We start from the raw sequence: 56,021 nt of genomic DNA, 5'->3' as shown, positions 1-56,021 counted from the left end.
GTATGTACTTGAGCCAATGAACTGCCTGGCGTCGCGCGAGTATGACGCAGTGGTGTTTGTCGGCCCGGCGCGAACGGGGAAGACTATAGGCCTGATTGACGGGTGGGTGGTTTATAACGTGGTCTGCGACCCGTCTGACATGCTGATTATTCAGATGACAGAGGAAAAGGCCCGCGAGCACTCGAAGAAACGACTGGATCGCACGTTCCGTTGCAGTCCGGAAGTGGCAACCCGCCTGAGCCCCCGCAGGAACGATAACAACGTTTACGACAGGACTTTCAGGGCAGGTAACTATCTCAAAATAGGCTGGCCGTCGGTCAATATCATGTCCTCGTCGGATTACAAGTGCGTCGCCCTTACTGATTACGACCGCTTTCCAGAGGACATAGACGGGGAAGGTGATGCATTCTCTCTGGCCTCCAAACGTACCACCACGTTTATGTCGTCCGGCATGACGCTGGTGGAGAGTTCGCCAGGCCGGGACATCCGCGATACGAAGTGGCGCCGGAGTTCGGCGCATGAAGCCCCGCCGACAACCGGCATTCTGTCCCTGTACAACCGCGGCGACCGCCGCCGCTGGTACTGGCCTTGTCCGCATTGTGGTGAGTATTTCCAGCCTGAGATGACGGCAATGACCGGTTATCGGGAAATCAGCGATCCGGTAAAAGCCAGCGAAGCGGCCTGTATCCATTGCCCTTCCTGTTCCGGGGTGATCACCGCCGGTCAGAAACGCGCCCTGAATATGAAAGGTGTCTGGCTGCGAGAGGATCAGCAGATCGACAGCAGCGGAACAATAACGGGTGCCGGACGGCAGTCACGAATCGCGTCGTTCTGGATGGAAGGCCCGGCAGCTGCATATCAGACATGGGCCCAACTCGTTTACAAACTGCTGACCGCTGAACAGGAGTACGAAGCGACCGGCAGCGAAGAAACGCTGAAGACGGTTATTAACACCGACTGGGGGCTGCCGTATCTCCCGCGTTCCAGCATTGAGCAACGCAAAGGTGATGAACTGCTGCAGCGCGCCGAACCGGTTGAGCGTCGGCGTGTGCCTGCTGGCGTCAACTTCCTGGTGGCGACCGTCGATGTGCAGGGCGGTAAAAACCGGCGATTTGTAGTGCAGGTAGTTGGCTATGGTGCCCACGGCGAGCGTTGGGTGGTTGACCGGTACAACATCATGCAGTCGATGCGCACCACACCTGACGGCGAAAGCTACCATATCGATCCTGCCAGCTACCCGGAGGACTGGGATCTGCTGCGCACCGATGTGCTGGAGAAAACCTGGGCGCTTGATGGCGAACCGGGCAAGCGAATGAGCCTGCTGGCAATGGCCGTCGACTCCGGTGGTGAGGATGGCGTTACCGACAATGCCTATGAGTTCTGGCGGCGCTGTCGCCGTGACGGTCTGCAGCGCAAAGTCTGGCTTTTCAAGGGTGACAGCCAGACCCGGGCGAAGCTGATTACTAAAACCTACCCGGATAACACCGGGCGTTCTACCCGGCGCGCGAAGGCAGCCGGTGATGTCCCTCTCTACCTTCTCCAGACCAACGCACTGAAAGACCGGATCAACAACGCGCTGTGGCGCGATGTGCCGGGGCCGAACTACGTGCATTTCCCTGACTGGCTGGGAGGGTGGTTTTACGACGAACTGACCTATGAGGAGCGATCAGCTGATGGGAAATGGACGAAGCCTGGTAAGGGGGCTAACGAAGCGTTTGACCTTATGGTTTACGCACATGCCCTGGTCATTCTTCATGGTTACGAAAAGATTAAGTGGCCTGATGCCCCTGAGTGGGCGCGCCGGGAGAGTTATCTGGTGGTTGAGCCATCGCCAGATGCGCCTGCAGTGGCACCGGTGCCGGTTGCAAAACCGTCAGTATCAGAGCCTAAGGCTACGAAACCAGCCCGTGAATCGGCATGGTCATCATCATCAGGAGGCTGGGTGTGAATCTCAATAATATTCAGGACATGGTCAGACGCTATACCGAAGCGGAAATGGCGATCCTGCAGGGCAAGTCCATAACGTTTAATGGTCAGCAGATGACCATGGAGAACCTGAGCGAGATACGGAAAGGCCGTCAGGAGTGGGAACGAAAAGAGGCTGCTGCTGTGGCTGCCGCATCCGGCAGGGGTGGCTCCTTTAAACTGGCGAGGTTCCCGCGATGAGTGCACTGGATAATCTGATAGGTGTGTTTTCTCCGGGCTGGAAAGCAGAGCGCCTTAAGTCGCGCCTGATGATCAAGGCATACGAGGCTGTAATTCCTACCCGGACGCACCGGGCAAAACGCGAAAACCGTTCAGCGAATCAGCTGACGCAGTTTGGCGGGCGCTCACTGCGCGAGCAGGCCCGGTGGCTCGACTGTAACCACGATCTGGTGATCGGCATCCTTGATAAGCTCGAAGAGCGCATCGTGGGGGCGAAAGGCATCATCGTTGAGCCACAACCCCTGATGAAAAACGGCGAGATAGCCGCTGGCGTTGCCAAACAGATCCGTGCCAAATGGGCGGAGTGGTCCGTTTCTCCGGATGTTACCGGCCAGTTTACCCGGCCAGTGCTTGAGCGTCTGATGTGTCGGACCTGGTTACGTGATGGAGAAGTGTTCGCGCAGCTGGTCAGTGGTACCGGTAATGGCCTGTCGCCTGTGGCGGAAATTCCTTTCTGGATTGAGGCGCTGGAACCCAACTTTGTGCCGATGGAGCGGACAGAGTCGGGGCAGAAGTTGTGCCAGGGCATTTACCTCAACGACTGGGGCCGTCCGACCAGATACATGGTCTACAAAAACCTTCCGGCAGAAGGTATGCGCCAGGGTGACACAAAGGATATTCAGGCGGAGAACATGCTTCACCTGAAGTTTATGCGGCGCCTGCATCAAATCCGGGGTAATTCACTGCTTGCCGGGGTGCTGATGCGTCTTTCTGCGCTGAAGGAGTACGAGGACGCCGAACTGACCGCTGCCCGCATCGCTGCGGCGCTGGGCATGTTCATCAAGAAAGGTGATGGTCAGTCGTATCCGGAAGACAGCGCGCAGGGCTCCCGGGAACTGAACATTGAGCCCGGCATGCTGTTTGACGATCTCCGTCCCGGTGAAGATATCGGGATGATCAAATCAGACCGACCAAATCCCAACCTCGAAACTTTCCGCAACGGGCAACTCCGTGCGGTGGCCGCCGGTTCGCGCGGTAGCTTCTCAAGTATTGCGCGTAACTACGACGGGACATACAGCGCGCAGCGCCAGGAGCTGGTGGAGTCAACCGAAGGCTACTTCATCCTGCAGGACGCATTCATCGCGGCGATCACCCGGCCGATGTACCGGGCCTGGCTCAAAATGGCGATCGCTTCTGGCGAGATCACGGTCCCGCCAAATGTGGATAAAGCCACGCTTTACAGCGCCGTGTTCTCCGGCCCCGTTATGCCATGGATTGACCCTGTCAAAGAGGCGAACGCCTGGAAAATTCTGCTCCGTGGTGGTGCGGCAACCGAAAGTGAATGGGTGCGCGCCCGCGGTGCAAATCCGGATGATGTGAAACGCCGCCGTAAGGCGGAAATTGATGAAAACCGTAAACAGGGGCTGGTGTTCGATACAGACCCGGCAAACGACAAAGGAGACACCAGTGTCGAGGAAACAAAACCGGGTAAAGAATCGCCCAAAAGCCCAGGCAAAAAATAGCTGGTTCCGTATGCAGGCCAGTTCGGAAAACGAAGCCGAAATCTATATCTACGACGAGATCGGCTACTGGGGGGTAACGGCGAAGCAGTTCGTCGCAAACCTTAAGGCGCTGGGCGACGTCACCCACATCAAATTACATATCAACTCCCCTGGTGGCGATGTCTTTGACGGTATCGCCATTTTTAATGCCCTGAAATTCCACGGCGCGGCGATCACCGTTTATATCGACGGTCTGGCTGCCTCAATGGCATCAGTAATCGCCATGGTAGGAAACCCGGTCATCATGCCGGAAAACACCATGATGATGATCCACAAGCCCTGGGGTTTTGCTGGTGGTGACGCTGATGACATGCGCGACTATGCCGACCTGCTCGACAAAGTGGAGTCGGTGCTGATCCCGGCCTACGCGCAAAAGACGGGCAAAAGCCCCGAAGAAATTGCGGCAATGCTGGAGGATGAAACCTGGATGAACGGCAACGAGTGTGTCGAGCTGGGTTTTGCTGACCAGGTGACACCTTCACTACAGGCAATGGCCTGTATCCATTCGAAACGTATTGAGGAATTTGAAAAGATGCCAAACAGCATTCGTAACATGATCACCCCGCCGCGCAACTCCACCCAGCGCGAACCAGTGAACCAACAGCCGCCAGCTGCTCCTACACTTAATGAGAGCGAAATTCGCGCTCAGGTTCTGGCAGAGCAAAAAGCCCGTATGAATGGCATCGGTGATCTCTTTGCCATGTTCGGCAACAAGCATATGGAACTGCAAAACAAGTGCGTTGCTGATCCGGATTGTTCGGTAGCACAGGCCAAAGACCTGCTGCTGGCTGAGCTGGGTAAAACCGCCACGCCTTCCAACAAAACCACCCAGCCACATATTCACGCCGGGAACGGTAACTTTGTCGGCGACGGGATTCGCCAGGCGCTGATGGCGCGTGCCGGCTATGAAAATGTGGAGCGCGACAACGTCTATAACGGTATGACGCTGCGCGAATACGCCCGCATGTCCCTGACTGAGCGCGGCATCGGGGTGTCCAGTTACAACCCGATGCAGATGGTCGGTTTTGCGCTGACGCACAGCACCTCTGATTTTGGCAATATCCTGCTCGATGTCGCCAACAAGGCACTGTTGCAGGGCTGGGATGAAGCGGCAGAGACCTTTGAGCTTTGGACCAAAAAAGGCCAGCTGTCCGACTTTAAAACGGCGCATCGCGTTGGCATGGGCGGCTTCCCATCGCTGCGTCAGGTGCGAGAGGGGGCGGAGTATAAGTACATCACCACGCAGGATAAGGGTGAAACTATCGCGCTTGCCACTTACGGCGAGATCTTCTCCATCACCCGTCAGGCCATCATCAACGATGATCTGAACCAGCTGACAGACGTTCCGATGAAGATGGGGCGCGCTGCAAAAGCAACAATCGGTGACCTGGTCTATGCCGTGCTGACCGGTAACGGGAAACTGTCAGATGGTAAGGCGCTCTTCCATGCTGACCATGCCAACCTTTCATCTGGCGCCATTAGCGTAGACAGCCTTGATAAGGCACGCCAGAACATGCGCAAGCAGAAAGAGGGTGAGCGTGCGCTGAATATTCGCCCTGCTTATATGTTGGTGCCGGTTGCGCTCGAGACGCTGGCCAACCAGACCATCAAGTCCGCCAGTGTAAAAGGTGCCGACATTAACGCTGGTATCAACAACCCTATCCAGAACTTTGCTGAAGTGATTTCAGAAGCTCGTCTCGATGATGCCGACCCGGCGGCCTGGTATCTGGCTGCTGCACAGGGCACCGATACCATCGAAGTGGCGTACCTCAATGGCATTGATGCCCCGTACATCGACCAGCAGGAAGGTTTCACCACTGACGGTGTTGCGACGAAAGTTCGCATCGATGCTGGTGTGGCGCCGCTGGATTATCGCGGTCTGGCTAAATCATCCGGTAAGTAATCACCCCGACATTGAACCGGCCCGAAAGGGCTTTTTTTATATCTGCAACATGGCCCCGATGGGGGCCATACGGAGAGCGCATGAAGAATTACGTACAGGATGGTCACACTATCGATTTGACCAACTCGGGTTCGGCGGTGATCGCCAGTGGCACGCCTGTTGTCGTGGGTGATGTCCTGGCGATCGCAATCGCTGATATTCCTGTCGGCGAAACCGGCACGGGTTTAACCAGTGGCGTAGTCCAGTTACCGAAACTGGCGGCGGATGATATCGCCCAGGGTAAAACCGTGTACTTCAAAAGCGGGAAAGTGCAGCTGGATGCTACCGGAGCGACACCGGCCGGGAAAGCCTGGCATGCTGCCGGTGCGAACGTTGCCGCTGTACTGGTTAAACTGAATGGCTAACCCCTTCGACGCGATGGTGGCCCGTATGGACGCGGCCACCGTCAATCTGATGTCGGATAAGGTCACGATCAACGGTGTCAGTTTTGATGCTGTTGAAAGCCAGTTTGTCGCAGAAATGGGGCCGCTGGTGGGGGATGGCCTTTCACTGGTGGTGTTCTCCCTGGCAGTGTCGCCACGCAAAGGCGATGCCATTCACTGGAAGGGCCAGGACTACATCGTTACCCGCAAACAGCTGTTCAACGGTAAGCCACAGATCTGGATTGAGTAATGGAGGTTCTATGTCCATTAAAGGGCTCGAACAGGCGATCGCTAACCTGGAAAGCATCAGCAAAACCGCCGTCCCACGGGCATCCTCTCAGGCGGTGAACCGTGTGGCTACCCGGGCGATCTCCCGCAGTACCCGTCAGGTTGCGAAGGATACCCGGGTGCAGCGGAAACTCGTCAATCAGCGTGCCCGCCTGAAGAAAGCCACGGTACGCAAACCGCAGGCCACCATTCGCGTTAACCGGGGCAATCTCCCGGCGATCAAGCTGGGCGTGGCCAGCGTGCGCCTTTCCCGGCGAAAACGTGACAAGGCTGGTGTCCGAAGCGTTCTGGTCATCGGGCGATTTCGCTTCCCGGGCGGATTCATCCAGCAACTCAAAAACGGGCGCTGGCATGTCCTGCGGAGAACCACCAAAAGCCGCTACCCGCTCGAGGTGGTGAGCATTCCTCTGGCGGTCCCGCTGACGGAGGCATTCAAGCAGGAAAGCACCCGCCTGACGGCCACCGATCTTCCAAAAGAGCTCTCTGCGGCCTTACGCAATCAACTGAGGATAATCCTGACCAAATGAAACATCCCCTGATCCGCCTGGCGGTTCTGGATGCGTTGAAAGCTGGCATTACTGACCCTGTAACGTGGTCTGATGGCCGTCCCGCTGTTCTTGAGTCCGAAGATCTCCCGGCTGTCGCCGTTTATATCACTGACGCGCAGTCCACGGAGGAATCCATCGACGAAGATATCTGGCGCGCCACGCTTCATATCGAGGTGTTCCTGAAAGCGAGCGAAACGGATACCGCGCTCGATACCTGGATGGAAAGCAAAATCTATCCCCAGCTCAATGCACTCCCCGGCCTTACCCCCTTAATCGAAACCATGTCTGCTCTGGGCTATGACTATCAGCGAGATGACGAAATGGCGACGTGGGGATCGGCTGATCTCAAATACTCAATTTCATACGTAATGTGAGGTAATCATGCCAACACCAAGCCCGCTTGAACCCGTAAAAGGGGCAGGCACAACGTTCTGGCTCTACACAGGTACAGGCGATCCCTATGCCAATCCGGCCAGCGATACTGACTGGACCCGCACGGCCAAAATCAAAGACCTGACACCAGGTGAACTGACCGCAGAGTCCTATGACGACACCTACCTTGACGATCCGAACGCAGACTGGGCCAACACAGCGCAGGGCGAGAAGTCAGCCGGTGAGGCCAGTTTCACTCTGGCGTGGAAACCGGGTGAATCCGGGCAGCAATCGCTGGTGGACTGGTTCTACAGCGGCGATGTGCGCGCCTACAAAATTAAATACCCGAACGGGACGATCGACGTCTTTAAGGGCTGGGTCAGCAGCCTCGGTAAAACCATCCCGGCGAAGGAGGTCATTACCCGCAGCGTGAAGATCAGTAATAACGGCAAGCCATCGCTGGCAGAAGAAAGCCGTATCCCGGCCGTGTCCGTCACAGGTGTAACGCTCGACAAGTCTATCCTCGCGGTTGCTGTCGGCGCCAAAAACACAATCAATATTACGGTCACGCCTTCCGGTGCTACTGATAAAACCTTCCGTGTAGCCTCGTCTGATCCGGCTAAAGCGACTGTAACCGCCAACGGTAACGTACTGACCGTGACGGGGGCTGCTGCAGGCACTGCTGAAATTATCGTGATGATGAACGATGGTCTGAAAGTCGCGATCTGCACTGTTACCGTTTCCTGACCGGCGGGGCGCTTGCCCCGTCATTTTTAATGGAGCACCCCATGAGTTTTCTGAAATCAGAGCCATTTACTTTTAACGGCAACACTATTGAGTTGTTTGAGCTGTCCGCGCTGCAACGTATCGAGCATTTGCAATACCTGGTGCTGGATGAGAAATCGCTGCCAAAAGACGAAGGGGAAGAGGGTTATCTTCCGTTACGGGTAGCCAGCAATATCCGGCGTGGTGCCCGGCTGATCGCGATGTCACTGTGGCAGGGAGACACCTCAAAGAATGTTGATTCTCTGCACCATGAAGTTCTGTCCGGATGGTCGCCAGCAATGATTGGTGCCGGAGAACACTTCGTTAAAAATCTCTCTGACATGCTGCCTGTACAGGAGCCAGAGCTGACCAGCGGTGAGGAAAACGCAGACCACGCAGCTGTGGATGAGGACGTGAGCGCGGAAAAGCGTTAGCCGGTGAGCTGAGTTTTGTAATGAAACTGGCGCAGGAGTTCCGGCGCCCGGACTGGCGCGCAATGCTTGCCGGCATGTCTTCGACTGAGCTGGCTGAGTGGGGGCGTTTTTATCAGAAGCAGTATTTTGAAAACGATTTGCTGGATGCGCATTTCTCCCGGCTCAGTCACCTGGTTGTGTCTGTGGTGTGCCCGGGAACTGAGCTAACCCCAATTAATTTCAGCCTTCTGAACCCGCCCGAGCCGGAAACCTTACCGATGGATGATGATGTGATGATGTTTGTGGCGGAAAGCCTGGGAGGAGTGCGCTATGGCACAGTCAGTGGGTGATCTGGTCGTTAACCTTGATGTTAATTCGGCCAAATTCACTGAGCAGGTGAATTATGTAAATAAGCAACTCAAAGGCACCGGCCAGGCTGCAAACGACGCTGCTCTTCAGGTCCAGAAATCTTTTACCCGCCAGGAATTAGCCGCAAAAAGAGCGGGTTTATCCGTCGGGCAATACAGCAATGCTATGCGCATGCTTCCTGCACAGTTTACGGATGTTGCCACGCAATTAGCCGGGGGGCAGAACCCCTGGCTGATCCTGCTTCAGCAGGGCGGGCAGGTGAAAGATATGTTTGGCGGGATTCGACCAATGCTGGTTGGCCTTGCCAGCTCAATCTCACCAGTAATGCTGGGTGTCGGCGCGTTAACAGCTGGTACTGCGGCGCTTATGTATTCGTATTATCAGGGTTCAGGTACGCTCTCTGAATTTAATAAAACGCTGACATTGAGCGGTAATACTGCTGGCCTCACAGCTGTTCGCATGCAGACCATTGCAGCTGCCGGAGAGAAAGCGGGGCTTACGTTTAACCAGACCAGCCAGGCACTGACTGCGCTTGTTAATGCAGGCGTTCGCGCGGGTGCTAACTTCGAAGAGCTTGCGATTTCGGTTGCGAAATTCACGGACGCATCCGGTCTGCCGGTCGATAAGGTGGCTGAAGCATTTGGACGCATGGTCAACGATCCGGCGTCAGGGCTGCTGGCGATGGCGCAGCAGTTTCACAATGTCACAGCTGAGCAGGTTGAATATGTTGCCGCTCTGCAGCGCTCAGGAAATGAAGCAGGGGCACTGCAGGCGGCAAACGAAGCAGCAACTGCCGGGTTCAACAAGCAGACTGCCAGCATCCACGAGAACATGGGGACGATTGAATCGGCCGCAGACTCCCTTAAAAATGCGTTCAAATCCATGTGGGATGCGGCACTGGATATTGGCAGGCCGGATACCTCTCAGGAAATGCTGAGCAAGGCAGAAGATGCCTTCAAGCGGGCTGATGAAATCTGGAATTTGCGGAAGGGCGATCGTTATGTCAACGATGAAGCGCGCGCCCGCTTCTGGAACGACCGTGAGACAGCCCGCCTGGCGCTGGATATGGCTCAGCAACAGGCCCGTAATTCTCAACTCGCCCAGGAAAGCGCTACCCGTGAGGCAGGAGTGGAAGCCGATCGCCTCAAATACGCGCAACAAGCCCAGGCGAATTACAGTAAAACGCAGACGGCTCTGGAGAAGTACACCGCTCGCCAGAGCGAGCTGAACAAAGCGTTGAAAGAGGGCAGGATCCTCCAGGCTGATTACAACATCAACCTGGCCGCGGCGAAAAAGGAATATGAGGACTCGCTTAAGAAGCCGACAAAAACCAGGACGCCGGGCGGAACGAAACTTACTGACAATACCAGCGCCCAGACCCTCGAGTTGCAAACCCAGCTGGAGGTATTACGCCAGCACTCTGTAATCAACGACAAGATTAGCCAGCAACGCCAGCAGCTATGGAAAGAGCAGGCCAGATTTACGATTCTCGAGCAGGCCGCCAAAACCCGCAACTTAACTGATGATGAAAAATCCCTCCTCGCCAGCAAGGACAAGGTGCTCGCCCAGGCGGAAATCAATGCCAGACTGGGCGATCAGATTGTCACCCAAGAACGTCTCAATCGCCTGCAGGACACCTCGCAGAAGTATGTCACTCAGATGAGCGAGAAAACGCGGGCGCTGGCAGAAAGTGCGGGTATGAGCAGCCGCCAGACCCAGCGACGCCTTGAGGAGGCGCAGCTGCTACAGGGCTGGAAAAATGCCGGAGGTAATGAGGGCGATCAGCAGTACCAGAACGAACTGAACGCGCTCAGGAATTATTATGGTGAACAGGACGCCCTCCGCCAGAACTGGCAGGCCGGCGCCCAAACGGCCTGGGCTGATTATGTTGACTCAGCTGACGATGCCTACGGGCAGGTGAAATCGCTGGCTGCCGCCACCTTTGATGGTATCAGCCAGAACATGGCCGATATGCTTACGACCGGTAAAGGTAAATGGTCAGATTTCACAAAATCCATTCTGTCGATGATGACGCAGATCCTCATTAAGCAGGCGATGGTTGGTTTGGTTGATTCAGCCTCGACAGCTCTGGGGTTTGCTGCTGGTGGATTTACTGGTTATGGCGGCAAAAATGACCCGGCCGGTGTTGTCCACCGGGGTGAATTTGTCTTCACCAAAGAGGCTACCAGCCGGATCGGCGTAGGAAACCTTTATAGCCTGATGCGGGGATATGCCAGTGGCGGACTTGTCGGAGGTGGCAAAGGCATTGTCACGCCTCTGGGGGTGAGTGTTTACGCCCCTGTGACGGTTACCCCTTCTCAGCAGGGCTCAGAAGCGAGCCAGACAAATAATGGCGCAGCCGCGAGGGCTTACCAGCAGGTAGTAGACCGTTCCATCAGAGAAGGGATCGCCCGGGAAAGCGAACCGGGTGGAATCATCTGGAATCTTAATAATGGGAGGCGCTAATGGCTATCGAAAAATTTCCCTGTTCCATTCAGTCGGCCAGCCAGCCAACCACGAAAAGCAAAGACTCCATCCGGAAAGCCCAGTTTGGTGACGGTTATACCCAGGTCAGTGGATCGGGGATCAATGACGAGACGTTGACCTATGAATATTCCTTTACTGGACCTCCGGAAAAAGGTCTACAGATTTACGCTTTCCTCAGGCGTCACAAGACGAAGTCATTTTCCTTTCAGCCACCGTTCGGAGAACTGGCCCTATGGCGCGTTGAAGCAGACAGCCTGCAGAAAGTAGTGAAGGGGAAAACCGTAATGTATATCTCTGCCACCTTTGAACAGGCCTTTGCTCCATGAGTCTTAATAACGATTATCAGAAGCTGGAACCGGGTAATGAAGTCCGTCTCTTTGAAGTCGATGGTACCGGGTTTGGCGTCTCAGACGTCATGCGCTTTCATTCCCACAATATTGCCCACACTTCCGCGGAAATTGAGGCGGCGGGAGGGGATGAGGCTAAGCTACCCGCCAAATCCATCTGGTGGCAGGGCCAGGAATATAAAGCATGGCCCTGCCAGATCACGGGCATTGAAGCATCCACCAGTGGCGGCAATGCTAAGCCTAAATTCTCGGTAGCTAATCTGGACAGTTCTATTACAGCCCTGTGTCTGGCATACGACGATATGCTGCAGGCAAAAGTGACGATCCATGACACCCTGGCGCACTATCTGGATACGAAAAACTTCCTTGGTGGCAATGCCACGGCCGATCCGACACAGGAAAAGCTGAAGGTTTTCTATATCGATTCAAAGAGCAGTGAAACCAACGAGGTGGTTGAGTTCACACTCTCCAGCCCGATGGATTTGCAGGGGCTGATGATACCTACGCGCCAGCTCCATTCTTTGTGTACTTGGTGCATTCGTAACAAATACCGCACTGGTGATGGCTGTGATTACGGCGGCACGCGCTATTTCGACAAAAACAATAAACCGGTCAGCGATCCTTCTCTGGACGAATGCAACGGCACTCTGTCCGCCTGCAAGCTTCGGTTCGGGGAAAATAACGAGCTTTCCTTCGGCGGGTTTCCGGGTACGTCATTGATTAGGAGTTAGCATGCGTAAAAAGATCGTCACGGCCATCATGGCGCACGCTGCGCAGGAATATCCGCGTGAGTGCTGCGGGGTGGTGGCGCAGAAGAGCCGGGTAGAGCGATATTTTCCCTGCCGCAATGTGGCCACGAACCCGGAGGACAACTTTGTGCTGTGCCCCGAGGACTACGCCGCCGCCGAAGAATGGGGGCCGGTGACCGCCATCGTTCACAGCCACCCCGATGCAACCACCCAGCCGAGCGAAACGGATAAAGCCCAGTGTGACCTGAACGGGCTGCCCTGGCATATCGTCAGCTGGCCGGAAGGTGACTTACGGACCATCATGCCCCGGGGAGAGATCCCACTCATTGAGCGGCCTTTTATTCTGGGCGTGTACGATTGCTGGGGTCTGGTGATGAGCTATTTCCGGCAGACGCACGGGATAGAGCTGCATGACTACCGGGTGGAATATCCCTGGTGGGAGGACGAGTACCCGGATAACTTTTATCAGGATTGCTGGTACGAGTGTGGTTTCCGTGAATTCGACGGCGCACCGCAGCCTGGCGATATGGTGATCATGCAGGTTCAGGCTAATAAGTGGAATCACGCAGGTGTCCTGCTGGAAGGCAATATGCTTCTGCACCATCTCTACGGACACTTAAGCCAGCGCGTGCCGTATGGCGGCTACTGGCAGGAAAGAACGATGAAGGTTCTACGCTACAAGTCTCTATGCTAACCTTTGATAAATTTCAAAGGAGCATGAAAATGAAAAAGTTATTCCTGATGCTTGTTATGGGGTTAGCAGGCTGCTCTGTGAATTCACTTGAATCTCAAAATCCTATTTTTTCTGAGCATACATCGAAGAGCCCCGAGCAGGTAAACAGATGCCTTGCTCCGAAGTGGGTGGAACTTCGTTCATCAAGTTCCAGCATTCCCACTGAGTCAGGTTACAAAATAACAGCCTCTGACGATATTTTCGGGGCACTTTCGGTGGTTAATATTGATAAATCAGAAACCGGCGGAAGCGATGTTAAGGTATATGCCGTCGCAAAAGGATGGAACGATCATTGGGCTACAGCGGCCAGAACATGCCTTTAACTAAATGAATTAAGTTAAGCCACCTTCGGGTGGCTTTTTTATGGAGAATGATGATGTCTGAGGTGATGACTAAAATTGAACTCGGCGGCATATTAGGAAAAACCTACGGAAGGGTTCACCATCGCTTAATACGTACAACCGCAGAGGCAATAAATTCTCTTACAAAAACAATCGACGGGATCGAAAAATTTTTAATTACCAGCAAAGCTCGTGGTCTTACTTATGCGGTTTTTAAAGATAAGAAAAATATCGGACATGACGATTTTGGCTTTCCGGTGACTGGCGAGGTTATTCGAATTGTGCCTGTTGTAATTGGCAGCAAAAAAGCTGGTGTCCTCCAAACAATCCTCGGCGCAGTGCTCGTGGTTGTTGGCGTAGCGGTTGGTTATCTTTCCGGCGGAACCCTCTCAGCAGTAGGCTATGGTGCGGCAAAGCTAGGCGCTGCCATGATGCTCGGCGGTGTAGTCCAAATGCTTACCCCTCAACCGACGGGCTTGGCCAGCAAACAGGATGCCGATAACCGGGCTTCTTATGCATTCGGCGGCGTAACGAACACCGCCGCACAGGGATATCCGGTGCCGTTGCTTTACGGTAAGCGCCGAATCGGCGGCGCGATCATTTCTGCCGGGATTTACGTCGAAGATCAGCAGTAAATTAAACCTTTCATTCAGGCCGCCTTCGTGTGGCTTTTTTTATGGGCGCAATATGGCAAACGCAACCGCGATCAGGGGCCGCAAGGGCGGCGGCTCGAGTTCCCGTACCCCCACAGAGCAGCCAGACGATCTCCAGTCGGTAGCAAAGGCCAAAATCCTGATAGCACTGGGAGAGGGCGAGTTTTCCGGTCAGCTTACCGGCAAAAATATTTTTCTGGATGGCACAGCGCTGGAGAACGCCGACGGCTCGCAAAACTTTAGTGGCGTGTCGTGGGAGTTTCGTCCGGGTACGCAGGCACAAACTTACATCCAGGGCATACCGGGTACCGAAAACGAGATCAGCGTGGGTACCGAAGTATCAAGCGCCACTGCCTGGACGCGCACGTTTACCAATACCCAGCTCTCAGCGGTTCGTCTGCGCCTGAAATGGCCCTCGCTGTTCAAGCAGGAGAACGACGGCGATCTGGTCGGGTACTCGATTAACTACGCGATTGACCTGCAGACCGACGGCGGCACCTGGCAGACGGTGCTGAATACCAGCGTGACCGGGAAAACGACATCCGGTTATGAGCGCAGCCACCGTATCGATTTGCCGCAGGCGGGCAGCACCTGGACTATACGCCTGCGCAAGCTTACCGCTGATGCAAACAGCGCAAAGATCGGCGACACGATGACGCTGCAGAGCTTCACCGAGGTAATTGACGCCAAGCTGCGCTATCCGAACACCGCGCTGCTGTATATCGAATTCGACTCAAGCCAGTTCAATGGCTCTATCCCGCAGATCTCCTGCGAGCCGCGCGGCCGCGTGATCCGCGTACCTGACACCTACAACCCGGAAACCCGTACCTACACAGGCACCTGGACCGGTGCGTTTAAGTGGGCGTGGACTGACAACCCGGCGTGGATTTTTTACGACCTGGTGGTTTCCGACCGGTTCGGCCTGGGTCACCGTCTTACCGCGGCGAACATCGACAAATGGACGCTGTACCAGGTGGCCCAGTATTGCGATCAGTTGGTGCCGGACGGTAAAGGCGGCAGCGGTACCGAGCCGCGTTACATCTGCAACGTGTACATTCAGGACCGGAACGACGCTTACACTGTTCTCCGGGATTTTGCGGCCATCTTCCGGGGCATGACTTACTGGGGTGGCGATCAGATTGTTGCCCTGGCAGATATGCCGCGGGATGTGGATTACAGCTACACCCGCGCTAACGTAGTTGATGGCCGCTTTACCTACTCCAGTAGCACGACCAAAACGCGCTACACCACGGCGCTGGTGTCCTGGTCAGATCCGGCTAATGCCTACGCTGACGCGATGGAGCCCGTATTCGAGCAGGCCCTGGTGGCGCGCTACGGGTTTAACCAGCTGGAAATGACAGCCATCGGCTGTACCCGGCAATCTGAGGCGAACCGTAAGGGCCGCTGGGGCATTCTCACCAACAACAAGGATCGCGTTGTATCGTTTGACGTCGGTCTGGATGGCAACATCCCTCAACCCGGATACATCATCGCCGTGGCCGATGAAATGCTATCCGGTAAGGTCACTGGCGGGCGTATCAGCTCGGTGAATGGCCGGGTGATTACCCTGGACCGCGCGCCGGATGCAAAGGCAGGTCACCGTCTTATTCTCAACCTTCCGTCCGGTGCATCTCAGGCTCGTACAATACAGGCAGTGAACGGAAAAGCAGTAACGGTCAGCACCGCCTACAGCGAAACGCCGCAGGCGGAAAGTGTCTGGGTGGCGGAATCCGATGAGCTGTATGCCCAGCAGTACCGGGTGATTAGCATCAGCGACAATAACGACGGAACGTTTACTGTTACCGGCGCGGCTCACGATCCGGATAAGTATGCCCGCATCGATACTGGCGCCATCATTGACCAGCGTCCGGTAAGCGTGATCCCTCCCGGTAATCAGTTCGCGCCAGGAAATATAATTATCAGCTCCTACTCGATGGTGAATCAGGGCATCAGCATCGAAACCATGCGCGCCAGTTGGGACCCGGCTCCGAACGCGATCGTCTACGAGGCTCAGTGGCGTCGCAATGACGGGAACTGGGTAAACGTACCGCGCAGCTCTACCACCTCGTTTGAAGTTCCGGCGATTTATGCCGGGCGTTATCTGGTGCGCGTCCGCGCCATTAATGCTGCTGAAATTTCTTCGAAGTGGGCCACTTCGCTTGAAGTAACGTTAAAAGGGAAGGTTGGCGCCCCGCCGGTACCTGTCAACTTCAGGACGACACCCTTACTTTGGGGTGTGCAACTGGACTGGGATTTTCCTGCAAATACAGCGGATACCCTGCAGACCGAGATTCAGTATTCCACGGATGCTGCCGGCACGAATGCGATGTTGCTTACGGACGTGCCTTATCCGCAGCACATGTATCAGCAGCTGGGCCTGAAAGCCGGGGTGGGGTTCTGGTACCGTGCGAGGCTTATCGACCGTACAGGTAACCAGTCGGCCTGGACTGACTTCATTCAGGGTAGCAGCAGCTCGGATGCCGCGGATTACCTGGTGGATATCGATAACCAGATCAAACAGACCGACGCCTATAAAGACCTCGTTTCGGAAGTCACGGATCTGGGTAGCGATATTCAGTCTGCCCGTGATGACATCGAGGCGGTAACTACGGAATCGGCTGCCACAAAAGCGGGCCTGGCACAGGAAGTCGCGGACCGTAAGAAAGCCATCACCGAGGAGGCAACAGCGCGCGGGCAGGCGCTGCTTACCGAGAAGAACGAGCGCGTCGCGGATATCAGCAACGTCAACCAGACGATCCAGACTACTTCCGACTCTCTGGCGCAGCAGATTGCCCAGATTTCGGCGGGCACCGGTTCCCAGTTCGACCCGGCCAAAATCTGGTACTTCGATTCGACAGTAGAGGGCTGGACCGGGAACGGGACCCCAACAATCGTTGACGGGTGGATTCGACCAGCGAACCATGCCACCGATCCGTGGGTGGCATCCCCGGGCTCACTGGCCATCAACTCCTCTTCCTATCGCTTCATCAAACTGCGCATCAGGAAATTCGGTGCGCCGGGCTGGACGGGGCAGCTGCGGTGGCGTGGTACGGGTGGTTTCAACGACACCAACATGTTTACCGTCGCCGAGCCTGCCTATGACGCGAACGGTATCGCAACTGTGGAGTTCGACAACATCCCCTGGCTGACCGAAACCACGATGAATCAGTTCAGGCTGGACCTGTCCACTAAACAGGACGCGACGAACTATTACCTGATTGACTGGGTGGCGGTCGGACGGCCAACACCGGGGGCCGGGATGGCGGCGCTGCAGCAGGAGACGACAGCCCGTGTTGCTGGCGACCAGGCGGAAGCTACGGCGCGCGAGACACTGGCGACGCAGATCCGGGGCGGCTATACCGGTGACGATCCGTCAAAGCTGGCATCGGGTCTGCTGTACACCGAACGCCAGGCGCGCATTACGGCGCAGGAAGCTGAGGTGACGGAGCGGAAGAAGCTGGAATCGACCGTAAATGACAACCATGCCGCTGTGACCCAGGAACTGGCAACGCTGACAACTGAGCAGGATGCTCAGGCCACCACGCTTTCGGGCCTGCAGGTGACTGTCGGCAAAAACACCGCCGATATCACGACGGTCACTAAAGCCGTTGCTGACAACAACAAGGCGCAGACCTCCGCGCTGGCTGCGGTTAAGGCCACGACTGACAAGAATACGGCGGACATCAGCACGGAAGCCACGGCCCGTACGGATGGTGACAGTGCGCTGGGCCGCCGTATCGACAGTCTGAAGGTTGACGTGGACGGCAACACGGCCAGCAGGGATGCCGGTATTGTTGGCAACGTCACCAATGCGCTCGCCAACTTCATGGCGTTCTCGGATCAGCGCGTGACGTTCGCCGTTGGTGAAACGAAAACGATGGCCGAGATCAGCGACGTCCGGAAGACCTCTGCGGATGCCACAAGTGCCGTGGCGGAGCAGGTCACTACGCTTAAGGCCACGGTAGAGCAAAACGGCCAGACCAATGCTGCAGCCATCACGCGCATTGATAAAGCCGTTACGGATCTGGAGAGCGCCACGGCAACCAGCATTCAGCAGGTGACGGCGTCTATTGGGAAAACCAATGCCAATGTACAGACGACCAGCCAGGCTGTTGCTGATATCAACGGCAAGCTGAGCGCGCAGTGGGGCGTTAAAGTTCAGGTGGAGGCGAACGGCATCAAACGTATCGCGGGTATCCAGCTGGGCATTGATGCCACAGGCTCCTCTAACTTCCTCGTCAGCGCCGACACGTTCGCGGTTTATAATCCGACGACCACAGGACAGGAGTTGGTGTTCGCGGCGACCGGCGGCCAAATGTTCTTGCGATCGGTGTTTATCCAGGATGGTTCCATTGATAACGCCAAGATTGGCTACCAGATAAGTTCTAATGACTGGAACGATCTCGGCCCATGGGACCCGAACGGGCGCGGCTGGTGTATCCGCAAGGATGGATCGGCTTATTTTAATAGCGTGACAGTTAGAGGGACTGTTTATGCCACCAACGGGAGCTTCAAAGGAAGCATCGAGGCAACCAGCGGGAGCTTCAGGGGTACCGTAGAGGCTACGTCTTTCATAGGGGACGTGGCAAACGTAGGTATAGCGCCGGATGCCTACATATCAGGCGCTGGCGTAGCATCAAGTTCAATTACCTTTACCGACTCATCCTCCTCATCGCTGGATAAATCGGCTCTGCTTGAGGCAATGGTTTATGTCACATCTATCTCTGGCACAACGTCCGTAAATATCACCCTCAACATAAACGGTAATGTCCGCGATATGGGCTCTATTGGCGTGCCAGCTGGAACGGGAGGACTCTGGATAACCGTACGTCACGCAGTACGCAACCTTACGGCCAATGTGATCAACGGGACCATTACTATTGTTGGCTCGGGCACGGCAGGTAAGCGCATTGCCGCCCCGACACTGACCATTACCCGGGGCACCGGCTCCTTCTCCTGATCCTCATAACCTCAGACCACATAACCCGGCTCCGGCTGGGTTTTTCATTTTAAGGACATCATGAATGGCCACACTTGATGACGATTTAGCAAAAGCCGTCTCGGAAGGGTTTCGCCTGGCGCAAAGCAGTATCATCAACCAGGATCTGATTTTATCCGGGACAGGTGACGTCACCGTAACCCTGGCTGACGGGTCTAAAAAAACAGGGCCGAGCTGGTCGAAGCTGATCGCTGCAGCGATGGCAGCAGGGACCAGCGCCGCAGCGGCGGAAGCGTCAGCGAAGAACGCAAAAACGTCAGAGACTAACGCGAACTCATCAAAAACCGCGGCGGCAACCTCAGAAAAAAATGCGAAAACATCTGAGACTAATGCTAAGACCTCAGATACCAACGCGAAAACCTCTGAGACGAACGCCAAAACGTCGGAGACTAACGCAGCTACCAGCGCCAGCAGTGCAGCAGCATCGCTGGCAGCCGCGCAGTTGCTGACGTCCGTGCCCTTCGAGACCGCGCCTTTCCCCGACGTTTGGTTGCCGCTCAATGATGACATGCGCCTGCTGGCCGGTTCCGCGCCTTATGACCGGCTGACTATTTCAGGACAAGTACTGGAGTTAGCAACAAAGTCAGCGACACTTATCCGCTCTACAACTGCAATGTATTACGATAAATCAGGTATCTTGCAAAATGCTGATATTAACGAACCTCGTTTCGAGCGTGAGGGCTTATTAATAGAGGGATCCAGTTCTAACTTATACACCTACTCTGAGCAATGGGGTGCAGGGCAGCGAGTTACTACAACGAATAATAGCGGCGACTCGCCTCGTGGCGATAAAACAATGGCGCTGATAATTGAGGACACATCGGGGAGTGAACATTACGTACAAGACCGTAATATCAATTTAACAGCCAACATAACATACTGTTACTCTGTATTTGTCAAAGCACATACAAATTCACGTCTTTTATATCTTCGGATTGCCTCTGGAAGTACGTCTGGAGTTTTCTTTGACCCAGTAGCAGGGGCATTTGTTGGAAGTGGTGGGGTGGGGGCTCAATATGTTGACCGTGGGTTTGAAGTGCTCAGTAATGGTGTCTATCGCGTCTGGATGACATTTACCGCTGCGGCGAGTCAAAGCACAGTTGTTCGCCTTCAATTAGCTAAGGACGGTGTAACCGCCAGTTACACCGGAGATGGTGTGTCTGGTGTATATATTTGGGGTGCGCAATTGGAGCCTGTACCCGTGATGACCAGTTATATTCCAACAGCCGCGTCCGCTGTAACAAGGGCTGCTGATAAGCTCTCATTACAACCGTCTGGTAATGTTGGATATCAACTTCTCGGGGATGCGTTCAACAGGACACTTGCATTTGAAATCGCTGTTAATAGATATGTCACGCCTAGTAATAATTACGCTGACCTTATCAGGGCGACAGGCTCCAACAACGATATTATATTTAGGGCGGGAGCATCTACCCTTTTCACATATATTGGTGGGAGCGGGCCATCTCTACCAGTTACATATCCAATCGATAGAAAAGTTTACGCACAATCTGTAGATGCCAACAATACGACTAGCATGTACTTCGATGGAAAAATTAACAGCAGAACATTAGCACCAGTAAATCCAGCGTCTAAACCGACGAGCATTGATATACAAGGGCACCCGAACGTTGTTTACCACATTCGCAACTTCCGTATCTGGCACCGCCTGCTGACTCTTAACCAAATTAATGGACTCCGCTAATGAAAGACTTATATCTGCGTTTTAATGGCGCCGACGAAATGCGCACGCAATTAATCGCGTCGGGGTTTGTGGATGATGAAGAGCAGGGTGGTTTATATCATCCCAATATCAGTCTGGATATCGTTGGCATTATCACTGTCCCTGTTGAAGTTATCAATCCCGGTGACGAAAACGAAAGTATTAAGTACGACAACCTGCCCGGTTATCACGTCAATTTGCGTGTGACAGACGATTCGCTGGAACTGGCATCGTTAGATGCCTTCGCAGTCTTCCCGGCCTGCCCGTACCGGGTATGGGCATAAGGAGATTAGAAATGACAATGAGAATAGACGCGGCAGAACTGACAAGGTCATTGGGTGCATGGACGTCTCTGGTTAACGACGCCACACTACCTGGGGTCGGCAATACAGTTTTTGGGGGTGGCTTTAAGTCACAGTACACTGTGGGCGGCGTCGAGAAGATGTACGCCCAGCTCCAGGCCGTAAAACGCATTGAATGGGACTACGCAATCGCCAGATTAACGGTGATGCAGGCAGCAGGCGGTACGGATACGGCCCAGAACAACTACTTTGACTTTATGTCTAACGGCAACGTTCAGTTCGGCGGTAAGCTGGTGGTGGGTGCCCCCGCCGTAAACTCGTGGTGGAACGCTGCCCAGCCGCATTACTCGGCCTATTATGCCCAGACGTCGACTGACACCCCAGGTAATGGGGCCATCGGCGGGTTATCGTGGGGCTACCGTCACAGTGGGGGGTACGACCTCCGGTCTATGTGGGGTAACGTGGGTAACGGGACAGTATCGTGGGCCAACACGTCTCTTACCCAGTTCGGCGACAGTGGAGCCAAGATACGATACTGGTACTTCACACCCGCCAACGGGGACTTTGTTACCTCAGTCAGCGGGGATGGCGGCTTTGTGGGCAACTATACGTATCAGAAGGCCGCAACCTCAGATGCGACGTTGAAACACGATATTGCATATGACGACGGAAAGGCCTCTTACGAAAACATCAGGAAGCTGAAACCCTGTACGTTCGTGTATAACGGCGATTACTTAGAGCGTGTGCGCCGGGGGATCATCGCCCAGGACGCTTTGCGGGATATCGACAGCGAGTATGTGAAGCTGGTTCCTGCGGCGCCTGAGTTCGACGAAGAGGGAAATCGTTGTGATAAAGATGACACCCTGGCACTGGATAACAACGTCGTCATGATGGATACGGCGCTGGCTCTGCATCACGCGATTGCCAAAATCGAAACACTGGCCGCGCAGGTCGCGGAGCTGAAGGCTGAGGTTCAGGCGCTGAAAGCATAACGGCACCATGATATTCAGCAGTAATTATCAACAGGCGCATTCTCGATCACTCTGAAGTAGAGAAAAAAAGCCCGTACGGGAACGGGCACAAATCCCTTAGTTTTGTTATCAACCCCGCGCTCATGACTCAGGTCGTTAACGTATCGGCAGCATGAGCCATAACTTTAGGTAGGGGGTATTAGCGCTTCGTTTAAAATCATCTACCTTTAATGAAGGTGAATCCCCCTGTGCGGCGGGGCAATCCAGTTGATGTAAGTGTTGATATATTTGCGGCTCGTATAACTGGTAACGAGTCACCGGGAGGCACCCGGCACCTAAAGCTGTTTGTTTGTGCTGATTTCATTTGCCTGCCTAATCAGCAGGCTTTTTTTTACGGCCCTGATGGAGGCTCAGATGGCAATTTTTGCGTTTTTAGCCGTTTGGATTGTGGTGATCTTGTCAGGTCTTATCAGTCTTTTGAGAACGTTATTAAATATCTGGTGCGGTCTGGAGCAACATTAAATCGCCCCGGATGACGCGTGGCCCTACCATAAACTGCTAGCGCTGCTGGCTCATTGCACTTGGTAATATTTTTTAGTCAGTGCTTTTAAGCCTGGCTACGAAAACATTAAGAAATGTTAATCATTGCACCTTTAGTTATAAAGAAGCTGTGTATGATGTCAGTTCAGCAAACGGCGTGAGGCATGGTACCCGTTATGAAATTCATCTGTCCTGCATGTAAAAGCAACCGGTTCTTTTTCACTTCCTTCAATCCCGTGCTAAACCTGCCACATGGCGCGGTATGTTCCGTATGCGGAACCCGGCTTACTCAACGCTCCATACTCCCAACTCCGCGCAGAAGGCGCTGGCCTAAACAAGTGGTTTAAGCCCCTGCTGACACGAAGCGGACTCCGGTAACCGCTAAAGCCCTCTGGGCCTTTCAGAGCTCAATTTAATTCCGCAAGTTCTGGTACACCCGCTTGGTCAATTCGGCAGAACACCCGGATGTTCAGCAGTAATTATCAATAGGTAAGCCTATCTTGATCTGCACCCTCTTTAAAACTACTGTATATAAAAACAGTAAAAGGAGTGCAGATCATGCCCCGCAAATCAGACATTCACAGCGCATTTGTCGCCGCAATACAGCAAAACCCTAAAGGTTATCAGTGCCTTCACACGTCAGACTTCATCAGGGAGTTGCGAGCAAGAAACTGGCATTTCAGCCAGGCCGACGCCAATAACTGGATAGAGCGCTACCAGACCTTCTTCGTCGACAAGACGCCTGATAATAGTGAAAACCGCTTCTGGATGATGCGTAACATGGGGAGAGTTCTGTAATGGGCTTTTCTTCCCCTGCGGGCGATTACGTGGAAAAAGAATTGTCGCTCGATGAGCATTTGATTTCTCACCGTGCTGCAACATTCTTTATGCGGGCATCAGAAACGAGCTATAAGGCTGGGGTGATGAGCGGGGCATTGCTGATAGTAGACTGCTCATTACAGCCTTGTGACGGATCATTATTAGTCTGTGCAATGGATGGTGAATTCAGGATAAGGCGTTATCGCAAGCATCCTGACCCACATCTTGAGAGCGTGGATACCGGCAGAAAAGAACCAGTACCTGAAAGCGACGATTCATACTGTTGTTCGAGTCCAATATTCGGAGTGATCACATACATTATCAATGATGCACGTTCTGGAGAATTTGATGACTGTCCGGTGATGTAAGAAGCGGTGCGCACCAGGAAGTCTTACAAACGGATCGGTAGCGATAATGCCCAGGGAATGACGCCTCGTAAAGCAGGGGGGTGTCATTTCTGGAAGAAGCTACGTAAAAGTGGGTCTGATGCGGGGGCAAAATTGGGGGCAAAATTCATTTTGGGGCGTATTTTGGGGCGATGAAATGACCTACATTGCCCGATATTGTCCATTACCGTTCTTTTGCAACTAACTGATTTTATGATAATTGAATGAATTTCCTGAAATTAAAAAATCAGTTTCGTAGTTTAACGCTGATTATGCGATCGACAAATCTCAGCCATAAAAAAACCAACAGCAATAGGTTGGTTTCCTTGAGGATCTTTGTCGGCACAAGAGGGTTTTTAACGTCTGGCCTCTGGCATTCTATGATGGCTATTGTAAGCCGAAATATCTTTTAAGACCGTCGGTAAGCACTTCAGTAGCAACAGTAACTCCAATGCCCAGCGTACCATTGGCCGCTTTTGTTATAACATTGGAGAACCAAGTGCTAACATTTTTGCCATAGGTATTGCTACGAGGCGAGATTGGACCATCTGCAATAATTGCCGCTTCCAGAGCATTAACGTCAGTTTCACTAATACCATTCTCTGTGAGAGATTTTTTTAAGGCGGAGAGATCACCTTTGCATACTTGATTATTGATAGTAAAAGAGTTCTCATGCCCTAAATTTATTACAGTGTTATCACCGAAGATGGCACTATGAAAAATAGAATCTGTATCGACTTTGCTTAGTTTATCCGCCATGCTTTTCTCCTCTGGCATTCCAGCGGTTTGGTCTGAAAGCTCTAATAAGAAACTCAATAAGCGTGAGCGTACTTGCGTTAAAATTCCCGTAAAACTATGAAGTGCGATTTCCTTGTAACATGATGTTATTTCATAACTATCTTCAATAGACTTGCAGTATTTTATACGGGCTACATCTATTGGAATATGTTGTTGTAGGTTTTTGTTGTCGCCTGCGTTTATAACCAACTGCTCAATTTGGCTAATCGACATTGTTACTACGGATTCGTGAGCATCCTTATATTCCTTATCGTTTAAGTAAGCGACAGGAAGTTGAAGGCCATTGTAATGGCGGTAGCCATTGTTAAGGTTACCAAGAATTCTAGCCTTAACTACTCTGTATTCAGGGGCATCTTTGACAGAGGGGTAACCATTTATTTCGTGATCTATCCAAGATGATAGATCTTTTTTACCTATAGAGAAGAGGAATACCTTTGTTTGCAGCAAGGCATTAGTCGTTCCTTCCTCGCCGTTACTCAGAAGGGTAATGATATCCTGTAGCTGGATCATAAGCTTTCCCCACAAAAAAAGCCCGCATCAGCGGGCTTTTGCTAGCTCAGGAGCCGCGGCTCCTTTACGTATCCTTTTTTGTCCCCTCACCGTCTGGTCGGTGTCCTGCTGAGACTGCTAACTTCCTGTTATTGCTAGTGATGTCCTATCACTGTCCAATCATGATTGGTGGAGCTGGCGGGAGTTGAACCCGCGTCCGAAATTTCTACATACTAATTAAAACATAATGAAATCATGGTTTTTGTTTATAAAACAATTTGTTAGTTTTTAGCGGTATGTAAGGGTTTTAGCCGGTTTTGGTGTTGCGCCGCCATTTTGCCGCCAAAATTATATTCCTCGTGAGAAGTCTTTCCAGCATCACTCACTGGGATATCGAAAGCTTGTGCTGAGAGTAAAAAAATACTTAAAAGAGACAACTATATCGCATCATATATATCTTTGGCGCATGACCGTAGTTTTCTGCATTTATTAATTAACTCTGGGTGTGTGTTCTTTGTTACACCAATTATATTGAGTATCTCAGATAAGACTATATATAGTTTGTGGCAAAAAATAAACAATTCAACGGTTGCTATTTTTAATTGGATTTCTTTATTTTCAATCTTTGCATCGAAGAACCTGTAATATGCAATATATTCATCAAGAGCAATGTATTTGCAGATTGAGAGTAACCCATTTTTTATTTTTAAAAGGTCGGCATCTTTCTGCGTAACACCTGTGATTTTTTTTTGATTAATGACTTTCTCGTCAAAAGCGTTGAATGTGTCCAAAGATTTATCTATCAGACGTTCCATTATTTGTAGTGTTTTCTTTGATGGTACATATTGTGGTCCAAATTCAGGCGAAGATTCCGGATAGAATTTTTCATAAAGACTGTTTGGTCTACCAACATATACGCTTAGTTCATTTATTTTTTCAATATAAATATTTAATTTTTCGTTTGGTGACGTCCTTATTGGTCTGCTGGCATTGACTTTTGAAAAATTTTCGACGTATGATTTGTTATGTGCATAATACATATCAGATAGATTTTTTTCTTCTGATAGTTCTATTTGTTTTTTTATTTGGAACGTTCTATGGACGTTAGCTGCTAGCGCTCCTAAGGGCAATGTTAAACTGAGAATTAGCAATGGCAATTTGCTGATTTCTAGGAAAACACCCATTCCTTTACTATCAAATTGTGGAGTGTGTCCGTTCCATGATAAGTATCCAAAATACAAAAAACTTAAAAAAGGCGCTAATATAGCAATATGGAAAGGTGTCTGTTTTAATAATTGTTCATGATTGAAGGTGTAATATTTTCTTTTAATGATAAAGTAAATGGCAATCCCAATAAGGGCGAGATAAATCCACAATGGTGTGAGTGAAATTAAGTAGTCAGTCAAACACATATTAGTCTCATTTCAGGTTGTATAAAGGATTTTTAGTCACAGCATCTTCTAAATGCTCTGGTGAAAAATGCGAGTATATCATGGTCATTTTTATATCAGAGTGACCAAGTATATCGCGCAACACCAGTATGTTCCCACCATTCATCATAAAATGGCTTGCAAATGTATGACGCAGCACGTGGGTACACTGGCCCTCTGGTAACTCGATACCAGCTCGCTTTACTGCTCGTTCGAAGGCTTTTCTACAAGGGGTGAATAACTTCCCTCTACCCTTAGGGAGTTCGTCATACAGATCTTGAGAAATCGGCACGGTACGGTTTTTCTTACCCTTGGTCTTGGTATAAGTGATGCGATATTTTGATATTTGATGGCCCTGTAAGTTTTCGGCTTCACTCCATCGCGCGCCGGTGGCAAGGCATATTTTTGCAACCATCAGTAGGCTCGGGCTTTGAGAATCTACGCAGGCTTCCAGCAGGCGCTTAATTTCTTCAGGCGTCAGGAACGCCAGTTCACCTTCTGCGATTTTAAATGTTGGCAGCCCGGCGAGAGGATTGGGGGCTGACCAGTGCCCTAACTTTTTTAAAGTCCCAAAAACTGATGACAGGTTGCGGTGTTCGAGGTTTACCGTTCGGGGCTTAACTGGTGACATAAGTGCATCATATTCATTTCGCACTTCACCCTTTAGCCGTGCTTCGCGGTATTTAGTAAAGTCACCAGCTGTCAACTCTGAGGCAATAGGATCGCCCAGCCCATTGCAGATAATCTTCAGTTTTGCAATAAGGCGCTTAGGGTCTGCGAGCGTCTGGCCGTATAAAGAGTGCCACTGCTCAATCAATTCTGACAAACGCCGCCGATCTTCCTTTTCACCCAGCCAAGGCTTTTTGTTCACTTCATCCATGGTGAAGTTTTCGAATGCTACAGCCTCGCCCTTTGTCGCAAATTGCTTGCGCACACGCTTGCCGTCACGCCCGTTAGGGTAACACTCGCACAACCATTTTCCGTTCGGCTGTTTTCTGATGGTCATATCAAAGGCTCTTAATGATTTTCAATGCGCGGCCAACAACCTCGATATCATCCAAGCTGCACTCAAAAGAAGAGTCATCTTGATGCACAACTAATCTGTTTCCCGGAAGGCGAGTTAGCTTAACAATACTCTTTATCCCGTCGATATCGACCAACCACATCCCATTCACTGGTGGTGTCTGGTTACGGTCAACTAAATATGAATCGCCAGTGGTATTTACGAGAAGCAACTCGTTTGAGCTAGGGGGAAGCAGGCTGCTATCAATGATGGCCTTCCCGGCTTCAACCAACGAGCCTCCTATAAGGGTAGCCTTGTCGATCTCTGGCGATACAAGTTCAGAAAGAGGTTTTACCTTGCTGGAGTTCACGAAATTGATACTTTTGTTATCATCAATTTTTGCTCTTGGCTCGCCTTGTCCTGTGGTTAGCCAGAGTAAAGAAACACCTGTTTCGAGAGCGCACTGGATTACCCATTCTGCTGGAAAGCTGTCCCTTAAGTATCTGTTTGCCATGGTGCTTTTAGATGCACCAAGGTGATCGCATAGCTGCTGTCTGGATTTGAAATCATAGGCAGCTATCAACCTATGGATAGCCTCTCTACCCCCTGTATTCTCGCCAGCTTTCACCTGTATCATTTTTTAACCCTATTGACGTATCAAATATTGGATCGTAGTATCTCTATTGTTCAAATGTTAAATCACATAAAACAAGATAAAACGACATAAACCAAACCTTAACTGAGAGATATTGCACTATGAGCACTGATATTTCAATTCGTGTACCAAAAGAGATGGCTACGCCTGCGGAATTCGCCGAATGGGAAGGCATTTCACGCGGTTCTGTTTATCAAAAAATCCACCATGGCCAGCTGGCTAAGTACATGGTTAAAAAAGATAAAAATAAGGGCCGCGTAAGCTTGCGTTATCTGATGTACAAAACCGATCAGGTTCGTGAGTCCCTTGGTCATTCCAACTTCCGCGTTGTTGTCGGTCAGTAAGTTCAATTATGAGAACTTTCTAAGAGGCTTACATGTTTGATTATAAGATTTCCAAACATCCACACTTTGAAGAGGCCTGCCGGGCTTTCGCACTGCGTCACAACATAGCGAAGCTGGCAGAACGCGCGGGAATGAATGTCCAGACGCTGCGTAACAAGCTGAACCCGGACCAGCCGCATCAGCTCACACCGCCTGAAATCTGGCTGCTTACCGATCTCACTGAGGACTCTACCCTGGTTGACGGCTTCCTGGCACAAATTCACTGCCTGCCATGTGTACCGATGAACGAAGTGGCAAAAGAGAAGCTGCCGCATTACGTCATGAGCGCCACCGCTGAGATAGGGCGCGTTGCTGCCGGCGCCGTTACTGGCGATGTGAAAACCACTGCCGGACGCCGTGATGTGATCAGCAGCATTAACTCAGTGACTCGCCTGATGGCACTGGCTGCCATTTCCATGCAGGCCCGCCTGCAGGCCAACCCCGCTATGGCAAGTGCGGTGGACACCGTAACGGGCCTTGGCGCTTCGTTCGGCATCATCTGAGGTGATTATGCTGACTAAAGAACCCTCATTCGCATCGCTTTTAGTTAAACAAAGCCCGGCAATGCACTGCGGACATGGCTGGATTATCGGGAAAGATGGCAAACGCTGGCACCCGTCCCGCTCTCAGGACGAACTGCTGGCAGGGCTGACCACTACCAAACAGGTGAAACCATGGCTATTGAAGGCGCTGCTGCGACTGTTCCATTAAGCCCGGGTCAACGTCTGGAAGGGCTAAACCGCATAGCGGAATTAAGGGCAAACGTGTTTGGTCTGAAAATTGAGCCAGAACTTGAAAGGTTTATTAAAGATATGAGCGACCGACGCGATATAAACCATAAACAAAATGAGCGAGCACTGGCAGCCATATTCTTTATGGCAAAAATTCCGGCAGAACGTCACGGCGTCAATATTAGTGATCTGACTACTGACGAAAAACGGGAACTGGTTAAAGCAATGAATCATTTTCGTGCAGTGGTGAGCTTATTTCCCAAACGGCTAACCATGCCGAATTAACCGACAACAAAAATTTATGGCGTAAACCCGCCGGGCATTCTTATGCCTAAATTCAGGAGTAATGAATATGCGAAATATCGAAACCCGCACCACTAAAACCGGACCAGATGATGCTGGCCTGAACCAGATGCTGATTGAAGCGCGCAAAGAAGAACGCCGTGGCCGTGCTGATGTAATGGCAGCCCGCATGGAATCCATTGCTGCCCGTATCGTGTCGCGCCAGCTCAATCACACGGAAGCGGCGGAGCTGCTGCGTGAAGAAGCGGTGAAGATTCAGAACGAAGCTCAGGAGATCCACTGATGGCCGATTCTATGGACCTCGTACAGCAGCGCGTTGAGGAGCAACTGCAGCGCCACATCCACAATGCCCGCAGCCGAAAGGTTGGGGCTTCTTCACTGGAGTGTGAAAGCTGCGGAATTGTCATTCCAGAAAAACGCCGAGCCGCCGTACCGGGCTGTGATCTCTGTGTTACCTGTCAGGAAATCGCAGAGCTTAAAGGCAAACACTACAACGGAGGTGCTGTATGAGCACCATCCTGAAATGGGCGGGCAATAAAACTAAAGTCATGCCCGAATTGATTAAGCACCTTCCTGCTGGTCCGCGACTGGTTGAACCTTTCGCGGGTTCGTGCGCTGTGATGATAGCGACAGACTATCCTCATTATCTTGTTGCGGATATTAATCCTGATTTAATAAATCTATATCAGGAGATTTCCCGCAACACTTCTGATTTTATTGAACGGACCAAACATCTGTTTCAAATGTTCAATAGTGAAGACGGTTATTATGATAGCCGTGATTCATTCAATTATGATAAAGACCCTGATTGGCGTGCGCCTCTTTTCTTATTCTTAAACCGACACTGTTACCGCGGCCTTTGCCGCTATAACAAAAAGGGCGAATTTAACGTGCCCTACGGTAATTATAAAAATCCGTATTTTCCTGAGAATGAAATACGCGCTTTTGCTGAAAAAGCTACCCGCGCCACGTTCATCTGCGCCAGCTATGACGAAACTTTGACATTATTGGTGCCTGGGGATGTTATTTATTGCGATCCGCCTTATGACGGTAATTTTAGTGGCTATCACACTGCCGGTTTTACTGAGGACGATCAGTATCATCTGGCCTCTATTCTTGAGCGCCGTGCATCAGAAGGCCATCCGGTCATCGTTTCGAACAGTGACACTTTCCTGACTCGTTCCCTGTATCGCAATTTCACTCATGACCGCATTAACGTAAAACGCAGCATCGGTGTTGCTGCAGGCAAAGGGAAAACCGCAGACGAACTGATTGCTGTACTCAAACCGAGAGTATGGGCTGGCTTTGATCCAGCAGGCGGCCCTGATTGCTCTGTCGTGCATGAGGTGCGCGCGTGAGTCATCACGAAGTTAAAAAGCACGGCGGCGCAGATGATTCCGCCGCTGCTTTTACCTGGAATGCACCTAAAAAGGCGATTAACCCCTATCTGTACCCGGCGGAAGTTACGCCGGGTTCTGAGCTTTCAAACCTGATTACTCTCTATGCTGCGGATAACGAGCAGGAACAGCTGCGCCGCGAGGCCCTGAGTAATGAGGTCTGGGAGCGCTATTTCTACAATGAATCCCGTGATCCTGTTCAGCGAGAAATGGAGCAGGACCAGCTGATAAGCCGCGCCAAAATGGCCCGCGAACAGCAGCAATTCAATCCCGATCTGGTCATTATTGCTGACGTGAGCGCCCAACCGGCGCACATCAGCAAGCCTCTGCTCGAAAGGATTAAATATTTCCAGAGCCTGGGTAAACCAAAGGCATATTCTCGTTATCTGCGGGAAACCATCAGGCCGTGTCTTGAACGGCTGGAGCAAGTGCGTACCAGTCAGGTTTCCGCCTCCTTCCGTTTTATGGCGAGCCAGGACGGGATGGAGGGCTTGCTGGTTCTGCCAGAAATGAATCAGGAGCAGGTCAAACGGTTATCCACCCTGGTAGCCGCACATATGAGCATGTGTCTGGATACTGCCTGCGGTGAGCTGTTTACGGATGATGACGTTACGCCGGAAGAGATCCGCCGGTCATGGGAAAGGGTCGCCGTTGAAGCTATGCGCCTTGATGTTATACCGCCTGCATTTGAACAGTTGCGCCGTAAAAAGAACCGCCGCAACCCGGTCCCGTATGAGCTTATTCCGGGTTCACTGGCCCGTATGCTTTGTGCGGACTGGTGGTATCGCAAGATGTGGCAGATGCGGTGTGAATGGCGGGAGGAGCAGCAGCGAGCTGTTTGCCTGGTTAACAAAAAGGCGTCCCCGTATGTCAGCTATGAAGCTGTGATCCACAAACGCGAACAGCGCCGTAAATCACTGGAGTTTTTCCGCTCGCATGAGCTGGTTAACGCCGAAGGTGACACGCTGGATATGGAAGAGGTGGTAAACGCCAGTAGCAGCAATCCGGCGCACCGGCGCAACGAAATGATGGCCTGTGTTAAGGGGCTGGAGCTTATCGCAGAAATGCGTGGCGAATGCGCCGTGTTCTATACCATCACTTGCCCGTCACGCTTTCACGCGACGCTCAATAACGGCAGGCCTAACCCGAAATGGACCAGTGCCACGGTCCGGCAGAGCAGCGATTACCTGGTGAATATGTTCGCCGCCTTCCGTAAGGCGATGCACAAAGCCGGGCTGCGCTGGTATGGCGTCCGCGTTGCCGAGCCACACCATGACGGCACCGTGCACTGGCATCTGCTGTGCTTCATGCGCAAAAAAGACCGTAAATCCGTCACCGCGCTGCTGCGTAAATTCGCCATTCGTGAGGACCGGGAGGAGCTGGGCAATAATACCGGGCCGCGCTTCAAGTCTGAGCTTGTTAACCCGCGCAAGGGTACACCGACCAGCTATATCGCCAAATACATCAGCAAGAATATCGACGGGCGCGGGCTGGCGCAGGAAATTAGTAAAGAAACAGGCAAATCACTGCGCGATAACGCTGAGAACGTAAACGCCTGGGCTTCGCTGCACCGTGTTCAGCAATTCCGTTTCTTTGGTATCCCTGGCCGTCAGGCGTACCGCGAGCTGCGCTTGCTGGCTGGTCAGGCTACCAGGGCGCAGGGTGACCAGAAGGCAGGCGCGCCGGTACTGGAAAACCCGCGTCTGGATGCGGTGCTGGCTGCAGCTGATGCTGGCTGTTTTGCCACCTACATCATGAAGCAGGGCGGCGTCCTGGTTCCCCGCAAACATCACCTTGTCAGAACTGCCTATGAGCTGAACGACGAGCCGAGCGCCTACGGCGATCATGGTGTTCGTATTTATGGTATCTGGTCCCCGATCATTGAGGGCCGGATCTGCACGCATGCAGTGAAGTGGAAAATGGTTCGTAAAGCCGTTGACCTTCAGGAGGCGACAGCCGACCAGGGCGCTTGCGCCCCTTGGACTCGTGGCAATAACTGTCCCCCTGTTGAAAATTTGAACCAAACAGGCGGGGATCTACCCGAGATTAAATCCATGAATGACAAGGAGCTGCATGAGTACCTGCACAGCATGGGCCGGAAAGAACGCCGTGAGCTGACCGCAAGGCTGAGGCTCGTTAAACCGAAGCGGAAAAAGGAATACAAACAGAACATTTCGGATCAGCAGCGCCTTCAGCTTGAGTATGAACTGCAGTCCAGAGGGTTCGATGGCAGTGAATATGAGGTTAATTTACTTGTACGCGGCGGCAGCCTTCCGTCAGGGGGTGGCTTGCGCATCTTTTACCAGAACGGGCGGCTGCGTGAGGATGACAAGTGGCGGCAGTATTACTGACCAACCAAAAAAATCCTGTTTTTGACTCATGTCAGGGCTTTCTTATTGAAGGCCAAAAAAGCGTTTTACATTTAGAAATCGGTACTATACTGTATATATAAACAGTGTGTATACATACAGTTATATTGTGTAAGTGGCCGTAATAGGAGGGAAAATGCAGGATTATCTTTTGGAGTCATTGAAACTTCAGCGCATTGATTTTTTCATAAAGCTGGTAGCGGCAAGTGAGTGCAGCGACGAAGAAAAGCGGCTGGCTATCCAGTGGGTTTCTGAGCTGACTGACGAGCTGATGGCGAAAATTCGCAACCATGAATACAGCCGCACAATGGACGTTACCAGTTAGGGAAAAATCTATGCGCATTGAAATAATGATCGATAAAGAGCAGAAAATTAGCCAGGCGCTGTTAGAAGCACTTGAATCCGAGCTTTACCGAAACTTGCGCCCCCTCTACCCAAAAACAGCTATCCGAATCCGCAAAGGTAGTGCCAATGGCATTGAACTTAGTGGGGTAAAACAGGCTGAAGATAAGGAACGTGTAATGGAAATTCTGCAGCAGGTCTGGGAAGACGACAGCTGGTTGCACTAGCTAACGTTGTGGATGTCGGAACGTTGTTCTGGCATCCGCAAGGTTGAACAACGAGCATGCGAGGCGTTAGCAGTGGATAAATTGATTGCAGATCGGTACGTAAATAGGTTAATACGTAGCACTCTTAGAATAGGTTCACATTTTTGTTGTCTTATAATTAGAAGGTATCAAATTCCACGCGCCATACTCTGTGGCGTCTGAGGCATTAGGAGGTGTTATGTCTGAACTTCTTCGTAAAGTTCTCTCGGCTCCCGGTAGACTTATGCAGGATGTTATTCGTCAGGACGTGCAACAGTCTGATAATAGTAAGATTATTACAGATGCTAACGGTGCTGCGACTTTAAACATGAATAATAAACAGGTGCGAGAATCAATGCGCGCCAGAATGGAAGAGTTGGCTGCTAAAAGACAAGGATGAGGAATGGGGCCTTTAGTTATCATGGTCGTCTTGGTATGCGGGTTCTGGTACACGGAAAATCACTACCAGTCCCGCATCCGGCAAGCAAGAAGTAACGGTTGGAATTCATATTTTTATGTAGCCATGCATGGCTGCAAGTTTGCCATACAGGGCTTTACTCTGGTAGCAATTACCTTCATTGCTCTGTTAATCCTAAGCACAGTTATCAATATTTTCGGCTTCATATGGCCTAAGTTCCATGCAGATTTTTATTCATGGCTTACAGATATAAAGGTAATGTCTTATCCGCTGTTCTTTGTTTTGTCCATGGTTCTCGCTGTGTTTATTGCTTATGACCAAGGCAACAATGCACGCAAAGCACTTGAAAATGAAGAAATAAGGCAGACTGCGTATCGCGAGATGGCTGCCCAAGATGGGATTGAGTCCCTGCTTGTGCAGGCCATTGATGAAGGTAAACTTATCTTTGTCACCCTTAAGTCCAGAAAAGTTTACATTGGTTATGTTGCCGCCCCCCGGATGGAGCATCAGGAAACTCAACACCTTGCTCTCATACCATACATTAGCGGATATCGCGATAAAGATACGCTGCGCTACCATGAGCAGCATCGTTACTATGAACTCTATCTCAGCAAGAACATTACAGCAGATTCATCACCATTGAATCTCAAGCATTTTAGGCATGTAATCCCTATGGAACAGGTTGAAAGTATTTCAATTTTCGATACTGAAACCTATAAATCTTTCGAAGACTTCTCCACACCCGAACCAGTGAAGATAGAAAACTCTGGCAGTGCATGACTATGCTGCATGAAATCGCATGATCGTTTAAGGATCGTTTTTGCTTAGGCCCGCCAGAACTGGCGGGCTTTTGCTTATGTCATGCGCCTGCATGAAAACCGCTACCTAAAGCGGGCAGGCGTGGCGGGGATACGAGCGCGCGCAAAGGGGTGAAATAGCAAAAGTCCGGCGCAGCCTACGGCTCGCTGGCGGCTTCCAATTGAAAGGGTGAGGTGCAGCCGCAAAAAAAGAAGCGCCCCGCAGAAAGCTGTTGAGGTTGTTTATTGAGGGGATTGGCTTAAGCGGCAAAACATAACACTTGCAGCTTGCGCATGAATGTCTTATTTTGTGCGTGAGTCGTTAATGTTATGAGGTGTTTTATGGCTTTCAGAGCGGAAGAGGCAGCAGCAGCGAACTTCGAAAATGCTTACAGATATCTAGTTCCACAAGGTTCAAATCAGGAGATGCGTTCGAAGGTCAGGGCGAAGTTAGAGGAAATTGTTGAAGAGTGTGGGCCAGTAGTGGATGGGTATCCGGCATGGCATCCTTTTTTGTTGGAAAGAGATAAAGCTAACTGGGCGCCTACGGTTCCCAAAAATACTCCCAGCTTTAAATATTTGGATCACACGGTCTATTTCAGGAACGGTATTCTTACCTGTCCTTATGGCCATGATGTTGATGAATTTATAGCAGGTGTAAAACGTCTAAAGCACGGGGACGCCTATATCTCTATCGAAAAGATTGAAGACGTTGTGCTTTATCATGAAAACGCCGTCCCATTACTAATTAAATGCCATTGGCATTTTTCGGAAGATATGGAAGAAGATGGCACCATCCCAGCAAAAGCAGCAATTGGATTGATGCTTGAAAGCGAGGTTCCTAACTGGCGGCACGCAGTTTATTGTGAAAGTTGGGAAGATATGCGCGGGCAGTTGATGGGATATCCACACGGTGCCAGATCATCTCTATTTGTTAATCAGCAGACAGGGCAGAAAATGAAAAATTTCTGGAATCAGCTGATTAAGACCGGAGTTCTTGGGGAAGATCGATAAATTTTTGAGGTTTAGCAGCGCCTTTAACAAGCAGAGGCGCTGCTTATTAATTTTAGTTAGCGTTGGTTGTGTCTAGTCCCAGCGTGTATGGCTCGAAGCGGATCACCTCTTCGCCCAGCCAGTCATTTAGCTCTTGCAGGCGCTTCTGCAGCGGCATCAGCTCATTGCGCACAAAGACGCGGCTGGCCTTTTCCACGTCACCAAAGCCGCCGGTATTGTTGGGAATGATGCCCATCATCTGCGGCGGCACGCGGTGCGCGGCCATCATGTCATCCCGGCTCACATTCTTGATATTCAGAAATTCATCTTTTGCCGCTACCTCTGACAAAGGAATGATCTGAATCCCGTCTTTTTTGCCGTTGGGCGAGTACATGAACAGGTTGCGGAAATTACCCGGACCCTTGGCGCTTTTCATGGCCTGGCGGATATTGTTCACGTCCTCCTGGTTCTGCGCGGCGTCGGTCATGTACATGATAAAGCCCGCATGGCTGCCGTTAATGTAATACTTCCGGCGGAACAGCGTGGCGGACTCGTTGAGCAGGGCGGACGGAATGGCTGAGAGGTAGCCGGGCAGCCCGTAAACTTCCTGGTTAATGTCAGGCTCAAGAAGATGGAAAATGCTACCCGGCGTAAATTCGTAGGGCTGCGTGGTGAATCCGTATTGCACAAACCAGTATGTGTCCAGGTCAACGCCGCGGCGGGTGTATTTCGCCAGGGCTGGCTCCAGCGAGAGAACGCCGCCGAGCCGGTTGGTGCGTTTCTCAAGGTAGGCGTTGCCGAATACCAGGTAGTCCTGAACGAAACGGGAAAAAGCCTGCTGGCTGAGCAGGCGGTGCGGGATATAGGTGCTGCTGAGAATGTCACGCTTAACGGCAATCGGTGAACTGTGATGCACGGCGGCGCGGTAGGTGCGCGCCAGCCCGTCAAAACTCACCGGCGGCTCATACCAGCGGTCCATCTGCACGCACTCCACATAATCCAGCAATTCCCGGCGGTCCAGTACCGGGATCGGGTCGCCAAAGCTGAATGCTTCTGCAGATACGCCGCTACTCTGTTGAACGCTCTGTTTAGCTGCAGCGCGGTTTTTATTCCTCTTGCCCATCAAAAAATCTCCACAATGTTGCTGGTATTGGCGGCTTCGCCCTGCAGCGGTTCGTTAAACAGTGCGTGCATCGTTGCCCAGGCCAAATCTGCGTGGCTGGCTTCTTCGCTGCGGCTGGCTTCGTAGGTAGGGCGGTTGCCGCTGGCGGTAGTGGCGCGCCGGATAGCCATGAATGACTGCGCAATGTCGGTGTGTCCTGCGTCAAACTCCAGGCGGCGGTGGCTGATAATGTCGTATGCCTTGAGCACCAGGGCGTTTTTGACGTTGGGGTTGTAGACAAACTCCCGGACCGCCGGGAAGAACGCCTTCACGTTCTCATAGACGCCGTGGCCGACGCCGGTCGAGTCAATGCCGATATAGGTCACGTTGTATTGCTGCGTCAGCTTTTTGATCGCGTCAGCCTGGGCGCGGAAGTCCATCCCGCGCCACTGGTGCCGCTCAAGAATGCGGAACTTGCCGCCCGGCACCGTGGGCGGTGCCATGACCACGCACCCGGCGCTGTCGCCGTTCTGCGTACCTTTCGCCGGGTCATAGCCGATCCAGACTTCGCGCCAGCCAAACGGGCGCAGCGCCAGCGCCTGAAAATCGGACCAGACTTCCCAGCTGTCCACCATGCAGGCCTGCAGCTCGCTCAGCGGGAACACGGACGCCAGATCGTCAATAAACTCGCACATCAGCAGGTTCTGGTATTCGTCCGGGCTGTACTCCATGCGCAGCTGGTCGAGGTCGAAAAGGTTACAGCCACCGCGCACCGCATCTTCCACGGTGACGATCTGGCGGTACTGACCGTCCGGGCAGAGCAGGCCCGGGGCCAGATTGCTGTGGGTCAGGTCAATATCCACCTTGTCCGCTTTGGCGCGGCCCCGGTTGAACAGTGCGCCGGACCAGAACGGATAGGCGCTGTGGGTCAGGCTGGACGGTGTGGAAAAGTAGGTCTGCCGCCATTTTTTGTGAATGGCCATCCCGGATGCCACCTTGCGCAGCTCCTGGAATTTCGGTATCCAGAAATATTCATCCAGGTACAGGTTGCCGTGGTAGCTCTGCGCCGTGCGGGCGTTGGTGCCGAGGAAGTACAGGCACGCGCCGTTGCTGAGCGTCATCGGGTCGCCTTTCAGCTCCACATCAACCTCTTTTGCAAAGTCGATGATGTACTGCTTGAAAACGTGGGCCTGCGCCTTGCTGGCTGAGAGGAAAATCTGGTTACGGCCGGTAGTAATGGCGTCAATCAGTGCCTCCCGGGCAAAAAAGAAGGTTGCCCCAATCTGGCGCGATTTAAGCAGGTTGCGGATACGGTGGCGGTTGCCTGCCTCGTACCAGTGGCGCTGGTAGGCGAACATCGAGCTGTGGAAAACCTCCTGCAGCTTCTCGATCTGTTCGTCGGTGAAAACGTTCTTTTCAGGCTGACGGCGCGGACCTTTGTTGCGGTTGGCTACGTTCGGGTTTAAGTCAGCTTCGTTCCCGCCATCGTTGAATTTACCGATCCGTGCGTGGCGCTCTGACTGACGTGCCAGCAGGTCAATTTCCTTGAAGTCCTTCCCTTCTTTCTGCTCCTTCATAATGAGCTGGCAGTAACGCGCGGCGGTGGTGAGCTGCATCTGATCCAGCGGCCCATAGTCGCCCCACTTGTCGCGCTTCTTCCAGCTGTGAACGGTTGCAACTTTCTCGCCCAGCATCTCAGCAATGCGGGCTACGCGGTATCCCTGAAAGTAAAGCAGCATGGCCTGCCTACGGGGATCGAGGTCTGCGGGGGTCAGTGTCGTGTTCATGGCCCAAACATACGGCCTTGCCCGGCAGCTTTCCCCGGCTGCGGTTTGTGTGACGGGCGGTACAAGCGCCGCGCGTTGTTTCACTCCCCCCATCACCGCAACCATAAGGCTCCAGTAAGTTTTTTCTAACGGAGCACGGCTCATGACAGTGAAGACAAAGCGTTTTCGTATCGGGGTGGAAGGTGCCACCACCGACGGACGCGAAATCCAGCGCGAATGGCTGGAGCAGATGGCGGCCAGCTACAACCCGGCGGTCTATACCGCGCTGATTAACCTTGAGCACATCAAGTCCTATTCACCGGACAGCGCCTTTAACCGCTACGGCAGAGTGACCGGGCTGTTAGCTGAAGAAATTCAGGACGGCCCGCTGAAGGGCAAAATGGCGCTGTATGCCGACGTGGAGCCGACCAGCTCACTCGTTGAACTGGTCAAAAAAGGCCAGAAGCTTTTCACCTCCATGGAAGTCAGCCCGAAGTTTGCCGACACCGGCAAAGCCTACCTTGTCGGCCTGGCCGCCACTGACGATCCGGCGAGCCTGGGCACCGAAATGCTGACCTTCAGCGCCAGCGCCGCGCAAAACCCGCTGGCTCACCGCAAGCAGAATCCTGAAAACCTGTTTACCGCCGCCGAAGAAACGCTGATCGAACTGGAAGAAACCCAGGACGAAAAGCCGTCCCTCTTTGCCCGCGTCACCGCGCTGTTCACCAAAAAAGAGCAGACCGATGATGCGCGTTTTTCCGACGTGCACAAAGCCGTTGAGCTGGTCGCCACCGAGCAGCAGAACCTGAGCGAGCGCACTGATAAATCCCTGTCCGACCAGGACGCGCGCATTTCAGAGCTGGAGTCCTCGCTGCAGGAGCAGCAGGCCGCCTTTGCCGAGCTTCAGCAGCAGCTGAGCCGTGAAGACAGCCGTAAAGATTACCGCCAGCGCGCGCCGGGCGGTGACGCACCGGCTGGCACCCTGACCAATTGCTGATGGAGCATACAACCCGATGAAAAAGAAAACCCGCTTTGCCTTTAACGCCTACCTGCAGCAGCTGGCGCGCCTGAACAACGTAGAAGTTGAAGAACTTTCCAGCAAGTTCACCGTTGAGCCGTCCGTGCAGCAGACGCTGGAAGACCAGATCCAGCAGTCCGCCGCTTTCCTGACGCTCATTAATGTCTCGCCTGTTGATGAGCAGTCCGGCCAGCTGCTTGGCCTGGGCGTTGGCTCCACCATTGCCGGAACCACCGACACCACCACCAAAGAGCGCGAACCTACCGATCCGATGCTGATGGAGGACGTGGAATATAAATGCGAACAGACCAACTTTGACACGGTGCTGACCTACGCAAAGCTGGACCTGTGGGCGAAATTCCAGGACTTTCAGGTGCGTATCCGTAACGCCATCATCAAGCGCCAGGCGCTGGACCGCATCATGATCGGCTTCAACGGCGTGAAGCGCGCCAAAACCTCTAACCGCGCTGAAAACCCGCTGCTGCAGGACGTGAATAAGGGCTGGCTGCAGAAAATCCGCGAAGACGCGGCGGACCACGTTATGGGCAGCACCACCCAGGACGGCTCCACCACTGCAGGCGCGGTGAAGGTGGGCAAGGGCGGCGACTATGCCAACCTGGACGCCGTGGTGATGGATGCGGTCAATGAACTGATCGACGTAGTTTACCAGGACGATGACGAACTGGTTGTTATCTGCGGTCGTGAACTGCTGTCTGACAAGTATTTCCCGCTGGTCAACAAAGAGCAGGAAAACAGCGAGAAAATCGCCGCCGATCTGATTATCAGCCAGAAACGCATGGGCGGTCTGCAGGCGGTACGCGCGCCGTTCTTCCCGGCGAATGCCCTGCTGATCACCCGTCTGGATAACCTGTCCATTTACTGGCAGGAAGACACCCGCCGCCGTTCTGTTATCGACAACCCGAAACGTGACCGGATCGAAAACTTCGAATCCGTCAACGAAGCGTATGTGATTGAAGATTATCGCTGCGCGGCCCTGGTCGAAAACATCGAAATCGGTGATTTCACCACGCCATCTGCGCCGGAAGGTGGGGAGTAACGCATGAGCCTGAGTCCCGCACGGCAGCACCGCCTGCGCATTCAGGCCGAACAGGCCGCCCGCGAGGGCGGCAGTGTTCGCCATGCGTCCGGCTATGACCTGATGCTGCTGCAGCTGGCAGAAGACCGCCGCCGCCTTAAGGGTATCCAGTCCACCGTGAAAAAGGCGGAAATCAAGGTGGAGCTTCTGCCGAAGTATGCCGCCTGGGCGGAGGGCGTGCTGGCTGCCGGAGGTGCGCAGCAGGATGACGTGCTGATGTACGTGATGCTGTGGCGTATCGACGCCGGTGATTATGCCGGTGCGCTGGAAATCGGGCGTCATGCACTGCGCCATGGCTGGGTGATGCCGCTGGGCAACCGCAACGTGCAGACCGTTCTGGCGGAAGAAATGGCGGACGCCGCACAGAGCGCCCTGCTGGCAGCCACCAGTTTTGATGCCGATCTGCTCCTGCAGACGCTGGACCTGACAACCGATCAGGATATGCCGGACCAGTCCCGGGCGCGCCTGCACAAAGCCATCGGCGCGGTACTGACCGAAATTAACCCGGCTTCTGCCCTGAATCACCTTACCCATGCGCTGCAGCTCGATCCCCGCTGCGGCGTGAAAAAAGAAAAGCAGCAGCTGGAGCGCAGATTGCGCAGTGACAGCCGCTAACGAACGTGCCCCGCGCACGGGCGGCACGGGGTGGTGAAAGGCACTGCCACATCAAAACCCCGTCCACCGCCCACTATTTCAGGAGAAAGCCGCATGCAGTTTATTGCGCCAGAACAGGTCCCGGAACAGGCGGAAGTTATTAAAAATACGCCGTTCTGGCCTGACGTGGACCTGTCGGAATTTCGCAGTGTGATGCGCACTGACGGCACGGTGACGCAGCCGCGTCTGAGGCAGGTTGCGCTTACAGCAATATCAGAGGTTAACGCTGAGCTGTACGACTTCCGCAACCGTCAGCAGATGCTGGGCTACCGGGATCTGGCTGACGTGCCGGCGGAAATGCTGGACGGCAAAAGCGAGCGCATTCAGCACTATCTTAACGCCGTCTATTGCTGGGCGCGCGCCGTGCTCAATGAGCGTTACCAGGATTATGACGCCACGGCGTCCGGGGTGAAGCGAGGGGAGGAACTGGCGGAGGCCAGCGGCGATCTGTGGCGTGATGCCCGCTGGGCTATCAGCCGGGTGCAGGATGCACCGCACTGCACGGTGGAGCTTATCTGATGAAAGTGCGTGCGCACCAGTATGACACGGTGGACGCGCTTTGCTGGCGTCATTACGGGCGTACGCAGGGTGTCACCGAGCAGGTTCTGCAGGCAAATCCGGGGCTGGCTGAGTATGGCCCTTTTTTACCGCACGGGCTGCAGGTGGAGCTGCCGGACATTCCGGCGACAACCACGGCGCAGACCGTCCAGCTATGGGACTGAATTATGACGCTTGAACGAATCAGCGCCTTTATCACTTACTGCATCGCTGTTTTGCTGGCATGGCTGGGCGATCTGTCGCTTAAGGATGCTTCAACGGTTGGCGGCGTGCTGATTGGTGTGCTGATGCTGGCTATCAACTGGTATTACAAGCACAAAACCTACCAGCTGCTGCGCGACGGGCAAATCACGCGGGGGGAATATGAATCCTTCAATCGTTAAACGCTGCCTTGTCGGAGTGGTGCTGGCTATCGCCGCCACGCTGCCCGGTTTCCAGTCGCTGAATACCTCTGTTGAGGGGCTGAAGCTGTTAGCCGATTTCGAGGGGTGCCGCCTGCAGCCTTATCAGTGCAGCGCGGGTGTCTGGACCGACGGGATCGGCAATACGTCCGGCGTGGCGCCCGGTAAAACCATTACGGAGCGGCAGGCGGCGCAGGGGTTAATCAGCAATGTGTTGCTGACGGAAAAAAGGCTGGATGCCTGCCTGAAGGTCAGACCCCCGCAGCATGTTTACGATGCGCTGGTAAGCATCGGCTTCAACGTGGGTACCGGCGCAATATGCCGATCCTCCATGGTGTCCTACATCAACCGCCAGCAGTGGTGGCAGGCATGCAACGAGCTGCCGCGCTGGGTTTACGTCAACGGTAAGAAAAATAAAGGGCTGGAGAACCGCCGCGCGCGGGAGTTGGCCTGGTGCTTAAAAGGAGCGTAATACAATGAAAAAGAAACTTATGAACGTGTTTTTTCAGATCGCCTGGGTGGTGTTGTTGATGGCCGCGCTGTTTTATCCACGCAGTAGCGCCCCGGTCCTGGTTGTTGCCGCTGTCTGGGTTATGAGCCTTTTAACCTGGGCGCTGACCTTATGTGGCGTGCTTGGCGCAATTGCCGGAGGTTCAGCAAAACAGTCCATCAAAGAGTTGCTCAGGAAATTCTTTGCTGCGCCGGATAAGCCGTTGCTCAGCTGGCTGATGAAAATCCTGATTGTTGTCTGCCTGGCGTGGTCCGGCTGGGTGATCACCCTGGTGTTTTATTTACTGACGCTGTTGGTTTACCGGGTTGCCCGTTCTCAGCTGTCAGAGACGGCAGCAGCCTGATGCGGGCGCTGGCGGTAGTGCTGGCGTTGACGCTTGCGGCGCTGGGCTGGCAGTCGTGGCGGCTTAACAATGCCAGCCACACCATCGAGACGCAGGGCGCGGCGCTGAAAAGCAAAGCGCAGGAACTGACGAAGAAAAACAGCCAGCTGATCGGCCTTTCCATTCTGACTGAAACCAACAGCCGGGAGCAGACGCGGCTTTATGCGGCGGCGGAGCAGACCTCCGCGCTGCTGCGTAACCGTCAGCACCGGATAGAGGAACTGAAACGTGAAAATGAGGATTTGCGCCGCTGGGCTAGCACTCCTTTGCCTGCTGACGTTATCAGGTTGCGGGAGCGTCCGGCCCTCGCCGGAGGTGCAGCTTACCGTGAGTGGCTGTCCCAGAGTGACGCAGTGCCGCCTGGAAAGGTCAGCGCCGCGCAGTAACGGCGATCTGAATGCGGTGCTGGATGAAACGGAGGCCGCCTGGGCGGCGTGTGCTGACAAAGTAGACACGATAATTGCGTGCCAGGAGCGAGACAGTGAACAAGCCGCAGTCTTTACGCAGCGCCCTGAATAAGGCGGTGCCGTATGTCCGCAGTAACCCGGACAAACTGCACCTGTTTGTGGATAACGGCTCACTGGTGGCAACCGGGGCCAGCTCCATGTCATGGGAGTACCGCTACACCCTGAACGTGGTGATCGAGGATTTCAGCGGGGACCAGAATCTGCTGATGGCTCCCGTTCTGCTCTGGCTCACTGACAATCAGCCGGATGCAATCAATAACCCTGAGCTGCGCGAAAAGCTGTTTACCTTTGACGTGGATATTCTGCGCAATGATGTGTGCGATATCAGTCTGAACCTGCAGTTGACGGAGCGAGTGCTTGTAAGCACAGACGGGGGCATGTCGAGCGTGGAGGCGGTGCCGGAACCGGACGTAGCGGAAGAGATGTGGACGGTGAAACATGGGTGAGCTACAGAGGGTGGATGACTGGCTGGCAGCGTTGCTGGCGAATCTTGAGCCTGCCGCGCGCAGCCGCATGATGCGGCAGCTGGCGCAGGAGCTGCGCCGCACGCAGCAGCAAAACATCAGGCTGCAGCGCAATCCCGACGGAAGCGGCTATGAGCCGCGCCGGGTCACGGCACGCAGTAAGAAGGGGCGAATTAAGCGCCAGATGTTTGCGAAACTTCGCACCACTAAATACCTGAAAACAACAGCCAGTGCGGATTCTGTCAGCGTGCAATTTGACGGCTCAGTGCAGCGCATTGCCCGCGTTCACCATTATGGCCTGCGTGATCGAACCAGTCGCAAAGGGCCGCAGATCCGCTACTCACAGCGCCGCCTGCTGGGTGTAGACGACAAGAGTGAAGAAATTACTAGTGATATCCTTTTGCGCTGGTTTATCAAAAACTGATTTCTAATTCATCTAATTTATTTCTCGCGTTATCCAGGTTGATTTCGTCATGGATTGCTTTTCCTGCCCCATCAGCGGAAGGATATATACTTGCCGCACTAAATCCAGCTTTATTGAGAAGCAAGTATGCTTTATATGTTTCTTTTATAGGGAGTGTATATTTGAAAAATACCGGATGTTGATAATCTCTTGAAAGTTGATCAAGCCCATGTATAACTGCTGGCTGTCCTCTACCTCCAGTATGCGGGTGAACACTAAAAAGTCCGAATTGCGCAGCAAGATGTGGGCTAATTGAGCCTGCTGAAGAATGCAACCTTATTTGCGGATGAAGGTTTATACGTTCTCTATTAAATGCCCATACGGCTAATTTGCTGGTTGGTGTCCATTTTTCATAATTAGCAATACATGAACTGACAGCAAAATAAATTGCTATATACGGAACTCGTGTCCAATCTAAAAGTCTGGTTGGCACACCATGGTGTTGTGCTAAGGCCATTACATCCAAAACCTCTGGATTAGGCCATGAGGAAGGGTTTGTAAGCCAGTAGTCCTGAAAACCAATGTCTAAATGTGCCCTACGAAAGTCTGGGCTATCACCAGGAATACGGATTCCGACTCTGTCACAATGTTTAACAAATGACATAAGAGTTATTATCTCACTTGCAACTATATCATCTGATGTTGATGCTGTTCTTCTTGCCAGGTATCGTGATGGTTTTCGAAGCGCTGATGGTATCAAACTCCAGTCAGCATTACCTTGCCCTCTATAAACAATGTTATCAATACAGTTTTGGTCAATCTGTTTTGTAGGGGATAAAGCATCCCATAGTTCATCCGCATTACTGTATTCACGTAGTTCGTAGGTTGGATATTTTCTAGAATTCATTTTCTTCATTTATAGCTTTGTGTGGAGTTCCATACAAGTTATCACACTGCATTTCAAAAGTAGCTAATGGCAATCTTAAGCCATGAATGCACAACTGACCGAAATCATGCGCCTTATCACCAACCTGATCCGCACCGGCACCGTGACCGAAGTGGACCGGGAAAACTGGCTGTGCCGGGTAAAGGTGGGCGAGCTAGAAACTAACTGGATTAACTGGCTGACACTGCGTGCCGGTGGCGGTCGCACCTGGTGGTGTCCGTCCCTGGATGAACAAGTGGTGGTGCTGAGCCTGGGCGGCAATCTGGAAACCGCTTTTGCGCTGCCTGCCATTTACTCCAATCAGTTTGCACCGCCGTCGAATTCTGTGGACGGCTGTGTAACGGAATACCCGGACGGAGGCTGGTTTGAATATGAACCCGCGACCGGCCGCTGGCACGTCAAAGGTATCAAATCAATGGTGATAGAGGCGGCTGACAACATCACCCTGAAAACCGGTGAGTTTGTTGTGGAAGCAAGCAACACGCGCATAAACAGCCAGGTGGTGATCAATGGTGGCGTCACCCAGGGCGGCGGTGCCATGAGTTCTAACGGGATCGTGGTGGATAACCATGCCCATATCAAAGTTATGAAAGGCGGCGATACCTCGGGAGGCCCGGTATGACGCTCTATATCGGCATGAGTCAGGGTAACGGCAGGGCTATCACTGATACGGAACACCTGCGCCAGTCAGTACGGGATATTCTGCTGACCCCGCAAGGGAGCCGAATTGCGCGCCGGGAATATGGCTCCCTGCTGTCTGCCCTGATAGACCAGCCACAGAACCCGGCGCTGCGTCTGCAGATCATGTCTGCGGTCTACGTAGCCCTGAGCCGATGGGAGCCACGGCTTACGCTGGATTCCATCACTATCAGCAGCAGCTTTGACGGCTCAATGGTGGTTGAGCTAACCGGGAAGCGCAATAACGGCGCGTCTGTATCCCTTTCAGTGCCAACAGGAGCAGATAATGGCAGTAATTGACCTTTCCCAGCTCCCGGCCCCGCAGATTATTGAGGTGCCGGACTTTGAGGCGCTGCTTGCTGAGCGCAAGGCAGCTTTTGTAGCCCTTCATCCGGTGGATGAACAGGACGCGGTGCGGCGCACACTTGAGCTGGAATCTGAACCCGTCACCAAATTACTGCAGGAAAACACATACCGGGAAATCCTGCTGCGTCAGCGAATCAATGAGGCTGCGCAGGCGGTCATGGTGGCTTATGCCATGGGTAGTGATCTCGATCAACTGGCAGCCATTAATAACGTAAAACGACTTACGATCATTCCCGGAGACCCGACGGCGATTCCGCCGGTTCAGGCGGTGATGGAGTCTAATAATGATTTACGCCAGCGCATACCGGCGGCAATGGAGGGTTTGAGCGTGGCTGGCCCATCTGCTGCCTATGAATTTCACGCGCGCAGTGCTGATGGCCGTGTGGCTGATGCGTCAGCTATCAGCCCGACACCGGCAAATGTCACCGTTACCATACTTTCCCGCGAAGGAGATGGAACGGCAGCGGCAGACCTGCTCGCTGTTGTGGCTGCTGCGCTCAATGATGAAAGTGTGCGCCCGGTGGCTGACCGGGTAACAGTGCAGTCTGCCTCCATCGTGAATTATACGATTAATGCCCAGCTCTATCTCTATCCAGGGCCGGAGGCGGAGCCTATTAAAGCGGCCGCTATTGAGCGATTGCAATCCTACATTAAAGCTCAGGCACGGCTGGGACGTGATATCCGCAGATCTGCCATTTACGGTGCGCTCCATGTGGAAGGAGTCCAGCGTGTAGAGCTGACCGCGCCTGCAGTTGATGTGGTGCTGGATAAATCAAAAGCGGCTTACTGCACAGCAGCAACCGTAACCATCGGGGGAACGGATGAATAGTCTGCTTCCTCCGGGATCGTCTGTCCTTGAGCGCCGACTGGCGCAGGCCTGCAGCGATATCAGCAACCTTGATGTGCCACTGCGTGACCTGTGGAACCCCTGGAGATGCCCGGTGAAGTTTCTGCCCTATCTGGCGTGGGCGTTTTCGGTTGACCGCTGGGATGAAGCCTGGGCAGAGAACGTCAAGCGCCAGGCTGTCAGTGACGCCTTTTTCATTCACCGCCGCAAAGGGACGCTTGCCGCTATCCGCAGTGCGGTTGGCCCGCTTGGGCGAATCATCGGTATTACGGAATGGTGGGAAAACAATGCCACGCCTGGCACGTTCGAACTGGACATTGGAGTGCCGGAAAGCGGTATGACGCCAAACATGAATATCGAAATGGACCGACTGATCAGTGATGCCAGGCCCGTCAGTCGTCACTGCTCAATCAATATTGTGCAGGAAGTGCCGGGTTATCTGTACACCGGCGGGGCCATCTATGACGGCGACATTATTACGGTTTATCCAGGGTAATTATCATGGCGAAATTTAAAACTATTATCACCACAGCAGGTGCCGCAAAAATCGCGGCGGTTCTGGCTGGCACCGCCAGCATTGTTCTGGACAATACCGCAAAAATGGCCGTGGGTGATGGCGGCGGCACGCTGCCCACTCCGAACCCTGCCCAGACAAAACTGGTCAGGGAGGTTTACCGCGCGCCGATTAACAGAGCGAGCATTGATGCCAGCGATCCGAAAAATATTGTTGTTGAACTGGTGATTCCACCGGAAAAACCGGAAACGAGTGGGTTCTGGATTCGTGAAATGGCGCTGTATGATGCCGCCGGAACACTTCTGGCCGTCGGCAACATGGCAGAAACCTACAAGCCATCATTAAGCGAAGGTGCCGGGCGCAAAATGGTGATCCGCATGGTGATTGCGGTCAGCGAGGTCAACGCGATCACCATCACCATGGACACGTCAACCGTGATGGCCACGCAGGATTATGTTGATAGTGAAATCGACAAGCACGCAAAATCCCGCAACCACCCGGACGCTACCCTGACTGCAAAAGGCTTTACGCAGCTCAGCAGCTCGACAACCAGCATATCCGAAACGCTGGCCGCCACCCCAAAAGCGGTGAAAACCGTCATGGATGAGGCCAAACTCAAAGCGCCGCTTGCAAGCCCGGCGCTGACCGGCACGCCGACGGCACCGACGGCTGCTGCAGGTAATAATTCGCAGCAGCTCGCAAACACGCAGTTTGTTATGACAGCAATCGCTGCGCTGGTTAACTCCTCGCCTGGCGCACTGGATACGCTCAGCGAACTGGCGGCGGCCCTCGGAAATGATCCGAACTTTGCAACTACCATGCTCAATGCCCTGGCCGCCAAAGCGCCGCTTGCCAGTCCTGCATTGACCGGAAAGCCGACAGCGCCCACAGCACCGCAGGCCTCAAATGATACGCAGCTGGCAACAACCGAATTTGTCACCCGTGCGGTGGCACCCGCATTGTTGGTGCGCGGCAGCATCCCGGCCAGTTCGCACCTTAACAACTTTGGGCCAACTTCCGACTATACAGGCGTGTGGAGTCAATCGAGCGTAAGCGCTACCGCTGCCGACATTGCGAATGGATATCCGGCAGCAGAGCGAGGAGTGCTGGAAGTTTTCGCAGGGGGACGCAACAACGGCACGCAGCGATATACAACTGACGGCGGTCGAATCTTCATTCGCTGGCTTAACGCAGTATGGAATGCAGCAAGCCCCTCATGGTCTGACTGGACGGAGGTTGGAGGATTAAGCTCAAACACGGTACTGCCTGCGTCTGCCACCCTTTCAGATGCCGCATACTTTGCGCAAAACCAGACTTACGTATTATCCGGTTCACGGTCTGATTTACCTGCTGGTATAAACGGTAACGCCGTCATTATGTCGATTCGCCGCCAGGGTGGAACGATCGCAGGGCTTAATCAGCTCCTGTTTACCACTGTCGGAACGTATGAACGCCATGGCGCACCTAACGCGACAACCGGATGGACTTCAGTCAGCTGGTATCCAGGTGGCGATGCTAACGGCTGGCGGCTGATTGGCGCTGATGCAATGGCGGCGATTGGTATAGGCCAGTCAAACGTTGCACCGACTGATCCCATCGACTGGCAACAGATTGATATGGTTACAGGTCAGAAGAGGCTAACCACATATACTGCAACCGCATGGTTAAACCCCCCCACGGGCATTACGTATAACTCAGGGACAAACGTCGATATTACCTGCGTTATCAATCAGCCAAACCGTTTGGTTTTGCGCCTTACGTCTAATGCTCAATCAAATGGCAACCGCGCGGAATATGTTGTTACCTGTACCGGTGCCAAAGGAAGCCGAAATTTTACTGTTGTTCAAAGCTTTAACAACGACTCGTCAACCGTAATCCCGCTCGCCAATGGTGGGCTTGGCGAAACTACGCCAGAAGGTGGCCGTAAAACTCTCGGTTTTGATGATTTGGGGATTGGCATAGCAACACAACTACCAGTTTCATCTTTCGATTGGCAACAAGCTGATTTTAAATCAGGTCAGAAACTGCTGGTTAACGTTACCGGCTGGCTGAACGCACCGGCGGAACTTAAATTTTTATCCGGCGATGTGGTGAATATCGAATGTGTAATTTGCCGAACAGCAAATAACAGATATTCAGTCAGGATCACCTCTCAATCACCAACATCAGGATTTAACTACGATCAGACCGTCGTTATCTCTGGCGCGAAGGGTTCACGAACATTTTTCGTGATGCAGAACTTCAATAGCGCATCCTCAACCGTAGTGCCTGTTGTCAACGGAGGCACCGGCTCGTCTACTCCGGCAGGTGGTCTTGCCAATCTTGGAGGCGCACCGCTGGTCAGCCCCGCCTTAACCGGCATACCGACGGCACCGACGCCAGCACAGACAGTGAATAACACGCAGATAGCAACCACAGCTTTCGTAAAAGCTGCCATCGCTGCGATTGTTAATGGCTCTCCCGCGGCACTGGATACGCTTAAGGAACTGGCAGATGCCCTGGGGGGGGATGCTAATTTCTCTACAACTGTGCTGAATGCATTATCCGGTAAGCAACCCATTAATGCGGCGTTAACGTCTTTATCTGGACTTACTGGCGCTGCCGATAAGCTGCCGTATTTTGTCGGCAAGGATCTGCTGGTCCTGTCCGATTTCACCGCCTTTGCCAGAACCTTACTGTCACGCAACAGCGCGGCGCTGGTACGGGCAGATTTGAACATCCTTACCGGCCCTGGCTGGTACAAGCTCGGCGATCTGCTGATCCAGTACGGCACAATAGATTTTACGAATACAACAACCAAAACAATCAACTTCCCAATCCGATACCCCACAAAGGTGGACCAGGTGATCGTTTCAGATGCGGGATGGGGTGGAGGGAATATGTGGGGCGCGACCGAACAACAGCCGATTGGCTTCACTGCTCACGTGAATGTCTCTGAGGAAGGCGGTCAGTGGATTTCTTTCGGGAGGTAATATGAGTGAATATGTTTATAGCGCATATGAGAATGCGTTTTTCCCCAACTCTCTGAGGGATTCTTACGAGCAGGCAGGTACGTGGCCGTTCGACGGGGTGGAGGTGGACAGTGAGACTGCTGCCCAATTTATGGGTGATCCTCCCCCTGGTAAGCAACGGGCCGCGGGGGAAAATGGAATGCCCTGCTGGGAGGATATTCCACCGCCCACGCCAGAACAGCTAAAAGCGGCGGCAATTCTTAGATTAACAGCATTGCGCAAAGAGGCGGATTCGGTAATAGTCCCCCTGAAAGATGCCTCAGAGGGGGGTTATATTGACGAGGCAGATAAACCCAGGCTGACGGAATGGCAGAAGTATCGCTACAGTCTGACAAAGGTTGACCCAGAAAACCCAATCTATCCTGATAAACCGCTATGACAAAAGGCCGCTTATGCGGCCTCTTTTTTTACCTCCTTATTCCGGCAGGTGATGCAAAGGAAACATGGTGATTTAGCCCACACATGCGGGGATTTTTTAACCCTTTCGTTGTGCCATTCCCCAGACAAAGCCCGCCGCGTGCGCCGCGCGCATATCAACCAGAACATAGGCGTACCCCCTGTAACCGGAGAGACTGCCTTATGGCTCAGGATTACCACCACGGTGTGCGCGTTGTTGAAGTCAACGACGGCACCCGATCCATTACCACGGTAAGCACCGCTATCGTGGGCATGGTTTGCACCGGCGACGATGCAGATGCGTCCATGTTCCCCCTCAACAAGCCGGTCCTGCTGACCGATGTACTGACCGCCAGCGGCAAAGCGGGCGAGTCCGGCACGCTGGCGCGCTCGCTGGATGCGATTGCAGACCAGGCAAAACCTGTGACGGTTGTCGTGCGTGTGGCGCAGGGCGAAACCGAAGCGGAAACCACCTCCAACATTATCGGCGGCGTGACCGCTGACGGTAAAAAAACCGGTATGAAGGCTCTGCTTTCGGCGCAATCGCAGCTTGGTGTTAAGCCGCGCATTCTCGGTGCGCCAGGGCATGACACGCAGGCAGTTGCCACTGAGCTGCTCAGCGTGGCGCAGAGCCTGCGCGGGTTTGCCTACCTGTCCGCCTATGGCTGCAAAACGGTGGAGGAGGCTATTGCTTATCGCGATAACTTCAGCCAGCGCGAAGGGATGCTGATCTGGCCTGACTTCATCAACTTTGACACCGTGCTGAATGCAGATGCGAAGGCTTACGCTTCCGCCCGTGCACTCGGCCTGCGCGCCAAAATTGACGAACAGACCGGCTGGCACAAAACCCTGTCCAACGTCGGCGTGAACGGTGTTACCGGGCTTTCGGCAGATGTGTTCTGGGATCTACAGGACCCGGCCACCGATGCGGGCCTGCTGAACCAGAACGATGTGACCACGCTGATCCGCAAAGACGGCTTCCGCTTCTGGGGTTCCCGCTGCCTCAGCGACGATCCGCTGTTTGCCTTTGAAAACTACACCCGCACGGCGCAGGTGCTGGCTGACACCATTGCAGAAGCGCACATGTGGGCGGTGGATGGTGTGCTTAACCCGTCACTGGCCCGCGACATTATCGAAGGTATCCGCGCCAAACTGCGCAACCTGAAAACGCAGGGCTACATCATCGGCGCAGACTGCTGGCTGGATGAGTCTGTGAACGATAAGGACTCCCTGAAAGCCGGGAAACTCACAATCGACTACGACTACACGCCGGTGCCGCCGCTTGAAAACCTGATGCTGCGCCAGCGCATCACCGATCAATACCTGCTGGATTTCTCCAGCCGGGTCAGCGCTTAAGGGGACCACATGGCTTTACCACGCAAGTTAAAACATCTGAACCTGTTCAACGACGGGAACAACTGGCAGGGGATCATTGAGTCCATGACCCTGCCGAAATTCACGCGCAAATATGAGAAATATCGCGGTGGTGGTATGCCCGGTGCGGTTGATGTGGACATGGGACTGGATGACGGCGCGCTGGACACGGAATTTTCCATTGGCGGCACCGAACTGCTGCTCTTTAAGCAGATGGGCAAAACCACGGTGGACGGCATCCAACTGCGTTTCACCGGCTCTATTCAGCGGGACGACACCGGAGAGGTGCAGGCCGTGGAGCTGGTCGTGCGCGGACGCCATAAGGAAGTGGATTCCGGCGAGTGGAAGACCGGCGAAAGCAACACCACCAAAGTCAGCAGCACCAACAGCTACGCGAAGCTGACCATTAACGGCGAAGTGCTCTATGAGGTCGATCTGGTCAACATGATTGAAATCGTTGACGGCGTGGACCTGATGGAAGCGCACCGTAACGCGCTGGGCCTCTGATTAACCTTAACGGCGCGGGCAGCCGCGCCAGTAACTCATTAACAGGAAAAGAACATGACCGACACGCTGACCGAAAAGACCGTACAGCTGGATACCCCTATCAAGCGCGGTAACAGTGAAATCACGGAAATTGTGCTGCGCAAACCCCAGTCCGGCGCGCTGCGTGGCACCCGCCTGCAGGCCATTATGGATATGGACGTGGGCGCAATGATGACCGTCATTCCGCGTATCTCCACGCCGACCCTGACGGCGCAGGAAATGGCAGAGCTTGACCCTGCCGATCTCACTGCATTGTCCGTTGAGGTAGTGACTTTTTTGTTGAAGAAGTCGGTGCTTGCCGGTTTACCGACAGCCTGACGGTTGACGATCTGGTGGCAGATATCGCCACCATTTTTCACTGGCCGCCGTCCGTCACTGACGTTATGCCGCTGACCGAAGTGCTGGAGTGGCGGCATAAAGCGATACAGAGAAGCGGGGCCAGCGATGAGTGACACTAACCTGCGTCTGCAGGTGATTCTTAATGCGGTTGATAAACTCACCCGCCCATTCCGTTCTGCGCAGGCCAGCTCAAAAGAGCTGGCTACCGCCATTCAACAAAGCCGCGCCAGGCTGAAAGAGTTAGACGCTCAGGCGGGTAAAGTTGAGGGCTTTCGTAAATCCAGCGCGCAGCTGGCAATCACCGGTAATAACCTTAAAGCTGCCCGCGAAGAAGCGGCCCGGCTCGCCACGCAGTTTACCGATACAAACCGCCCGACGGCGGCGCAGGCCCGCCTGCTTGAGCAGGCCAGAAACCGCGTTTCGGAGCTGCAGACCAAATACAACGGCCTGCGGCAGTCGGTGCAGAAGCAACGCCTTGCGCTGAACGAGGCCGGAATGGATACCCGGAAGCTCAGCAGCGCCCAGCGCGAGCTGCGCCAGAATGCCGACGAAACCCGGCAGGCGCTGGACCGTCAGCAGAAATCCCTTAAACGGCTCGGTGAGCAGCAGGCCAGGGTTAATGCCGTCAGGGAGCAGTATTCCCGCAGCCTGGAAGTGCGGGACCGCATCGCCGGGGCCGGGGCCACGACTTCAGCCGCAGGGCTGGCAATGGGCGCGCCGGTCGTGGCGGCGGTGAAAAGCTATGCCAGCATGGAAGATGCCATGAAAGGCGTGGCAAAGCAGGTCAATGGACTGCGTGACGATGACGGAAACCGCACCGCGCGGTTCTATGAAATGCAGGATGCGATCAAGGCTGCCAGCGAACAGCTGCCCATGGAAAATGGCGCGGTGGACTATGCCGCCCTGGTCGAGGGTGGCGCGCGTATGAACGTGGCGAACCCGAATGATTCATGGGAAGACCAGAAGCGTGACCTTCTGGCCTTTGCCAGTACGGCAGCCAAAGCGGCAACCGCGTTTGAACTGCCCGCCGATGAACTGTCCGAAGGCCTGGGTAAAATCGCCAGTCTCTACAAGGTGCCGACCCGCAATATTGAGCAGCTGGGCGATGCGCTGAACTATCTGGACGATAACGCGATGTCTAAGGGCGCGGACATTATCGACGTGCTGCAGCGCATGGGGGGCGTGGCTGACCGTCTGGACTTTCGTAAGGCTGCGGCGCTTGGCTCCACGTTCCTGTCACTGGGCGCAGCGCCGGAGGTGGCAGCCAGTGCCGCAAACGCCATGGTGCGTGAGCTGTCCATTGCCACCATGCAAAGTGACCGCTTTATGGATGGCATGGATATGCTGAAGCTCAAGCCAGAAGAGCTTGAAAAGCAGATGACGAAGGATGCCATGGGCACCATTCTGCGGGTGATGGAAAAGGTGGAAAAGCTGCCGCAGGACAAACGCCTGTCCGCCATGACAATGCTGTTTGGCAAGGAATATGGCGATGATGCAGCAAAGCTGGCTAACAACCTGCCGGAGCTGCGCCGTCAGCTGCAGCTCACTGCCGGTAATAGCGCAGATGGCTCAATGCAGAAAGAGTCCGACATCAACCGGGATTCCCTTTCTGCGCAGTGGATGCTGGTAAAAACGGGGGCGCAGAACGCCTTCAGCAGCCTGGGCGAAACGCTGCGTCAGCCGCTGATGGATATCATGGATTACGTGAAAAGCGTAACCGGGGCGCTACGGCGCTGGATTGAAGTTAATCCGCAACTGGCAGGCACGCTGATGAAAGTGGCTGCCGCTATCGCTGCGATCACGCTTGGGCTTGGTACGTTAGCTGTTGTGGTGGCGGCTGTGCTGGGGCCGCTGGCGGTTTTGCGGTTTGGCTTTTCCATGCTTGGCGTAAAAACGCTGCCGTCTGTATTCACGGCGGTTAAGCGCACCGGCAGCGCGCTGACATGGCTGGCAAATACACCACTTTCCCTGGTTCGACGCGGAATGGCTTCC

65 protein-coding genes and 1 pseudogene (2 of these 66 only partly in view) are annotated in these 56,021 nt (G+C 53.4%); 59 read left to right on the top strand and 7 right to left on the bottom strand.

Annotation, left to right across the window (positions count from 1 at the left end; genetic code table 11):
• The 23 genes and pseudogenes from GNG29_RS17495 to GNG29_RS17385 form a co-directional block, all read left to right on the top strand.
• Positions 1-1,948 carry the 3' portion of a phage terminase large subunit family protein gene (locus tag GNG29_RS17495; RefSeq protein WP_156655100.1) on the top strand. The gene continues 155 nt to the left of window position 1, outside the view, so 1,948 of the gene's 2,103 nt are visible here — the last part of the coding sequence; its start codon lies beyond the left edge, outside the window; its stop codon occupies positions 1,946-1,948.
• Positions 1,945-2,166: a hypothetical protein gene (locus GNG29_RS17490; RefSeq protein WP_156655099.1), complete on the top strand. Its 222-nt coding sequence runs from the start codon at positions 1,945-1,947 to the stop codon at positions 2,164-2,166. The genes GNG29_RS17495 and GNG29_RS17490 overlap by 4 nt, the downstream gene beginning before the upstream one ends.
• The gene (locus GNG29_RS17485) at positions 2,163-3,668 is read left to right on the top strand and encodes a phage portal protein (RefSeq protein WP_156655098.1); all 1,506 of its coding nucleotides are present in this window, start codon (positions 2,163-2,165) and stop codon (positions 3,666-3,668) included. The genes GNG29_RS17490 and GNG29_RS17485 overlap by 4 nt, the downstream gene beginning before the upstream one ends.
• Positions 3,669-3,678: 10 nt before the next feature.
• The gene (locus tag GNG29_RS17480) at positions 3,679-5,610 is read left to right on the top strand and encodes a ClpP-like prohead protease/major capsid protein fusion protein (RefSeq protein ID WP_197431859.1); all 1,932 of its coding nucleotides are present in this window, start codon (positions 3,679-3,681) and stop codon (positions 5,608-5,610) included.
• Between the two features lie 80 nt (positions 5,611-5,690).
• Positions 5,691-6,014, top strand: coding sequence for a DUF2190 family protein (locus GNG29_RS17475; protein ID WP_156655096.1), 324 nt, complete (start codon positions 5,691-5,693; stop codon positions 6,012-6,014).
• On the top strand, positions 6,007-6,282 hold the full coding sequence (locus GNG29_RS17470; RefSeq protein ID WP_156655095.1) for an ATP-binding protein: 276 nt from the start codon (positions 6,007-6,009) through the stop codon (positions 6,280-6,282). Before GNG29_RS17475 ends, GNG29_RS17470 begins: the two co-directional genes overlap by 8 nt.
• Before the next feature lie 10 nt (positions 6,283-6,292).
• Positions 6,293-6,847, top strand: coding sequence for a phage tail protein (locus GNG29_RS17465; RefSeq protein WP_097455164.1), 555 nt, complete (start codon positions 6,293-6,295; stop codon positions 6,845-6,847).
• Positions 6,844-7,242, top strand: coding sequence for a phage tail terminator protein (gene gpU, locus GNG29_RS17460; protein ID WP_156655094.1), 399 nt, complete (start codon positions 6,844-6,846; stop codon positions 7,240-7,242). The genes GNG29_RS17465 and gpU overlap by 4 nt, the downstream gene beginning before the upstream one ends.
• Before the next feature lie 7 nt (positions 7,243-7,249).
• A complete protein-coding gene (locus GNG29_RS17455) occupies positions 7,250-7,987 on the top strand; it encodes a phage tail protein (RefSeq protein ID WP_156655093.1) in 738 nt (245 codons plus the stop codon).
• A gap of 41 nt (positions 7,988-8,028) precedes the next feature.
• Positions 8,029-8,439 carry a phage tail assembly chaperone G gene (gpG, locus tag GNG29_RS17450; RefSeq protein WP_197431820.1) on the top strand — a complete coding sequence of 137 codons (411 nt, stop codon included), beginning with the start codon at positions 8,029-8,031 and terminating at the stop codon, positions 8,437-8,439.
• A gap of 20 nt (positions 8,440-8,459) precedes the next feature.
• Positions 8,460-8,768 carry a phage tail assembly protein T gene (locus GNG29_RS17445; protein ID WP_156655091.1) on the top strand — a complete coding sequence of 103 codons (309 nt, stop codon included), beginning with the start codon at positions 8,460-8,462 and terminating at the stop codon, positions 8,766-8,768.
• The gene (locus tag GNG29_RS17440) at positions 8,749-11,253 is read left to right on the top strand and encodes a phage tail tape measure protein (protein WP_156655090.1); all 2,505 of its coding nucleotides are present in this window, start codon (positions 8,749-8,751) and stop codon (positions 11,251-11,253) included. Before GNG29_RS17445 ends, GNG29_RS17440 begins: the two co-directional genes overlap by 20 nt.
• On the top strand, positions 11,253-11,600 hold the full coding sequence (locus GNG29_RS17435) for a phage tail protein (RefSeq protein WP_156655089.1): 348 nt from the start codon (positions 11,253-11,255) through the stop codon (positions 11,598-11,600). Before GNG29_RS17440 ends, GNG29_RS17435 begins: the two co-directional genes overlap by 1 nt.
• Positions 11,597-12,352 (top strand): phage minor tail protein L, encoded by a 756-nt coding sequence (locus GNG29_RS17430; RefSeq protein ID WP_156655088.1) that lies wholly within the window; start codon positions 11,597-11,599, stop codon positions 12,350-12,352. The genes GNG29_RS17435 and GNG29_RS17430 overlap by 4 nt, the downstream gene beginning before the upstream one ends.
• Position 12,353: 1 nt before the next feature.
• Positions 12,354-13,064 (top strand): C40 family peptidase, encoded by a 711-nt coding sequence (locus GNG29_RS17425; protein ID WP_156655087.1) that lies wholly within the window; start codon positions 12,354-12,356, stop codon positions 13,062-13,064.
• A 29-nt stretch (positions 13,065-13,093) separates the two neighbouring features.
• Complete coding sequence (locus GNG29_RS17420) at positions 13,094-13,426, top strand: hypothetical protein (protein ID WP_231736533.1); 333 nt, start codon at positions 13,094-13,096, stop codon at positions 13,424-13,426.
• Between the two features lie 53 nt (positions 13,427-13,479).
• On the top strand, positions 13,480-14,079 hold the full coding sequence (locus GNG29_RS17415; protein WP_156655085.1) for a tail assembly protein: 600 nt from the start codon (positions 13,480-13,482) through the stop codon (positions 14,077-14,079).
• A gap of 52 nt (positions 14,080-14,131) precedes the next feature.
• Positions 14,132-18,409: pseudogene (locus tag GNG29_RS17410) on the top strand (phage tail protein); the annotation flags it as partial.
• 712 nt (positions 18,410-19,121) lie between these two features.
• On the top strand, positions 19,122-20,801 hold the full coding sequence (locus tag GNG29_RS17405; protein ID WP_156655083.1) for a hypothetical protein: 1,680 nt from the start codon (positions 19,122-19,124) through the stop codon (positions 20,799-20,801).
• A complete protein-coding gene (locus GNG29_RS17400) occupies positions 20,801-21,103 on the top strand; it encodes a hypothetical protein (RefSeq protein ID WP_156655082.1) in 303 nt (100 codons plus the stop codon). Before GNG29_RS17405 ends, GNG29_RS17400 begins: the two co-directional genes overlap by 1 nt.
• Positions 21,104-21,114: 11 nt before the next feature.
• Positions 21,115-22,113, top strand: coding sequence for a tail fiber domain-containing protein (locus GNG29_RS17395; protein WP_197431819.1), 999 nt, complete (start codon positions 21,115-21,117; stop codon positions 22,111-22,113).
• A gap of 1,077 nt (positions 22,114-23,190) precedes the next feature.
• Positions 23,191-23,430: a hypothetical protein gene (locus GNG29_RS17390; protein ID WP_156655080.1), complete on the top strand. Its 240-nt coding sequence runs from the start codon at positions 23,191-23,193 to the stop codon at positions 23,428-23,430.
• Complete coding sequence (locus tag GNG29_RS17385; protein WP_156655079.1) at positions 23,430-23,819, top strand: S24 family peptidase; 390 nt, start codon at positions 23,430-23,432, stop codon at positions 23,817-23,819. Before GNG29_RS17390 ends, GNG29_RS17385 begins: the two co-directional genes overlap by 1 nt.
• Positions 23,820-24,224: 405 nt before the next feature.
• On the opposite strand, the gene GNG29_RS17380 is transcribed toward GNG29_RS17385, so the two are convergent.
• From GNG29_RS17380 to GNG29_RS17365, 4 genes are all read right to left on the bottom strand, one after another.
• Complete coding sequence (locus GNG29_RS17380; RefSeq protein WP_156655078.1) at positions 24,225-25,145, bottom strand: hypothetical protein; 921 nt, start codon at positions 25,143-25,145, stop codon at positions 24,225-24,227.
• Positions 25,146-25,561: 416 nt separating this feature from the next.
• Complete coding sequence (locus tag GNG29_RS17375; protein WP_197431818.1) at positions 25,562-26,536, bottom strand: hypothetical protein; 975 nt, start codon at positions 26,534-26,536, stop codon at positions 25,562-25,564.
• Positions 26,537-26,543: 7 nt separating this feature from the next.
• The gene (locus tag GNG29_RS17370) at positions 26,544-27,560 is read right to left on the bottom strand and encodes a site-specific integrase (protein ID WP_156655076.1); all 1,017 of its coding nucleotides are present in this window, start codon (positions 27,558-27,560) and stop codon (positions 26,544-26,546) included.
• A gap of 1 nt (position 27,561) precedes the next feature.
• Positions 27,562-28,194 carry a phage repressor protein CI gene (locus tag GNG29_RS17365; RefSeq protein WP_156655075.1) on the bottom strand — a complete coding sequence of 211 codons (633 nt, stop codon included), beginning with the start codon at positions 28,192-28,194 and terminating at the stop codon, positions 27,562-27,564.
• 119 nt (positions 28,195-28,313) lie between these two features.
• On the opposite strand from GNG29_RS17365, the gene GNG29_RS17360 reads away from it, so the two are divergent.
• The 13 genes from GNG29_RS17360 to GNG29_RS17300 all read left to right on the top strand — a co-directional run bounded on the left by GNG29_RS17360 (position 28,314) and on the right by GNG29_RS17300 (position 36,211).
• Positions 28,314-28,556 (top strand): Rha family transcriptional regulator, encoded by a 243-nt coding sequence (locus tag GNG29_RS17360; protein WP_057060132.1) that lies wholly within the window; start codon positions 28,314-28,316, stop codon positions 28,554-28,556.
• Positions 28,557-28,588: 32 nt separating this feature from the next.
• Positions 28,589-29,098 carry a phage regulatory CII family protein gene (locus tag GNG29_RS17355; protein ID WP_156655074.1) on the top strand — a complete coding sequence of 170 codons (510 nt, stop codon included), beginning with the start codon at positions 28,589-28,591 and terminating at the stop codon, positions 29,096-29,098.
• 7 nt (positions 29,099-29,105) lie between these two features.
• Complete coding sequence (locus tag GNG29_RS17350; RefSeq protein ID WP_156655073.1) at positions 29,106-29,306, top strand: phage filamentation protein Fil family protein; 201 nt, start codon at positions 29,106-29,108, stop codon at positions 29,304-29,306.
• The gene (locus tag GNG29_RS17345; protein ID WP_156655072.1) at positions 29,270-29,611 is read left to right on the top strand and encodes a DUF5347 family protein; all 342 of its coding nucleotides are present in this window, start codon (positions 29,270-29,272) and stop codon (positions 29,609-29,611) included. The genes GNG29_RS17350 and GNG29_RS17345 overlap by 37 nt, the downstream gene beginning before the upstream one ends.
• A gap of 67 nt (positions 29,612-29,678) precedes the next feature.
• On the top strand, positions 29,679-29,912 hold the full coding sequence (locus tag GNG29_RS17340) for a DUF2732 family protein (protein WP_156655071.1): 234 nt from the start codon (positions 29,679-29,681) through the stop codon (positions 29,910-29,912).
• On the top strand, positions 29,912-30,139 hold the full coding sequence (locus tag GNG29_RS17335) for a TraR/DksA family transcriptional regulator (RefSeq protein ID WP_156655070.1): 228 nt from the start codon (positions 29,912-29,914) through the stop codon (positions 30,137-30,139). The genes GNG29_RS17340 and GNG29_RS17335 overlap by 1 nt, the downstream gene beginning before the upstream one ends.
• Complete coding sequence (locus GNG29_RS17330; RefSeq protein WP_156655069.1) at positions 30,136-30,987, top strand: DNA adenine methylase; 852 nt, start codon at positions 30,136-30,138, stop codon at positions 30,985-30,987. Before GNG29_RS17335 ends, GNG29_RS17330 begins: the two co-directional genes overlap by 4 nt.
• Entirely contained in the window at positions 30,984-33,377 is a 2,394-nt protein-coding gene (locus tag GNG29_RS17325) for a replication endonuclease (protein ID WP_156655068.1), read from the top strand. The genes GNG29_RS17330 and GNG29_RS17325 overlap by 4 nt, the downstream gene beginning before the upstream one ends.
• A 154-nt stretch (positions 33,378-33,531) precedes the next feature.
• Positions 33,532-33,720: a hypothetical protein gene (locus GNG29_RS17320; protein ID WP_152159313.1), complete on the top strand. Its 189-nt coding sequence runs from the start codon at positions 33,532-33,534 to the stop codon at positions 33,718-33,720.
• Between the two features lie 10 nt (positions 33,721-33,730).
• Entirely contained in the window at positions 33,731-33,964 is a 234-nt protein-coding gene (locus tag GNG29_RS17315) for a DinI-like family protein (protein WP_152159314.1), read from the top strand.
• Positions 33,965-34,181: 217 nt separating this feature from the next.
• Positions 34,182-34,382 carry a hypothetical protein gene (locus GNG29_RS17310; protein ID WP_152159315.1) on the top strand — a complete coding sequence of 67 codons (201 nt, stop codon included), beginning with the start codon at positions 34,182-34,184 and terminating at the stop codon, positions 34,380-34,382.
• 3 nt (positions 34,383-34,385) lie between these two features.
• Positions 34,386-35,180, top strand: coding sequence for a hypothetical protein (locus GNG29_RS17305; RefSeq protein WP_152159316.1), 795 nt, complete (start codon positions 34,386-34,388; stop codon positions 35,178-35,180).
• A gap of 359 nt (positions 35,181-35,539) precedes the next feature.
• Positions 35,540-36,211, top strand: a complete 672-nt coding sequence (locus GNG29_RS17300) for a hypothetical protein (protein WP_109866360.1) — start codon at positions 35,540-35,542, stop codon at positions 36,209-36,211.
• 52 nt (positions 36,212-36,263) lie between these two features.
• Here the strand turns inward: GNG29_RS17300 and GNG29_RS17295 are convergent, their stop codons facing one another.
• Positions 36,264-37,313: a phage portal protein gene (locus GNG29_RS17295; RefSeq protein ID WP_109866361.1), complete on the bottom strand. Its 1,050-nt coding sequence runs from the start codon at positions 37,311-37,313 to the stop codon at positions 36,264-36,266.
• Positions 37,313-39,079 (bottom strand): terminase ATPase subunit family protein, encoded by a 1,767-nt coding sequence (locus tag GNG29_RS17290; RefSeq protein WP_156655067.1) that lies wholly within the window; start codon positions 39,077-39,079, stop codon positions 37,313-37,315. Before GNG29_RS17290 ends, GNG29_RS17295 begins: the two co-directional genes overlap by 1 nt.
• Before the next feature lie 142 nt (positions 39,080-39,221).
• Between GNG29_RS17290 and GNG29_RS17285 the strand changes: the two genes are divergently transcribed.
• The 12 genes from GNG29_RS17285 (at position 39,222) to GNG29_RS17235 (ending at position 45,033) form a co-directional block, all read left to right on the top strand.
• Entirely contained in the window at positions 39,222-40,055 is an 834-nt protein-coding gene (locus GNG29_RS17285; RefSeq protein ID WP_156655066.1) for a GPO family capsid scaffolding protein, read from the top strand.
• A 16-nt stretch (positions 40,056-40,071) separates the two neighbouring features.
• Entirely contained in the window at positions 40,072-41,133 is a 1,062-nt protein-coding gene (locus GNG29_RS17280; protein ID WP_156655065.1) for a phage major capsid protein, P2 family, read from the top strand.
• A 3-nt stretch (positions 41,134-41,136) separates the two neighbouring features.
• Positions 41,137-41,787 (top strand): terminase endonuclease subunit, encoded by a 651-nt coding sequence (locus tag GNG29_RS17275; RefSeq protein WP_156655064.1) that lies wholly within the window; start codon positions 41,137-41,139, stop codon positions 41,785-41,787.
• Between the two features lie 93 nt (positions 41,788-41,880).
• Positions 41,881-42,345, top strand: a complete 465-nt coding sequence (locus GNG29_RS17270) for a head completion/stabilization protein (RefSeq protein ID WP_156655063.1) — start codon at positions 41,881-41,883, stop codon at positions 42,343-42,345.
• A complete protein-coding gene (locus tag GNG29_RS17265; RefSeq protein WP_039029574.1) occupies positions 42,345-42,548 on the top strand; it encodes a tail protein X in 204 nt (67 codons plus the stop codon). The genes GNG29_RS17270 and GNG29_RS17265 overlap by 1 nt, the downstream gene beginning before the upstream one ends.
• Before the next feature lie 3 nt (positions 42,549-42,551).
• Positions 42,552-42,767 (top strand): HP1 family phage holin, encoded by a 216-nt coding sequence (locus GNG29_RS17260; RefSeq protein WP_039029573.1) that lies wholly within the window; start codon positions 42,552-42,554, stop codon positions 42,765-42,767.
• Positions 42,748-43,257 (top strand): lysozyme, encoded by a 510-nt coding sequence (locus GNG29_RS17255; RefSeq protein ID WP_156655062.1) that lies wholly within the window; start codon positions 42,748-42,750, stop codon positions 43,255-43,257. The genes GNG29_RS17260 and GNG29_RS17255 overlap by 20 nt, the downstream gene beginning before the upstream one ends.
• A gap of 4 nt (positions 43,258-43,261) precedes the next feature.
• Complete coding sequence (locus GNG29_RS17250) at positions 43,262-43,639, top strand: DNZ54_00345 family protein (RefSeq protein WP_156655061.1); 378 nt, start codon at positions 43,262-43,264, stop codon at positions 43,637-43,639.
• Entirely contained in the window at positions 43,636-44,064 is a 429-nt protein-coding gene (gene lysB, locus GNG29_RS17245) for an Rz-like lysis system protein LysB (RefSeq protein ID WP_197431858.1), read from the top strand. Before GNG29_RS17250 ends, lysB begins: the two co-directional genes overlap by 4 nt.
• On the top strand, positions 43,949-44,197 hold the full coding sequence (lysC, locus tag GNG29_RS23410) for an Rz1-like lysis system protein LysC (protein WP_231736662.1): 249 nt from the start codon (positions 43,949-43,951) through the stop codon (positions 44,195-44,197). The genes lysB and lysC overlap by 116 nt, the downstream gene beginning before the upstream one ends.
• On the top strand, positions 44,160-44,591 hold the full coding sequence (locus GNG29_RS17240) for a phage tail protein (RefSeq protein WP_156655059.1): 432 nt from the start codon (positions 44,160-44,162) through the stop codon (positions 44,589-44,591). The genes lysC and GNG29_RS17240 overlap by 38 nt, the downstream gene beginning before the upstream one ends.
• Complete coding sequence (locus GNG29_RS17235; RefSeq protein WP_156655058.1) at positions 44,584-45,033, top strand: phage virion morphogenesis protein; 450 nt, start codon at positions 44,584-44,586, stop codon at positions 45,031-45,033. Before GNG29_RS17240 ends, GNG29_RS17235 begins: the two co-directional genes overlap by 8 nt.
• Here GNG29_RS17235 and GNG29_RS17230 read toward each other — a convergent pair.
• Positions 45,023-45,928 (bottom strand): FRG domain-containing protein, encoded by a 906-nt coding sequence (locus tag GNG29_RS17230; protein ID WP_197431817.1) that lies wholly within the window; start codon positions 45,926-45,928, stop codon positions 45,023-45,025. The genes GNG29_RS17235 and GNG29_RS17230 overlap by 11 nt on opposite strands.
• A gap of 73 nt (positions 45,929-46,001) precedes the next feature.
• On the opposite strand from GNG29_RS17230, the gene GNG29_RS17225 reads away from it, so the two are divergent.
• From GNG29_RS17225 to GNG29_RS17170, 11 genes are all read left to right on the top strand, one after another.
• Complete coding sequence (locus GNG29_RS17225; RefSeq protein ID WP_156655057.1) at positions 46,002-46,580, top strand: phage baseplate assembly protein V; 579 nt, start codon at positions 46,002-46,004, stop codon at positions 46,578-46,580.
• Positions 46,577-46,936 (top strand): GPW/gp25 family protein, encoded by a 360-nt coding sequence (locus GNG29_RS17220; RefSeq protein WP_059307178.1) that lies wholly within the window; start codon positions 46,577-46,579, stop codon positions 46,934-46,936. The genes GNG29_RS17225 and GNG29_RS17220 overlap by 4 nt, the downstream gene beginning before the upstream one ends.
• Complete coding sequence (locus tag GNG29_RS17215) at positions 46,923-47,831, top strand: baseplate assembly protein (protein WP_059307179.1); 909 nt, start codon at positions 46,923-46,925, stop codon at positions 47,829-47,831. The genes GNG29_RS17220 and GNG29_RS17215 overlap by 14 nt, the downstream gene beginning before the upstream one ends.
• Positions 47,824-48,345, top strand: a complete 522-nt coding sequence (locus GNG29_RS17210) for a phage tail protein I (RefSeq protein WP_156655056.1) — start codon at positions 47,824-47,826, stop codon at positions 48,343-48,345. Before GNG29_RS17215 ends, GNG29_RS17210 begins: the two co-directional genes overlap by 8 nt.
• 5 nt (positions 48,346-48,350) lie before the next feature.
• On the top strand, positions 48,351-51,335 hold the full coding sequence (locus tag GNG29_RS23485; protein WP_409201127.1) for a phage tail protein: 2,985 nt from the start codon (positions 48,351-48,353) through the stop codon (positions 51,333-51,335).
• 1 nt (position 51,336) lies between these two features.
• Positions 51,337-51,753 (top strand): tail fiber assembly protein, encoded by a 417-nt coding sequence (locus GNG29_RS17195; RefSeq protein ID WP_197431816.1) that lies wholly within the window; start codon positions 51,337-51,339, stop codon positions 51,751-51,753.
• 200 nt (positions 51,754-51,953) lie between these two features.
• Positions 51,954-53,126: a phage tail sheath protein gene (locus tag GNG29_RS17190; RefSeq protein ID WP_059307183.1), complete on the top strand. Its 1,173-nt coding sequence runs from the start codon at positions 51,954-51,956 to the stop codon at positions 53,124-53,126.
• Positions 53,127-53,135: 9 nt separating this feature from the next.
• The gene (locus GNG29_RS17185; protein WP_156655054.1) at positions 53,136-53,651 is read left to right on the top strand and encodes a phage major tail tube protein; all 516 of its coding nucleotides are present in this window, start codon (positions 53,136-53,138) and stop codon (positions 53,649-53,651) included.
• A 54-nt stretch (positions 53,652-53,705) separates the two neighbouring features.
• Positions 53,706-54,008, top strand: coding sequence for a phage tail assembly protein (locus GNG29_RS17180; protein WP_156655053.1), 303 nt, complete (start codon positions 53,706-53,708; stop codon positions 54,006-54,008).
• Between the two features lie 14 nt (positions 54,009-54,022).
• Entirely contained in the window at positions 54,023-54,142 is a 120-nt protein-coding gene (locus tag GNG29_RS17175; protein ID WP_007848878.1) for a GpE family phage tail protein, read from the top strand.
• On the top strand, positions 54,135-56,021 hold the 5' portion of the coding sequence (locus GNG29_RS17170) for a phage tail tape measure protein (protein ID WP_156655052.1). It continues 1,188 nt past the right edge of the window; only the first 1,887 of its 3,075 coding nucleotides appear in the window; the start codon lies at positions 54,135-54,137; the stop codon falls past the right edge of the window. Before GNG29_RS17175 ends, GNG29_RS17170 begins: the two co-directional genes overlap by 8 nt.

This window comes from Leclercia sp. Colony189 (genome assembly GCF_009740165.1).
Taxonomy (GTDB): domain Bacteria; phylum Pseudomonadota; class Gammaproteobacteria; order Enterobacterales; family Enterobacteriaceae; genus Enterobacter.
Note: the sequence above shows the minus strand (reverse complement) of the source record. Positions and strands in the feature narration are given on the sequence as shown.

Bases quoted from the DNA above. Each gene is read 5' to 3' on its own strand.
- GNG29_RS17315 (WP_152159314.1), top strand. From the start codon at position 33,731: ATGCGCATTGAAATAATGATCGATAAAGAGCAGAAAATTAGCCAGGCG.
- GNG29_RS17425 (WP_156655087.1), top strand. From the start codon at position 12,354: ATGCGTAAAAAGATCGTCACGGCCATCATGGCGCACGCTGCGCAGGAA.
- GNG29_RS17185 (WP_156655054.1), top strand. From the start codon at position 53,136: ATGGCTTTACCACGCAAGTTAAAACATCTGAACCTGTTCAACGACGGG.
- GNG29_RS17300 (WP_109866360.1), top strand. From the start codon at position 35,540: ATGGCTTTCAGAGCGGAAGAGGCAGCAGCAGCGAACTTCGAAAATGCT.
- GNG29_RS17465 (WP_097455164.1), top strand. From the start codon at position 6,293: ATGTCCATTAAAGGGCTCGAACAGGCGATCGCTAACCTGGAAAGCATC.
- GNG29_RS17420 (WP_231736533.1), top strand. From the start codon at position 13,094: ATGAAAAAGTTATTCCTGATGCTTGTTATGGGGTTAGCAGGCTGCTCT.
- GNG29_RS17380 (WP_156655078.1), bottom strand. From the start codon at position 25,145: ATGATCCAGCTACAGGATATCATTACCCTTCTGAGTAACGGCGAGGAA.
- GNG29_RS17225 (WP_156655057.1), top strand. From the start codon at position 46,002: ATGAATGCACAACTGACCGAAATCATGCGCCTTATCACCAACCTGATC.
- GNG29_RS17470 (WP_156655095.1), top strand. From the start codon at position 6,007: ATGGCTAACCCCTTCGACGCGATGGTGGCCCGTATGGACGCGGCCACC.
- GNG29_RS17370 (WP_156655076.1), bottom strand. From the start codon at position 27,560: ATGACCATCAGAAAACAGCCGAACGGAAAATGGTTGTGCGAGTGTTAC.
- GNG29_RS17305 (WP_152159316.1), top strand. From the start codon at position 34,386: ATGGGGCCTTTAGTTATCATGGTCGTCTTGGTATGCGGGTTCTGGTAC.
- GNG29_RS17285 (WP_156655066.1), top strand. From the start codon at position 39,222: ATGACAGTGAAGACAAAGCGTTTTCGTATCGGGGTGGAAGGTGCCACC.
- GNG29_RS17330 (WP_156655069.1), top strand. From the start codon at position 30,136: ATGAGCACCATCCTGAAATGGGCGGGCAATAAAACTAAAGTCATGCCC.
- GNG29_RS17430 (WP_156655088.1), top strand. From the start codon at position 11,597: ATGAGTCTTAATAACGATTATCAGAAGCTGGAACCGGGTAATGAAGTC.
- GNG29_RS17180 (WP_156655053.1), top strand. From the start codon at position 53,706: ATGACCGACACGCTGACCGAAAAGACCGTACAGCTGGATACCCCTATC.
- GNG29_RS17480 (WP_197431859.1), top strand. From the start codon at position 3,679: ATGCAGGCCAGTTCGGAAAACGAAGCCGAAATCTATATCTACGACGAG.
- GNG29_RS17485 (WP_156655098.1), top strand. From the start codon at position 2,163: ATGAGTGCACTGGATAATCTGATAGGTGTGTTTTCTCCGGGCTGGAAA.
- GNG29_RS17335 (WP_156655070.1), top strand. From the start codon at position 29,912: ATGGCCGATTCTATGGACCTCGTACAGCAGCGCGTTGAGGAGCAACTG.
- GNG29_RS17190 (WP_059307183.1), top strand. From the start codon at position 51,954: ATGGCTCAGGATTACCACCACGGTGTGCGCGTTGTTGAAGTCAACGAC.
- GNG29_RS17345 (WP_156655072.1), top strand. From the start codon at position 29,270: ATGGCTATTGAAGGCGCTGCTGCGACTGTTCCATTAAGCCCGGGTCAA.
- GNG29_RS17455 (WP_156655093.1), top strand. From the start codon at position 7,250: ATGCCAACACCAAGCCCGCTTGAACCCGTAAAAGGGGCAGGCACAACG.
- GNG29_RS17435 (WP_156655089.1), top strand. From the start codon at position 11,253: ATGGCTATCGAAAAATTTCCCTGTTCCATTCAGTCGGCCAGCCAGCCA.
- GNG29_RS17265 (WP_039029574.1), top strand. From the start codon at position 42,345: ATGAAAGTGCGTGCGCACCAGTATGACACGGTGGACGCGCTTTGCTGG.
- GNG29_RS17350 (WP_156655073.1), top strand. From the start codon at position 29,106: ATGCTGACTAAAGAACCCTCATTCGCATCGCTTTTAGTTAAACAAAGC.
- GNG29_RS17340 (WP_156655071.1), top strand. From the start codon at position 29,679: ATGCGAAATATCGAAACCCGCACCACTAAAACCGGACCAGATGATGCT.
- GNG29_RS17475 (WP_156655096.1), top strand. From the start codon at position 5,691: ATGAAGAATTACGTACAGGATGGTCACACTATCGATTTGACCAACTCG.
- GNG29_RS17385 (WP_156655079.1), top strand. From the start codon at position 23,430: ATGGGCTTTTCTTCCCCTGCGGGCGATTACGTGGAAAAAGAATTGTCG.
- GNG29_RS17375 (WP_197431818.1), bottom strand. From the start codon at position 26,536: ATGTGTTTGACTGACTACTTAATTTCACTCACACCATTGTGGATTTAT.
- GNG29_RS17320 (WP_152159313.1), top strand. From the start codon at position 33,532: ATGCAGGATTATCTTTTGGAGTCATTGAAACTTCAGCGCATTGATTTT.
- GNG29_RS17290 (WP_156655067.1), bottom strand. From the start codon at position 39,079: ATGAACACGACACTGACCCCCGCAGACCTCGATCCCCGTAGGCAGGCC.
- GNG29_RS17255 (WP_156655062.1), top strand. From the start codon at position 42,748: ATGAATCCTTCAATCGTTAAACGCTGCCTTGTCGGAGTGGTGCTGGCT.
- GNG29_RS17230 (WP_197431817.1), bottom strand. From the start codon at position 45,928: ATGAAGAAAATGAATTCTAGAAAATATCCAACCTACGAACTACGTGAA.
- GNG29_RS17220 (WP_059307178.1), top strand. From the start codon at position 46,577: ATGACGCTCTATATCGGCATGAGTCAGGGTAACGGCAGGGCTATCACT.
- GNG29_RS17215 (WP_059307179.1), top strand. From the start codon at position 46,923: ATGGCAGTAATTGACCTTTCCCAGCTCCCGGCCCCGCAGATTATTGAG.
- GNG29_RS23485 (WP_409201127.1), top strand. From the start codon at position 48,351: ATGGCGAAATTTAAAACTATTATCACCACAGCAGGTGCCGCAAAAATC.
- GNG29_RS17415 (WP_156655085.1), top strand. From the start codon at position 13,480: ATGTCTGAGGTGATGACTAAAATTGAACTCGGCGGCATATTAGGAAAA.
- GNG29_RS17310 (WP_152159315.1), top strand. From the start codon at position 34,182: ATGTCTGAACTTCTTCGTAAAGTTCTCTCGGCTCCCGGTAGACTTATG.
- GNG29_RS17295 (WP_109866361.1), bottom strand. From the start codon at position 37,313: ATGGGCAAGAGGAATAAAAACCGCGCTGCAGCTAAACAGAGCGTTCAA.
- GNG29_RS17280 (WP_156655065.1), top strand. From the start codon at position 40,072: ATGAAAAAGAAAACCCGCTTTGCCTTTAACGCCTACCTGCAGCAGCTG.
- GNG29_RS17405 (WP_156655083.1), top strand. From the start codon at position 19,122: ATGGCCACACTTGATGACGATTTAGCAAAAGCCGTCTCGGAAGGGTTT.
- GNG29_RS17390 (WP_156655080.1), top strand. From the start codon at position 23,191: ATGCCCCGCAAATCAGACATTCACAGCGCATTTGTCGCCGCAATACAG.
- GNG29_RS17260 (WP_039029573.1), top strand. From the start codon at position 42,552: ATGACGCTTGAACGAATCAGCGCCTTTATCACTTACTGCATCGCTGTT.
- GNG29_RS17235 (WP_156655058.1), top strand. From the start codon at position 44,584: ATGGGTGAGCTACAGAGGGTGGATGACTGGCTGGCAGCGTTGCTGGCG.
- GNG29_RS17195 (WP_197431816.1), top strand. From the start codon at position 51,337: ATGAGTGAATATGTTTATAGCGCATATGAGAATGCGTTTTTCCCCAAC.
- GNG29_RS17275 (WP_156655064.1), top strand. From the start codon at position 41,137: ATGAGCCTGAGTCCCGCACGGCAGCACCGCCTGCGCATTCAGGCCGAA.
- GNG29_RS17440 (WP_156655090.1), top strand. From the start codon at position 8,749: ATGGCACAGTCAGTGGGTGATCTGGTCGTTAACCTTGATGTTAATTCG.
- GNG29_RS17400 (WP_156655082.1), top strand. From the start codon at position 20,801: ATGAAAGACTTATATCTGCGTTTTAATGGCGCCGACGAAATGCGCACG.
- GNG29_RS17365 (WP_156655075.1), bottom strand. From the start codon at position 28,194: ATGATACAGGTGAAAGCTGGCGAGAATACAGGGGGTAGAGAGGCTATC.
- GNG29_RS17270 (WP_156655063.1), top strand. From the start codon at position 41,881: ATGCAGTTTATTGCGCCAGAACAGGTCCCGGAACAGGCGGAAGTTATT.
- GNG29_RS17445 (WP_156655091.1), top strand. From the start codon at position 8,460: ATGAAACTGGCGCAGGAGTTCCGGCGCCCGGACTGGCGCGCAATGCTT.
- GNG29_RS17250 (WP_156655061.1), top strand. From the start codon at position 43,262: ATGAAAAAGAAACTTATGAACGTGTTTTTTCAGATCGCCTGGGTGGTG.
- GNG29_RS17395 (WP_197431819.1), top strand. From the start codon at position 21,115: ATGACAATGAGAATAGACGCGGCAGAACTGACAAGGTCATTGGGTGCA.
- gpG (WP_197431820.1), top strand. From the start codon at position 8,029: ATGAGTTTTCTGAAATCAGAGCCATTTACTTTTAACGGCAACACTATT.
- gpU (WP_156655094.1), top strand. From the start codon at position 6,844: ATGAAACATCCCCTGATCCGCCTGGCGGTTCTGGATGCGTTGAAAGCT.
- GNG29_RS17210 (WP_156655056.1), top strand. From the start codon at position 47,824: ATGAATAGTCTGCTTCCTCCGGGATCGTCTGTCCTTGAGCGCCGACTG.
- GNG29_RS17355 (WP_156655074.1), top strand. From the start codon at position 28,589: ATGTTTGATTATAAGATTTCCAAACATCCACACTTTGAAGAGGCCTGC.
- GNG29_RS17360 (WP_057060132.1), top strand. From the start codon at position 28,314: ATGAGCACTGATATTTCAATTCGTGTACCAAAAGAGATGGCTACGCCT.